Source organism: Agrobacterium deltaense RV3, assembly GCF_900013505.1.
GTDB lineage: Bacteria > Pseudomonadota > Alphaproteobacteria > Rhizobiales > Rhizobiaceae > Agrobacterium > Agrobacterium leguminum.
In genome coordinates, this window is sequence record NZ_LT009746.1 from 1267449 (window position 1) to 1323755 (window position 56307).

The 56307-nt window shown below is 60.6% G+C and carries 52 protein-coding genes (2 of these 52 running past the window's edge); 30 read left to right on the forward strand and 22 right to left on the reverse strand.

Going from position 1 to position 56307, the window contains the following annotated elements; genetic code table 11:
* A protein-coding gene (locus AGR7B_RS20205) for an ABC transporter ATP-binding protein (RefSeq protein ID WP_003522485.1) crosses the window boundary here: on the forward strand, positions 1 to 236 show its end. 604 nt of this gene lie to the left of the window's left edge; only the last 236 of its 840 coding nucleotides appear in the window; its start codon lies beyond the left edge, outside the window; it ends in the stop codon at positions 234 to 236.
* Positions 233 to 1078: an ATP-binding cassette domain-containing protein gene (locus AGR7B_RS20210; RefSeq protein ID WP_080819997.1), complete on the forward strand. Its 846-nt coding sequence runs from the start codon at positions 233 to 235 to the stop codon at positions 1076 to 1078. The genes AGR7B_RS20205 and AGR7B_RS20210 overlap by 4 nt, the downstream gene beginning before the upstream one ends.
* A 50-nt stretch (positions 1079 to 1128) precedes the next feature.
* Here the strand turns inward: AGR7B_RS20210 and AGR7B_RS20215 are convergent, their stop codons facing one another.
* Together AGR7B_RS20215 and AGR7B_RS20220 are read right to left on the reverse strand one after the other, a co-directional pair.
* Positions 1129 to 2598: a mannitol dehydrogenase family protein gene (locus AGR7B_RS20215; RefSeq protein ID WP_080857691.1), complete on the reverse strand. Its 1470-nt coding sequence runs from the start codon at positions 2596 to 2598 to the stop codon at positions 1129 to 1131.
* A gap of 109 nt (positions 2599 to 2707) precedes the next feature.
* Entirely contained in the window at positions 2708 to 3382 is a 675-nt protein-coding gene (locus AGR7B_RS20220) for a GntR family transcriptional regulator (RefSeq protein WP_059756898.1), read from the reverse strand.
* Positions 3383 to 3611: 229 nt separating this feature from the next.
* Between AGR7B_RS20220 and AGR7B_RS20225 the strand changes: the two genes are divergently transcribed.
* Positions 3612 to 4730, forward strand: a complete 1119-nt coding sequence (locus tag AGR7B_RS20225; protein ID WP_080857692.1) for a mandelate racemase/muconate lactonizing enzyme family protein — start codon at positions 3612 to 3614, stop codon at positions 4728 to 4730.
* Between the two features lie 186 nt (positions 4731 to 4916).
* Here the strand turns inward: AGR7B_RS20225 and AGR7B_RS20230 are convergent, their stop codons facing one another.
* Together AGR7B_RS20230 and AGR7B_RS20235 are read right to left on the reverse strand one after the other, a co-directional pair.
* A complete protein-coding gene (locus AGR7B_RS20230; protein ID WP_003522491.1) occupies positions 4917 to 5939 on the reverse strand; it encodes an LLM class flavin-dependent oxidoreductase in 1023 nt (340 codons plus the stop codon).
* A gap of 135 nt (positions 5940 to 6074) precedes the next feature.
* Entirely contained in the window at positions 6075 to 6992 is a 918-nt protein-coding gene (locus tag AGR7B_RS20235) for a LysR family transcriptional regulator (RefSeq protein ID WP_065657343.1), read from the reverse strand.
* A gap of 231 nt (positions 6993 to 7223) precedes the next feature.
* On the opposite strand from AGR7B_RS20235, the gene AGR7B_RS20240 reads away from it, so the two are divergent.
* The 11 genes from AGR7B_RS20240 to AGR7B_RS20290 all read left to right on the forward strand — a co-directional run bounded on the left by AGR7B_RS20240 (position 7224) and on the right by AGR7B_RS20290 (position 20074).
* Positions 7224 to 8432 (forward strand): ABC transporter substrate-binding protein, encoded by a 1209-nt coding sequence (locus AGR7B_RS20240; RefSeq protein ID WP_080857693.1) that lies wholly within the window; start codon positions 7224 to 7226, stop codon positions 8430 to 8432.
* Between the two features lie 25 nt (positions 8433 to 8457).
* Positions 8458 to 9243, forward strand: a complete 786-nt coding sequence (locus AGR7B_RS20245; protein ID WP_065657341.1) for an ABC transporter ATP-binding protein — start codon at positions 8458 to 8460, stop codon at positions 9241 to 9243.
* Between the two features lies 1 nt (position 9244).
* Positions 9245 to 9946: an ABC transporter ATP-binding protein gene (locus AGR7B_RS20250; protein ID WP_080857694.1), complete on the forward strand. Its 702-nt coding sequence runs from the start codon at positions 9245 to 9247 to the stop codon at positions 9944 to 9946.
* Between the two features lie 2 nt (positions 9947 to 9948).
* Positions 9949 to 10836 (forward strand): branched-chain amino acid ABC transporter permease, encoded by an 888-nt coding sequence (locus tag AGR7B_RS20255; protein ID WP_065657339.1) that lies wholly within the window; start codon positions 9949 to 9951, stop codon positions 10834 to 10836.
* Between the two features lies 1 nt (position 10837).
* A complete protein-coding gene (locus AGR7B_RS20260; RefSeq protein WP_080857695.1) occupies positions 10838 to 11845 on the forward strand; it encodes a branched-chain amino acid ABC transporter permease in 1008 nt (335 codons plus the stop codon).
* Between the two features lie 74 nt (positions 11846 to 11919).
* Entirely contained in the window at positions 11920 to 13515 is a 1596-nt protein-coding gene (locus tag AGR7B_RS20265; RefSeq protein ID WP_080857696.1) for a GMC family oxidoreductase, read from the forward strand.
* Between the two features lie 13 nt (positions 13516 to 13528).
* A complete protein-coding gene (gene mmsB, locus AGR7B_RS20270) occupies positions 13529 to 14413 on the forward strand; it encodes a 3-hydroxyisobutyrate dehydrogenase (RefSeq protein ID WP_065657336.1) in 885 nt (294 codons plus the stop codon).
* Complete coding sequence (locus AGR7B_RS20275) at positions 14410 to 16365, forward strand: acetoacetate--CoA ligase (protein WP_080857697.1); 1956 nt, start codon at positions 14410 to 14412, stop codon at positions 16363 to 16365. The genes mmsB and AGR7B_RS20275 overlap by 4 nt, the downstream gene beginning before the upstream one ends.
* Before the next feature lie 4 nt (positions 16366 to 16369).
* Positions 16370 to 17155 (forward strand): 3-hydroxybutyrate dehydrogenase, encoded by a 786-nt coding sequence (locus tag AGR7B_RS20280; protein WP_080857698.1) that lies wholly within the window; start codon positions 16370 to 16372, stop codon positions 17153 to 17155.
* Positions 17156 to 17292: 137 nt separating this feature from the next.
* Positions 17293 to 17634, forward strand: a complete 342-nt coding sequence (locus tag AGR7B_RS20285; protein ID WP_080857699.1) for a flagellar basal body-associated FliL family protein — start codon at positions 17293 to 17295, stop codon at positions 17632 to 17634.
* A 103-nt stretch (positions 17635 to 17737) separates the two neighbouring features.
* On the forward strand, positions 17738 to 20074 hold the full coding sequence (locus AGR7B_RS20290) for a glucose/quinate/shikimate family membrane-bound PQQ-dependent dehydrogenase (RefSeq protein WP_080857700.1): 2337 nt from the start codon (positions 17738 to 17740) through the stop codon (positions 20072 to 20074).
* 71 nt (positions 20075 to 20145) lie between these two features.
* Here AGR7B_RS20290 and AGR7B_RS20295 read toward each other — a convergent pair whose 3' ends face one another.
* Complete coding sequence (locus AGR7B_RS20295; protein ID WP_065657331.1) at positions 20146 to 20646, reverse strand: YciE/YciF ferroxidase family protein; 501 nt, start codon at positions 20644 to 20646, stop codon at positions 20146 to 20148.
* A 172-nt stretch (positions 20647 to 20818) separates the two neighbouring features.
* On the opposite strand from AGR7B_RS20295, the gene AGR7B_RS20300 reads away from it, so the two are divergent.
* Positions 20819 to 21304, forward strand: a complete 486-nt coding sequence (locus AGR7B_RS20300; protein ID WP_065657330.1) for an MgtC/SapB family protein — start codon at positions 20819 to 20821, stop codon at positions 21302 to 21304.
* Between the two features lie 6 nt (positions 21305 to 21310).
* On the opposite strand, the gene AGR7B_RS20305 is transcribed toward AGR7B_RS20300, so the two are convergent.
* The 6 genes from AGR7B_RS20305 to AGR7B_RS20330 form a co-directional block, all read right to left on the reverse strand.
* Complete coding sequence (locus AGR7B_RS20305) at positions 21311 to 22537, reverse strand: NAD(P)/FAD-dependent oxidoreductase (protein WP_080858187.1); 1227 nt, start codon at positions 22535 to 22537, stop codon at positions 21311 to 21313.
* 17 nt (positions 22538 to 22554) lie between these two features.
* The gene (locus tag AGR7B_RS20310; protein ID WP_080857701.1) at positions 22555 to 22965 is read right to left on the reverse strand and encodes a TIGR02588 family protein; all 411 of its coding nucleotides are present in this window, start codon (positions 22963 to 22965) and stop codon (positions 22555 to 22557) included.
* Positions 22966 to 22972: 7 nt separating this feature from the next.
* Positions 22973 to 23833, reverse strand: coding sequence for a TIGR02587 family membrane protein (locus tag AGR7B_RS20315; RefSeq protein ID WP_080857702.1), 861 nt, complete (start codon positions 23831 to 23833; stop codon positions 22973 to 22975).
* 53 nt (positions 23834 to 23886) lie between these two features.
* The gene (locus AGR7B_RS20320) at positions 23887 to 24327 is read right to left on the reverse strand and encodes a PPC domain-containing DNA-binding protein (RefSeq protein WP_080857703.1); all 441 of its coding nucleotides are present in this window, start codon (positions 24325 to 24327) and stop codon (positions 23887 to 23889) included.
* 62 nt (positions 24328 to 24389) lie between these two features.
* Positions 24390 to 24950 (reverse strand): type 1 glutamine amidotransferase domain-containing protein, encoded by a 561-nt coding sequence (locus AGR7B_RS20325; RefSeq protein ID WP_080857704.1) that lies wholly within the window; start codon positions 24948 to 24950, stop codon positions 24390 to 24392.
* Between the two features lie 18 nt (positions 24951 to 24968).
* Positions 24969 to 25190: a hypothetical protein gene (locus AGR7B_RS20330; protein ID WP_078052649.1), complete on the reverse strand. Its 222-nt coding sequence runs from the start codon at positions 25188 to 25190 to the stop codon at positions 24969 to 24971.
* 293 nt (positions 25191 to 25483) lie between these two features.
* Here AGR7B_RS20330 and AGR7B_RS20340 point away from each other — a divergent pair, with 293 nt between their 5' ends.
* The 3 genes from AGR7B_RS20340 to AGR7B_RS20350 are packed head-to-tail and all read left to right on the forward strand — an operon-like array spanning position 25484 to position 29245.
* Positions 25484 to 26314 carry an N-formylglutamate amidohydrolase gene (locus AGR7B_RS20340; RefSeq protein WP_080857705.1) on the forward strand — a complete coding sequence of 277 codons (831 nt, stop codon included), beginning with the start codon at positions 25484 to 25486 and terminating at the stop codon, positions 26312 to 26314.
* Positions 26311 to 28188 carry a flavohemoglobin expression-modulating QEGLA motif protein gene (locus AGR7B_RS20345; RefSeq protein ID WP_080857706.1) on the forward strand — a complete coding sequence of 626 codons (1878 nt, stop codon included), beginning with the start codon at positions 26311 to 26313 and terminating at the stop codon, positions 28186 to 28188. Before AGR7B_RS20340 ends, AGR7B_RS20345 begins: the two co-directional genes overlap by 4 nt.
* 10 nt (positions 28189 to 28198) lie before the next feature.
* Positions 28199 to 29245 carry a glutathione synthase gene (locus tag AGR7B_RS20350; RefSeq protein WP_080857707.1) on the forward strand — a complete coding sequence of 349 codons (1047 nt, stop codon included), beginning with the start codon at positions 28199 to 28201 and terminating at the stop codon, positions 29243 to 29245.
* Between the two features lie 2 nt (positions 29246 to 29247).
* On the opposite strand, the gene AGR7B_RS20355 is transcribed toward AGR7B_RS20350, so the two are convergent.
* Together AGR7B_RS20355 and AGR7B_RS20360 are read right to left on the reverse strand one after the other, a co-directional pair.
* The gene (locus AGR7B_RS20355; RefSeq protein ID WP_080857708.1) at positions 29248 to 30270 is read right to left on the reverse strand and encodes an NAD-dependent epimerase; all 1023 of its coding nucleotides are present in this window, start codon (positions 30268 to 30270) and stop codon (positions 29248 to 29250) included.
* Positions 30271 to 30356: 86 nt separating this feature from the next.
* Positions 30357 to 31688, reverse strand: a complete 1332-nt coding sequence (locus AGR7B_RS20360) for a UDP-glucose dehydrogenase family protein (RefSeq protein ID WP_078052652.1) — start codon at positions 31686 to 31688, stop codon at positions 30357 to 30359.
* Positions 31689 to 32072: 384 nt separating this feature from the next.
* Between AGR7B_RS20360 and AGR7B_RS20365 the strand changes: the two genes are divergently transcribed.
* Complete coding sequence (locus tag AGR7B_RS20365) at positions 32073 to 32960, forward strand: DMT family transporter (RefSeq protein ID WP_065657321.1); 888 nt, start codon at positions 32073 to 32075, stop codon at positions 32958 to 32960.
* A gap of 104 nt (positions 32961 to 33064) precedes the next feature.
* A complete protein-coding gene (locus AGR7B_RS20370; RefSeq protein WP_080857709.1) occupies positions 33065 to 34045 on the forward strand; it encodes a glutathione S-transferase family protein in 981 nt (326 codons plus the stop codon).
* A 12-nt stretch (positions 34046 to 34057) separates the two neighbouring features.
* On the opposite strand, the gene AGR7B_RS20375 is transcribed toward AGR7B_RS20370, so the two are convergent.
* The gene (locus AGR7B_RS20375; protein WP_080857710.1) at positions 34058 to 34960 is read right to left on the reverse strand and encodes a LysR family transcriptional regulator; all 903 of its coding nucleotides are present in this window, start codon (positions 34958 to 34960) and stop codon (positions 34058 to 34060) included.
* 202 nt (positions 34961 to 35162) lie between these two features.
* On the opposite strand from AGR7B_RS20375, the gene amaB reads away from it, so the two are divergent.
* The 4 genes from amaB (at position 35163) to AGR7B_RS20395 (ending at position 39519) form a co-directional block, all read left to right on the forward strand.
* The gene (amaB, locus tag AGR7B_RS20380) at positions 35163 to 36692 is read left to right on the forward strand and encodes an L-piperidine-6-carboxylate dehydrogenase (protein WP_080858188.1); all 1530 of its coding nucleotides are present in this window, start codon (positions 35163 to 35165) and stop codon (positions 36690 to 36692) included.
* A 242-nt stretch (positions 36693 to 36934) separates the two neighbouring features.
* Positions 36935 to 37888, forward strand: coding sequence for an aliphatic sulfonate ABC transporter substrate-binding protein (locus AGR7B_RS20385; protein WP_080857711.1), 954 nt, complete (start codon positions 36935 to 36937; stop codon positions 37886 to 37888).
* 21 nt (positions 37889 to 37909) lie between these two features.
* On the forward strand, positions 37910 to 38689 hold the full coding sequence (locus AGR7B_RS20390; RefSeq protein ID WP_080857712.1) for an ABC transporter permease subunit: 780 nt from the start codon (positions 37910 to 37912) through the stop codon (positions 38687 to 38689).
* 8 nt (positions 38690 to 38697) lie between these two features.
* A complete protein-coding gene (locus AGR7B_RS20395; protein WP_080857713.1) occupies positions 38698 to 39519 on the forward strand; it encodes an ATP-binding cassette domain-containing protein in 822 nt (273 codons plus the stop codon).
* A gap of 40 nt (positions 39520 to 39559) precedes the next feature.
* Here AGR7B_RS20395 and putA read toward each other — a convergent pair whose 3' ends face one another.
* Entirely contained in the window at positions 39560 to 43234 is a 3675-nt protein-coding gene (gene putA / locus AGR7B_RS20400) for a trifunctional transcriptional regulator/proline dehydrogenase/L-glutamate gamma-semialdehyde dehydrogenase (RefSeq protein ID WP_080857714.1), read from the reverse strand.
* 176 nt (positions 43235 to 43410) lie between these two features.
* Between putA and AGR7B_RS20405 the strand changes: the two genes are divergently transcribed.
* Entirely contained in the window at positions 43411 to 43881 is a 471-nt protein-coding gene (locus AGR7B_RS20405) for an Lrp/AsnC ligand binding domain-containing protein (protein WP_003522526.1), read from the forward strand.
* Between the two features lie 248 nt (positions 43882 to 44129).
* On the opposite strand, the gene AGR7B_RS20410 is transcribed toward AGR7B_RS20405, so the two are convergent.
* Positions 44130 to 44696: a sigma-70 family RNA polymerase sigma factor gene (locus AGR7B_RS20410; protein ID WP_065657313.1), complete on the reverse strand. Its 567-nt coding sequence runs from the start codon at positions 44694 to 44696 to the stop codon at positions 44130 to 44132.
* Positions 44696 to 44902, reverse strand: a complete 207-nt coding sequence (locus AGR7B_RS20415) for a NepR family anti-sigma factor (RefSeq protein WP_003522527.1) — start codon at positions 44900 to 44902, stop codon at positions 44696 to 44698. Before AGR7B_RS20415 ends, AGR7B_RS20410 begins: the two co-directional genes overlap by 1 nt.
* 138 nt (positions 44903 to 45040) lie before the next feature.
* On the opposite strand from AGR7B_RS20415, the gene AGR7B_RS20420 reads away from it, so the two are divergent.
* Both AGR7B_RS20420 and AGR7B_RS20425 read left to right on the forward strand, forming a co-directional pair.
* Positions 45041 to 45835, forward strand: a complete 795-nt coding sequence (locus tag AGR7B_RS20420; protein ID WP_003522529.1) for a response regulator — start codon at positions 45041 to 45043, stop codon at positions 45833 to 45835.
* A 101-nt stretch (positions 45836 to 45936) separates the two neighbouring features.
* Complete coding sequence (locus AGR7B_RS20425; protein ID WP_065657311.1) at positions 45937 to 46920, forward strand: sensor histidine kinase; 984 nt, start codon at positions 45937 to 45939, stop codon at positions 46918 to 46920.
* 292 nt (positions 46921 to 47212) lie between these two features.
* On the opposite strand, the gene AGR7B_RS20430 is transcribed toward AGR7B_RS20425, so the two are convergent.
* Positions 47213 to 48937, reverse strand: coding sequence for a sensor histidine kinase (locus AGR7B_RS20430; RefSeq protein ID WP_162934213.1), 1725 nt, complete (start codon positions 48935 to 48937; stop codon positions 47213 to 47215).
* Positions 48938 to 49173: 236 nt separating this feature from the next.
* Here AGR7B_RS20430 and AGR7B_RS20435 point away from each other — a divergent pair, with 236 nt between their 5' ends.
* Entirely contained in the window at positions 49174 to 49749 is a 576-nt protein-coding gene (locus AGR7B_RS20435) for a PRC-barrel domain-containing protein (RefSeq protein WP_080858189.1), read from the forward strand.
* Between the two features lie 105 nt (positions 49750 to 49854).
* Here AGR7B_RS20435 and galE read toward each other — a convergent pair whose 3' ends face one another.
* The 3 genes from galE to AGR7B_RS20450 form a co-directional block, all read right to left on the reverse strand.
* Positions 49855 to 50838 (reverse strand): UDP-glucose 4-epimerase GalE, encoded by a 984-nt coding sequence (gene galE, locus AGR7B_RS20440; protein WP_104679835.1) that lies wholly within the window; start codon positions 50836 to 50838, stop codon positions 49855 to 49857.
* 181 nt (positions 50839 to 51019) lie between these two features.
* Positions 51020 to 51457: a hypothetical protein gene (locus AGR7B_RS20445; protein ID WP_080857717.1), complete on the reverse strand. Its 438-nt coding sequence runs from the start codon at positions 51455 to 51457 to the stop codon at positions 51020 to 51022.
* A gap of 10 nt (positions 51458 to 51467) precedes the next feature.
* Complete coding sequence (locus tag AGR7B_RS20450; RefSeq protein WP_003522534.1) at positions 51468 to 51812, reverse strand: ElaB/YgaM/YqjD family protein; 345 nt, start codon at positions 51810 to 51812, stop codon at positions 51468 to 51470.
* 273 nt (positions 51813 to 52085) lie between these two features.
* Between AGR7B_RS20450 and nspC the strand changes: the two genes are divergently transcribed.
* Together nspC and AGR7B_RS20460 are read left to right on the forward strand one after the other, a co-directional pair.
* The gene (gene nspC / locus AGR7B_RS20455) at positions 52086 to 53183 is read left to right on the forward strand and encodes a carboxynorspermidine decarboxylase (protein ID WP_065657307.1); all 1098 of its coding nucleotides are present in this window, start codon (positions 52086 to 52088) and stop codon (positions 53181 to 53183) included.
* 60 nt (positions 53184 to 53243) lie between these two features.
* Positions 53244 to 54482, forward strand: a complete 1239-nt coding sequence (locus tag AGR7B_RS20460) for a saccharopine dehydrogenase family protein (RefSeq protein ID WP_065657306.1) — start codon at positions 53244 to 53246, stop codon at positions 54480 to 54482.
* Positions 54483 to 54780: 298 nt separating this feature from the next.
* On the opposite strand, the gene AGR7B_RS20465 is transcribed toward AGR7B_RS20460, so the two are convergent.
* Positions 54781 to 56307, reverse strand: partial view of a DEAD/DEAH box helicase gene (locus AGR7B_RS20465; protein ID WP_065657305.1) — the 3' portion only. It continues 321 nt past the right edge of the window; the window shows 1527 of its 1848 coding nt (coding positions 322-1848); the start codon falls outside the window, past its right edge; the stop codon is at positions 54781 to 54783.

Sequence of the window (56307 nt, forward strand, 5' to 3'; positions counted from 1 at the left end):
AATATGGCATGGCGCTGATCCTCATCACCCATGACATGGGTGTGGTGGCGGAAACCGCCGACCGCGTCGTCGTGCAATATAAGGGCCGCAAGATGGAAGAGGCGGATGTCTTGAGCCTGTTCGAGGCCCCGCAGCATCCCTATACCAAGGCACTGCTTTCGGCCCTGCCGGAAAATGCCACCGGCGACCGTTTGCCCACGGTTTCCGATTTCTTCGGCAAGGAGGGCGTTCAATGAGTATCGTTGTCGAAGGCAAGGGCATTACCCGCGACTATCACGTTCCCGGCGGCCTGTTCGGCGGCGCCAAGACGGTGCAGGCCCTGAAGGGCATCGACTTTGCCGTCGAGCGCGGCAAGACGCTGGCCATCGTCGGTGAGTCCGGCTCCGGTAAATCGACGCTGGCCCGCATCATCGCGCTGATCGACCCGGCATCCGGCGGCGAACTGAAGATCGAAGGCAAGCCGGTCGATATCGCCAGACGCCGTCCCGATACGGAGATGCGCTCCAAGGTGCAGATGGTGTTCCAGAACCCCTATGGCAGCCTCAATCCGCGCCAGAAGGTGGGCGACGTGCTGATGGAGCCGCTGGTCATCAACACCAAGATACCGGCTTCCGAGCGGCGCGAGCGGGCCGAAGCCATGCTGGTGAAGGTCGGTCTCGGTCCTGAGCATTTCAACCGTTATCCGCACATGTTCTCCGGCGGCCAGCGCCAGCGCATCGCCATTGCGCGCGCACTGATGCTGAACCCGGCGCTGCTGGTGCTGGACGAGCCGGTCTCCGCGCTCGATCTTTCGGTGCAGGCGCAGGTGCTGAACCTTCTCGCCGACCTTCAGGAAGAATTCGAGCTGACCTATGTTTTCGTCAGCCACGATCTTTCGGTGGTGCGTTACATCGCCGATGATGTGATGGTCATTTCGAAGGGTGTGGCGGTGGAGCAGGGCACGCGCGAGGAACTCTTCGCCGACCCGAAGCATCCCTATACCCGCCAGCTTTTCGCCGCGACACCGATCACGGATGTCGATGCCATCCGCGCCCGCGTGGAACGCCGCAAGGCGGCACGGCTGGCAGCGACAGCCTGAAGACTGACGACCGAGGTTAAAAACAGGCCGGATTTCCGGCCTGTTCTTTTTCAGGACTTCAGGAAACGCGCGATTGCCGCAAGCGCGCCGTGTTCCCGAATGTCGCGGTAGGCGGCTTTCAGGGCTGGGACGAAGGTTTCGTTCCTGGGCAGGTCGCTGCCAAATGTGCGCTCGAAAGTCAGAAAACGGTCGACGACCGCATCCGGCGCCATTGCCAGTTGATCGGGCGCATCCCACTCCTTGAAAGCGGGATCGAGAATGGTGATCGGCTGCCCCTTTTCATTCTTGTCCGCGCAGGACCTGATCCAGAGTGCGACGGCGAAAATGACCGTCCGGCTTTCAGCCTTCTCCGCAAGCAGTTCGCGCAATGGGCCAAGAATGCGTAGCGGCACTTTCTGCGACGCATCGGAGGCGATCTGCATGGTCTTGTGCTGCAATGAGGGATTGGCGAAACGCTCCCGCAGGCCGGCTGCGAATTCCGCCCCGTCAACGGCGGGATCGAGCGTCCGTTCGATCTCGCGCCAATAGGCGTCGATGAAATCGCGCACGGGCGTTTCACCCCAGGCATCCGCCACCGTCGCAAGGCCGGCAATCTGGCCGATGGCGGCGATGGCGCTGTGGGAGCCGTTCAGCATTCTGAGCTTCATATGCTCGTATGGCTCGACATTGCCGACGAATTCCACGCCCGATTTCTCGAGCGCCGGCCTTCCATGCGGAAAACGGTCCTCAATGACGAAACGGAAATAGGGCTCGGCCACCACCGGCCAGGCATCGCTGAAGCCGAGTGCGGCCGAAATCGCCTCCCGGTCCGCATCCGTGGTGGCCGGAACGATCCGGTCCACCATCGAGCAGGGGCAGGCAATATTGGTTTCGATGAAGGATGCCAGTTCCGGATCTGCCAGTTCCCCAAATTCCAGCAGAAGCTTTTGCAGCACATGGCCGTTGGCGGGCAGGTTGTCGCAGGAAAGGAGCGTCAGGGGTCGGGAACCTTCCTTGCGTCTGCGCCGTGTGGCCGCAAGGATGAAGCCGAAGATGGAGCGCGGCCGCTCCGGGTTTTCGAGATCATGGACGATATCGGGATGATCGCGCAGCAGGCTGCGGGACGCGAGATTGGTCAGGTAACCCTTCTCCGTCACGGTCAGGGTAACGATGAGGACGCGCGGATCGGCCATCCGCTCCACCAGCCGTTCAGGCTCTTCCGGGGCGACGATGGTTTCGAGAATCGAACCGATGATGCGCAGGCGCTCGCTCTCACCGTCTCGCAGGCAAAAGGTGTAGAGATTGTCCTGCGGCTCGATGGCGTCGCGCGTGTCCGGGCTGCGCAGCGATACGGCGACGATGCCCCATCGGGTTTCACCGCGATTAAGGCAATCGTCGATGAAAACCGCCTGATGCGCCCGATGAAAGGCCCCGACGCCGAGGTGGACGATGCCGGGCGTGACGCTTTGGCGGTCATAGGCCGGTGTCGTTACGGATTGCGGCAGGCGGGGCAGGGTTGCAGCGGAAAGCCGGTTTGTCATCGATGCGAAATCCCCATGCGGAACGGGACGGTTGTGGCTCGCACCGCTCTCATTGCGGCGTCCGGCTTGTGGCGCATCATGTCGGTTCCTCCCCTAATATGCGGAATGATCAGGCGCCGGCCTCTTTGAGCAGACGGACCTGGCGCAGCGTATTCTGGCGGCTGCGCTCGAGATGTCGCCACAGGGCATCGACGATCTGGGCCTTGCTGCCGGCGGCGATGGCATCGGCGATATTCTGGTGCTCCTCGACCGAGCGGGCGTAGTCGCCGAGGATCGAGACGAAAACCGTGTGGGTCTGGTCGAGAATGCGCTCGTGCGAGCCGGAAATGACCGGAATGCGTGCGGCCGACACAAGGGTCGTATGGAAGCTGCGGTCGTAAAAAAGCGCTTTCGACAATTCGTCGAGCGTCGAGCCTTTGGCGAATTCGCGATGTTTCGCCAGGCTTTCCAGCAGTTCCGCGTGCAGCGCTTCATCCAGTTGCCCGGCGTCGAAGGCCACTTCCACCGCGCCTTTTTCGAGCAGCATTCTGGCGGCGTAAAGTTCCTCCACATCCTCGACGGTGAAATCGCGCACCACCATGCCGCGCCGGGAGGAATTGACCACCAGCCCATCGGCCTCGAGTTTCAGGCAGGCTTCCTTCACCGGCGTGGGGCTGATGCCGAGATCGGCGGCAAGCTCATTGGGCAGCAGGCGTTCGCCGCCGCGCAATCTGCCGCTGACGATGCGTGCGCGCAGTTCCTGATGCGCCTGTTCGGCGAGCGTGACTTTGACCAGCGAGTTCATGGCGGCATCATTGCCCAGCTTCGAGGGACTGGCAATGGCTGAATATTAAAAATAAAAATTTTTATTTTACAAAGACCATTTTTGCTTTAGCTCTATCCGTCATCGGAAGCCGGCTGCTGGAGGAGGGCGGTCTGGCAATTTCCCGAAAGCCATCTTTGCGGCCCGTGGTCGCGGGGACGCGGCGTCTATTCCTCCCCGCAAGCAATCAGCAATCGAGGAATGACCGATCATGAAAATTACCGCCGTCGAACCTTTCATCCTGCACCTGCCGCTGACTTCGGAGTCCATTTCCGATTCCACCCACAGCATCACCCATTGGGGCGTCGTCGGTGCAAAGATCACCACCAGCGATGGCCTTGAGGGCTATGGTTTCACCGGCACCCACGCGCATCTGCCGTCGGACAGGCTGATCACATCCTGCATCAGCGATTGTTACGCGCCCTTGCTGGTGGGGGAGGATGTGTCGGACCATTCGAGGCTGTGGACGAAACTGGCCCGTTATCCGGCGCTGCAATGGGTCGGCAGGGCGGGCATCACCCATCTGTCGCTGGCCGCAGTTGACGTTGCGCTCTGGGACCTGAAGGCGAAAAAGGCGGGCGTGCCGCTCTGGCACTATCTCGGCGGCGCGCGCACGGCGGCGGTGGAAGCCTATAATACCGATATTGGCTGGCTTTCCTTCACGCTGGAAGATTTGCTGACGGGTAGCGCGAGAGCGGTGGAGGAGGATGGGTTTACCCGGCTGAAGATCAAGGTCGGGCATGACGATCCGAATATCGATATTGCCCGCCTTGCAGCCGTGCGCAAGCGTGTCGGTTCGTCCATCCGCATCGCCATCGACGGCAACGGCAAGTGGGATTTGCCCACGTGCCAGCGTTTCTGCGCGGCGGCGAAAGATCTGGACATTTACTGGTTCGAGGAGCCTCTCTGGTATGACGATGTGACGAGCCATTCGCGGCTGGCGCGCAATACGTCCATTCCGATTGCGCTCGGGGAGCAGCTTTACACGGTGGATGCGTTCCGCTCATTCATCGATGCCGGTGCGGTTACCTATGTCCAGCCTGATGTGACCCGGCTTGGCGGCATCACCGAATATATTCAGGTTGCCGATCTCGCGCTCGCCCATCGCCTGCCCGTGGTGCCGCATGCCGGCGAGATGAGCCAGGTGCATGTGCATCTGAGCTACTGGCATCCGGCTTCAACCATTCTCGAATATATTCCCTGGATCAAGGATCACTTCGAAGAGCCGATCCATGTTCGGGACGGTGTCTACAAACGTCCGGAGCGCCCTGGCGCCAGCACGACGCCGCTGGCGGAAAGCTTCGCCCGTTATGGCAAGGCGGTGAAATGAGCAGCGGTATAAAGCCCGGATTTTAAGGGAGGGAAGCCCGTCCTCCGTCATGCCGGACTAGATCCGGCATCCAGCCACGGCGCGTCTGCGCGGTGAGAAGAGTCTTTCGCGATCAAAGACTTGATCGCGCTGGACCCCGGATCTAGTCCGGGGTGACGGAGTGTGGATGATGCAATTTTTCCAAATTTAGCGCCAGCCGAGAGCCGGCGCCACCTGCTTGAGGATCGTCTCAATCACATGGGCGTTGTAATCGACGCCCAGCTGGTTCGGCACGGTCAGGAGCAGCGTATCGGCCTCGGCGATGGCCTCGTCGGCTTTCAGCTGTTCGATCAGTTTTTCCGGCTCGGCGGCATAGCTGCGCCCGAAGATCGCGCGTGTCTTGTCGTCGATATAACCGATCTTGTCGTCGCCTTCGTTGCCGTAACCGAAATAGGACCGGTCGCGGTCGTTGACGAGGGCGAAGATGCTGCGGCTGACCGACACACGCGGCTCGCGGGTGTGGCCTGCTTCCTTCCATGCTTCCCGGAAGGTGCGGATCTGCTGCGCCTGCTGGACATGGAAAGGCTCGCCCGTTTCGTCCGTTTTCAGGGTGGAGCTTTGCAGGTTCATGCCGAGCTTTGCCGCCCAGACTGCCGTTGCATTGGAACTCGAACCCCACCAGATGCGCTCGCGCAGCCCTTCGGAATGCGGCTCCAGCCGCAAAAGGCCGGGCGGGTTGGGGAACATCGGGCGCGGATTCGGTTCAGCGAAACCTTCACCTTTCAGAAGCTCGAGAAAGACTTCGGTGTGCTGACGCGCCATGTCTTCTTCGCTCTGGCCTTCGGCCGGGCGGTAACCGAAATAACGCCAGCCATCGATCACCTGTTCCGGCGAGCCGCGGCTGATGCCGAGCTGCAGGCGTCCGCCGGCGATGAGGTCGGCCGAACCGGCGTCCTCCGCCATGTAGAACGGGTTTTCATAACGCATGTCGATGACGCCGGTGCCGATCTCGATCTTTTTCGTGCGCGCGCCGACGGCAGCCAGCAGCGGAAAGGGCGAGGCAAGCTGGCGGGCGAAATGGTGCACGCGGAAATAAGCGCCGTCGGCGCCCAGCTCTTCCGCCGCGACGGCGAGGTCTATCGATTGCAGCAGTGTGTCCGCAGCCGAGCGGGTTTGCGACTGGGGCGAGGGCGTCCAGTGGCCGAAGGACAGGAATCCGATCTTTTTCATGATGACCTTCCAGATGTCGGAGGATGCCGGTCTTCACAAACCGGCTTCGTTGTTGTCAGTCATATAGGCTGGCGCGCGCATCCTCCAACCGGCCGCGCGTAGACACGGTGTCGCCGAAATGTGAACGATGGCTGTTCAGACCATCATCCGGCGGTCGAGGATGAAGAGTTTTTCATGCGCGCGCGCCGTGGTGAGAATGAAGTCCATTAGCGAGCGCACACGCGGCACATTGGCAAGGTCCTGATGGCTCGTCAGCCAGTAGCCGCGCCGCAGTTCCACTTCGCCGGCAAGCACCATCTGCAAATCCGGGAAGCGCGCGGCGATGAAATTCGGCAGGATGCACAGGCCCCGGCCGCTCAGCGTGGCAGTCAGCTGCGCGAAAATACTCGAGGACTGAAAGCCCGGACGCAGGCCGGGCAGCACGTCGCGCATATAATCAAGGCCGGGTGAGAAGATCAGGTCCTGTACGTAACCTATGAAGAAGTGATCGAGCAGGTCCTCGCGCTTGGTGATTCTCGGCCGCCCGGCGAGATAGGAACGCGAGGCATAGATATGCAGCGTGTAATCGATGATCTGTTCGTTGATATAGGGACCGGCCTTCGGCGGATCGAGCGTGACGGCTACATCCGCCTCCTTTCTGGAAAGCGCCATGATCTGCTGGATCGTCACCATTTCCACCATGATGTGGGGATGCGTGATGGCGAAGTCTTTCAGCCTTTCCACGAAGAAAAAATTGGAAAAACCTTCAGGCGCGCTAAGGCGCACCACGCCGCGCAGCAGGCTGCCGCTTTCGGAAATATCCGATTGCAGCCTTTCGGCTTCCGCCTCGATACGCTCGACCGTATCCACCAGCCGCCGCCCCACCGTCGTGAGTTCATAACCGCGCGGGTTTCGCTCGAACAGCTTGGTTTTAAGCGAGAATTCCAGCCGGTCGATATGGCGGGAGACGGTGGCGTGGCTGGTGCGCAGGCTTCGGGCCGCCGATGAGAGCTGTCCGGTGCGGGCCACGGCCAGAAAATATTGCAGGTCGTCCCAGGTGAAAGGGGTGGCCATATTTGTCTCCCATCAAGAGTTCTGTTCAAAAATGAACAGTTCCTGTTCGCAATTTGATGATGCCCCGGTCTTGTGTCAACGGCCGAATTCGAGAAGTCTAGGCTCAGGATGCATCGCTTTGAGGAGGGCGGTGTGACCATTCGGGTGCAATGGCATGCAGGTCCCCTACGCGGTTCGTTCACCGTTGCACAGACAATCTGAGGCTCGCAATCATCTCTGGGAGGAGAAGTCATGCGCAAGAGTATCGTTTTATCCACGGCCATGGCGCTGGCCGCTGGCACCGCCGCTTATGCCGCCGAGATTTCGGACGGCAAGGTCAAGATCGGCATCTTGAACGACCAGTCGGGCGTCTACGCCAATTTCGGCGGCAAATACTCTTATGAAGCCGCGAAGATGGCGGTCGAGGATTTCGGCGGCAAGGTGCTCGATGCGCCGGTGGAAGTGGTGACCGCCGACCACCAGAACAAGGCGGACGTCGCCTCCAATATCGCCCGCCAATGGTACGATACCGAACAGGTCGATTCGATCATGGAACTGACCTCGTCGTCGGTCGGCCTTGCCGTGCAGGCGCTGTCCAAGGACAAGAAGAAGATCACCATCAATACGGGTGCGGCAACCACCGAGCTGACCGGCAAGCAGTGCAGCCCCTATGGTTTCCACTGGGCCTATGACACCTATTCGCTGGCGGTCGGCACCGGCGGCGCGCTCGTCAAGCAGGGCGGCGACAGCTGGTTCTTCCTGACCGCCGACTATGCCTTCGGTTATTCGCTGGAAGAAAACACGTCGAATTTCGTCAAGTCCAATGGCGGTAAGGTTCTGGGTTCCGTGCGCCATCCGCTTGCCACGACGGACTATTCCTCCTTCCTGCTGCAGGCGCAGTCCTCGGGCGCGAAGGTCATCGGCCTTGCCAATGCCGGTCTCGATACCTCCAACGCCATCAAGCAGGCGGCCGAATTCGGCATCGTCGCCGGCGGCCAGCGGCTTGCGGCGCTTCTCTTCACGCTTGCAGAAGTCCACGGCCTCGGTCTCGAAGCGGCTCAAGGGTTGACGCTGACGGAAGGTTTTTATTGGGACCGCGACGATGAATCGCGCAAGTTCGGCGAACGCTTCAAGGAACGCACCGGCGCCATGCCGAACATGGTGCATGCCGGCACCTATTCCGCCGTGCTGCACTACCTGAAGGCCATCGAAAAGGCCGGCACAGACGATGCCGATGCCGTCGCCAAGGCCATGAAGGAAATGCCGGTCAACGACGTCTTTTCGAAGGACGGCCATGTCGCCGCCAACGGCCGCATGATCCACGACATGTATCTCATGGAAGTGAAGAAGCCGGACGAAAGCAAGCAGCCGTGGGATTATTACAAGGTACTTGCCACCATCCCCGGCAAGGAAGCCTTCATGGACCCCGCAAAGAGCGGTTGCCCGCTGGTAACGCAGTAAAGAAGAATAAAAAGGGGAAAGCTTGATGACGATCGCTCCCGCCCTTGCCGGGCAGGCCGAACCTCGCGTCGTTCTTTCGGCGCGCGGTCTCTCCAAGACCTTCGGCGCATTCGCGGCCGTGAAAAACGTCGATCTCGACGTCCACCATGCCCGCGTGCATGCGCTTATCGGTCCGAACGGTGCCGGCAAAACCACGGTCTTCAACCTGTTGACCAAGTTTCTCCAGCCGACAGGCGGGGCGATCACCTTCATGGGAACGGACATAACAAGGACGCCGCCGGACAAGGTGGCGCGTCTCGGCCTCGTCAGGTCTTTCCAGATATCGGCGGTGTTTCCGCATCTGACGGTTCTGGAAAATGTGCGGGTGGCGTTGCAGCGGCCGAACAGCCTCGCCACGCAGTTCTGGCTGCCGCTCTCCTCGCTCGACAGGCTGAACGCCCGCGCCGAGGAGCTGATCGCCATGGTCGGCCTGACCAGGGAAAAACATGCGCTTGCGGCCGATCTTTCTTACGGCCGCAAGCGGGTTCTCGAAATTGCCACCACGCTGGCGCTCGATCCGAAGGTTCTGCTGCTGGATGAACCGATGGCCGGCATGGGCGGCGAGGATGTCGCCCATGTCGCCGAACTCATCCGCGAGGTGGCAAAGACACGCGCGGTGCTGATGGTCGAACATAATCTGAAAGTCGTGGCCGATATCTGCCACCACGTCACGGTCTTGCAACGCGGTGAAATTCTGGCGGAGGGCGATTATGCCACCGTTGCCGCCGATCCGCGCGTGCGCACGGCCTATATGGGCACGGAGGAGGCTTGATATGGCGGCAATGCTCGAAGTCTCCAACCTGAAATCCTGGTATGGCGAAAGCCAGGCGCTGCACGGTGTCGATCTCACCGTCGGCGAGGGCGAAACCATAACCATTCTCGGCCGCAACGGTGTGGGCAAGACCACGACGCTGCGCACCATCATGGGCATTATCCGCAACCGCAAGGGCGTCATCAAGCTGGGCGGCAAGGATCTGATGCCGGTGCCGCTGCATCGCACGACGAAATACGGCCTTGGTTTCGTGCCGGAAGAGCGCGGCATCTTCGCGACGCTGAGCGTCGAGGAGAACCTGAAGCTGCCGCCCATCGTCGCATCCGGCGGCATGACGCTCGATGAAATATACGAGCTGTTTCCCAATCTTTACGAACGCCGCACCAGCCCCGGCACCAAGCTTTCCGGCGGCGAGCAGCAGATGCTGGCCATGGCGCGCATCCTGCGCACCGGGGTCAAGGTGCTGCTGCTTGACGAACCGACCGAAGGGCTTGCCCCGGTTATTGTGCAGCGCATCGGCGAGGTGCTGCAGAAACTGAAGAGCCGCGGCATGACCGTTGTTCTGGTCGAACAGAATTTCCGTTTTGCCAGCCGTATCGCCGACCGTTTCTACCTGATGGATCACGGTCAGATGGTCAGCAATTTTCCGGTCAGCGAGCTTTCCGGCCGCATGGGCGAGCTCAACAAGGTGCTGGGGGTTTAACGATGACGATGATCTTCGGCGTTCCAATTCAGGCACTGCTCGGGCAATTGCTGGTGGGCCTTATCAACGGGTCGTTTTATGCGCTGCTGTCGCTCGGCCTTGCCGTCATTTTCGGCCTGCTGCGCGTCATCAATTTTGCCCATGGCGCGCAATATATGCTCGGCGCTTTCGTCGCCTTCCTCGGCCTGCAATATTTCGGCATCAATTTCTGGGTGGCGCTGATCGTCACACCTTTCGTCGTGGCGCTGTTCGGTGCGATTGTCGAACGCTTCCTGCTGTCGCGGCTTTACGATCTCGATCCGCTTTACGGGCTGCTGTTCACCTTCGGTCTCGCGCTGGTGGTGGAAGGCACGTTCCGCTGGCTTTATGGCGCTGCAGGCCAGCCCTATTCGGTTCCGCCGCAGCTTGCCGGCGGCACCAATCTCGGCTTCATGTTCCTGCCGAATTACCGCGCTTTCGTCGTCGTCATTTCGCTCATCGTCTGCATCGCCACCTGGGCGTTGATCGAAAAGACGCGGCTTGGCTCCTATCTGCGCGCTGCGACGGAAAACCCGACGCTGGTGCAGGCTTTCGGCATCAATGTGCCTGTTCTCCTGACGCTGACCTACGCGCTGGGTGCCGGCCTTGCCGGTTTCACCGGGGTTCTCGCCGCGCCGATCTATCAGGTCTCGCCGCTGATGGGCACGAACCTCATCATCGTCGTCTTTGCCGTGGTCGTGGTCGGCGGCATGGGGTCGATCATGGGCGCCATCGTCACCGGTTACATGCTGGGCGTCGCAGAGGGCCTCACCAAAGTGTTCTACCCGGAAGCCTCCAACATCGTCATCTTCGTCATCATGGCCTTTGTGCTGCTCATCCGCCCCGCCGGACTTTTCGGAAAGGACGCCTGATATGTCCAAAGCCACCCATAGCCCCACCGCCGGAGCAATGCCGCAGACGGAGGTTTCGACGACTGCCGGCACCATCAAGACCGTGCTTATTCTTGCAGGGCTTGCCGTGCTCATCGCCGCGCCGATGTTCGTTTATCCGATCTTTCTGATGAAGCTCCTGTGCTTTGCGCTGTTTGCGTGTGCCTTCAACCTCCTGATCGGTTACACCGGGCTGCTCTCCTTCGGCCATGCGGCGTTTTTCGGCGGTGCAGCCTATTTCACCGCCTATTCGGTGAAGGAATGGGGCGTGACGCCGGAAATCGGCCTTGTCATCGGCATGGCGGGGGCGGCGCTGCTCGGTCTCGTCATCGGCTTCTTCGCCATTCGCCGCCAGGGCATCTATTTCGCCATGATTACGCTCGCGCTGTCGCAGATGTTTTATTTCTTCTGCCTTCAGGCACCCTTCACCCATGGTGAGGATGGCTTGCAGGGCGTGCCGCGCGGCCATCTTTTCGGCCTTCTCGACCTCAATGCGCCGCTCAACATCTATTACACGGTGCTTGTCGCCTTTGTGTTGGCGCTTCTTGTCATCTGGCGTTTCGTCAACTCGCCCTTCGGCATGATCCTGAAATCGATCCGCGAAAACGAGCAGCGCGCCATTTCGCTGGGCTATAGCGTCCAGCGCTACAAGCTCGGTGCTTTCGTGATGTCGGCGACGCTGGCCGGTCTTGCGGGTGGCCTCAAAGCGCTGGTCTTCCAGTTTGCGACGCTCACCGACGTCACCTGGCAGATGTCGGGCGAAGTGATCCTGATGACGCTGCTCGGCGGTATCGGCACCATGATTGGCCCGATCTTCGGTGCGGGTCTCGTCGTCACCCTGCAGAACTATCTCGCGACGTCCGATTTCCCGGTCACCATCATCACCGGTCTCGTGTTCATGGCCTGCGTTCTGGTGTTCCGGCGTGGTTTGATCGGCGAATTTTACGCGTCGCGGCTCGGGAGAAAACTCGGCTTTCAGCACCGCCGCTAGGCGTTTTTGAGAACACAGGAAAGGCCTCCTCCGCGTCCGGGACGACGCGGCAAGGGCGGCGCGTGGAGAAGAGCATGGGCGAATATGACTATATCGTCATCGGAGCGGGGAGTGCCGGATGCGTTCTCGCCAACCGCCTTTCGAAAGATCCGAACAACCGCGTGCTGCTGCTGGAAGCGGGCGGCAACGACAATTACCACTGGATCCATATTCCGGTCGGTTATCTCTATTGCATCAACAATCCGCGCACCGACTGGTGTTTCAAGACGGCGGAAGAGCCGGGGCTTAACGGCCGCTCGCTGATCTATCCGCGCGGCAAGGTGCTTGGCGGCTGCTCCTCCATCAACGGCATGATCTATATGCGCGGCCAGGCGCGGGACTACGACGTCTGGCGTCAACTCGGCTGCGAGGGCTGGGGGTGGAACGACATCCTGCCCTATTTCCTGAAATCGGAAGACTTTTATCGGGGAAAAAGCGATCTGCACTCCGCCGGCGGCGAGTGGCGCGTGGAAAAGGCCCGTGTGCGCTGGGATGTGCTGGATGCTTTCCAGAAGGCGGCGGGCGAAGCCGGCATTCCCGCAACCGACGATTTCAACCGGGGCGACAATGAGGGGGCCGGTTATTTCGATGTGAACCAGCGCTCCGGCTGGCGCTGGAATACGGCCAAGGCATTTCTGAAGCCGGCGCTTGGTCGCAAGAACCTCACGGTTCTGACCAAGGCCCATGTCAAGCGTCTCATCATCGAAGAAGGCCATGTTACGGGGGTGGAGTTCCGCCATGACGGCGTCCTGAAAAAGATGCGGGCGCGGCGTGAGACGGTGCTGTCCGCCGGTGCCATCGGCTCGCCGCATATTCTGGAGCTTTCCGGCGTCGGCCGTGGCGATGTGCTTCAGGCCGCGGGTATCGACACCGTGGCCGAGGTTCCGGGCGTGGGCGAGAACCTGCAGGACCATCTGCAACTGCGCATGGTCTACAAGGTCTCCGGTGTCCTGACGCTGAATGAAAGGGCCTCCACCCTGTTCGGCAAGGCGCGGATCGGTCTCGAATATGCGCTGACGCGCTCCGGGCCGATGTCCATGGCGCCGAGCCAGCTCGGTGTTTTCACTCGTTCTTCGCCGGAAAAGGAAACCGCCGATCTGGAATATCATGTCCAGCCGGTTTCACTCGACAAGTTCGGCGATCCGGTTCACACTTTTCCGGCCATTACCGCAAGTGTCTGCAATCTGCGGCCGGAAAGCCGGGGCTCAGTGCATGTGAAAGGACCGGATTTCGCCATGCAGCCGGAAATCCGCCCGAACTATCTTTCCACCGAAGGCGACCGCCAGGTGGCCATCGACGCCATGCGGCTGACGCGCCGCATCGTCGCCCAACCGGCCTTCGCGCGATTCAAGCCGCAGGAATACAAGCCGGGTCCCTCCTTCGAAAACGACAATGATCTTGCCAAGGCGGCGGGCGATATCGGCACCACCATCTTCCACCCCGTCGGCACGCTGCGCATGGGGTCGGATATGGAAAGCGTGGTCGATGCGCGTCTGAAATTCCGCAGGCTCGCCGGGCTGCGCGTCGCCGACGCATCGGTGATGCCGCGCATCACATCCGGAAATACCAATTCCCCGACGATCATGATTGCCGAAAAGGCCGCCGACATGATCCTTGCGGACAATCGCTGAAAGGAGCGCTCCGATGAAGACCGTCGCTTTTATCGGGCTGGGACATATGGGCCTGCCCATGGCCGCCAATCTCGTCAAGGCCGGATATGCCGTCAGGGGTCACGATCTTTCCGAAGCCTGCCGCGCGGCGGCGAGAGAGGCCGGTGTTCCCGTTGCTGCGGGTTCTGCCGAGGCTATCGAAGCCGCTGACGTCATCATCACCATGCTGCCGAAGGGCGAACATGTCGTTTCGGTCTATGGCGATCTGGTTCGGAAAATCCCTGCCGGAACGCTTCTCATCGACTGCTCGACGGTGGATATGGAAAGCGCGCTTAAGGCGCATGAACTGGCCGCTTCTGCCGGTTGCCCCTCGGTCGATGCGCCCGTATCGGGCGGAACGGGCGGGGCTGCCGCCGGCACCCTGACCTTCATGTGCGGCGGCGAGGCTGCGGCCTTCTCTGCGGCAAAGCCGGTGCTGGAGGCGATGGGCAAGAAGATCGTGCATTGCGGCAAGGGCGGTAACGGCCAGGCGGCCAAAATCTGCAACAACATGATCCTCGGCATTTCCATGATCGCCGTTTCGGAAGCTTTTGTTCTGGGCGAAAAACTCGGCCTCTCGCATCAGGCGCTGTTCGACGTCGCCTCCACCTCTTCCGGGCAATGCTGGTCGCTCACCACCTATTGCCCGGTGCCGGGACCGGTGCCGACATCGCCCGCCAACAAGGATTACCAGCCCGGATTTGCAGCGGCCCTGATGCTGAAGGATCTGAAGCTTTCGCAGGAGGCCGCCAATGGAGCCGGGGCTTCCACCCCGCTCGGTGCGGCGGCGGCGGCGCTTTACGAGAACTTCGTCGATGAGGGGAGCGGCGGGCGCGATTTTTCCGCCATTGTCGAAATGCTGCGCGGGAGCGAAGCATGACGGACGCCGCGCCATCCGACATCTTATGGGTGCCGCCGGAGAAGAGGCTGGAACGCTCGGCGCTTTTCGCCTTCGCGACGAAAACGGCAAAGCTGCACGGGCAGGCCGCCGATGACTATGCCGGCCTGCTGCGCTGGTCCATCAACGCGCCGGATGAATTCTACAATGAACTGTGGGACGAACTCGGCATTATCGGCACGCGCGGCGATACGGCATTCAAGCCCGGCAAGACCATACGGGAGGCCGAGTTCTATCCGGGTGCAAGGCTCAATTACGCCGAAAACCTGCTGCGCGATGCCGACGCGCGGCTGGCCATCATCGCCCATCGCGACGATGGCACACGGCGTGAAATTAGCCGCAGAGAGCTTTACGACGAGGTGTCCCGCATGGTGCAGGCGCTTGCTGATGCGGGTGTGAGCGAAGGCGACCGCGTCGGGGCCATCGTCACCCATGATATTGAGGCGATCGTGAGTTATCTGGCCGCGAGCGCCATCGGCGCGATCTGGTCTTCCTGCTCGCCGGATTTCGGGCCGGCGGGCGCCTCCGACCGCCTGTCGCAGATCGGTCCGAAAATCCTCATCGCCGTGCCGGAATATGGTTATGCCGGCAAGCGCATCGATGTCGGCCCGACCATCCGCGCCGTCGCGGAAAGTGCGACGCCTGAGAAGATCGTGCTGATCGGCGACGCCGTGCCCGAAAGCCTTGCCGATCTCGGCTGCGTGACGCTTACGGATTTCGTCGCGCCTTATGCGGCGGGCGAGATTGCCTTCAACCGTCTGCCCGTCAAGGCGCCGCTGGCGATCCTTTATTCGTCCGGCACCACCGGCAAGCCGAAATGCATCACCCATTCCGGCGGCGGTTTGCTTCTTCAGCACATGAAGGAGCTGAAGCTGCAATGCGATATTCAGGAAGGGGAGCGCTTCTTCTATTTCACCACCTGCGGCTGGATGATGTGGAACTGGCAGGTCTCCGGTCTGGCGCTCGGCGCTACGCTCGTCACCTATGACGGCAATCCCGGTTATCCCAACCCTGCGCGGCTAATCGACCTCATCGACGCCGAACGGATCGCCACTTTCGGCACGTCGGCGAAGTTTATCGACGCCTGCCTGAAGGCCGGGCTGAAGCCGCGCGAAAGCCACGATCTTTCATCGCTGCGGACAATTCTTTCCACCGGCTCGCCGCTCATCCCGCAATCCTTCGATTATATCTATCGCGACTGGAAGGCTGAGGTGCACCTCGCCTCGATCTCCGGCGGCACGGATATCTGCGCCTGTTTCCTTGGCGGCAACCCTTTGCAGCCGGTGCATCGCGGTGAATTGCAGGGTGCGATGCTGGGCATGGATATCGACACGCTGGACGATGAGGGCCGTTCCGTTCGCGGCGTCGCCGGCGAACTCGTCTGCCGCAATGCGCATCTGTCCATGCCGGTGAAGTTCTGGGGCGATGAGGACGGTTCGCGCTATCAGGCCGCCTATTTCGACCGGTTCCCCGGGATCTGGGCGCATGGCGATTTCGCCGAAATGCGCCCCTCCGGCGGCTATGTCATCCATGGGCGTTCGGATACGACGCTCAATCCCGGCGGGGTGCGCATCGGGACTGCGGAAATCTACCGCCAGGTGGAAACCGTGCCCGAAGTCGAAGAGGCCATTGCCGTCGGGCAGGATATCGACGGCGACCAGCGGGTCATCCTCTTCCTGCGCATGAAGGGCGGCGCAGCGCTGACGGAAGAGCTGGAAAAGACCATCCGCAGCCGCATCCGTTCAGGCGCCACGCCGCGGCATGTGCCGGCAAGGATCATTGCCGTCAGCGCCATTCCCCGCACCCGTTCCGGCAAGATTTCCGAAATCGCGGTGCGCGACACCATTCATGGCCGGCCGGTGAAGAATGCCGATGCGCTCGCCAATCCCGAAGCGCTTGAACTTTTCCGCAACCTGCCGCAGCTGAAGGACTAGGCCGATGGAGGATCAACCGAAAACCGTGCTTGTCACGGGTTCCACCAGCGGCATCGGGCTTGCCATCGCCAAGCGTTTCGCCGAGGCGGGGTATCTGGTCGGGGTGCATGGCATAGAGACGGCGGAGGAGGCGACGCAGGCGCTGGAGGCGGTCGCGAAGGTGGCGCGGCACAGGCCGGTCTATTTTGCCGCCAACCTCGCCAATTATGATGAAAGCGCGCATCTCCCGGAGACCGTCATCGCCGAATTCGGTCATATCGACGTCCTCGTCAACAATGCCGGCATTCAGAAGGTCGCGCCGATAGATGCGTTCGATTTCGCCGATTTCTCCCGCATCGTCGCCATCTCGCTCGACAGCGCGTTTCACACCATCCATGCGGCCTTGCCGCGTATGAAGGAAAGGGGCTGGGGCCGCATCGTCAACATCGCTTCCGCGCATGGCCTGCGCGCCTCGCCCTTCAAGGGGCCTTATGTCGCGACCAAACATGCGGTGGTGGGGCTGACGAAAAGCGTGGCGCTGGAAGTGGCCGAACTTGGCATCACCTGCAACGCCATCTGCCCCGGTTATGTCTGGACGCCGCTCGTCGCCGCCCAGGTCGCCGATCAGGCGCGCGTGCATGGCATGAGCGAGGAGGATGTGGTGAAGAAGGTGATGCTTGCGCCGCAGCCGACCAGACGGTTCGTACAACCGGAAGAAGTGGCGGAAATGGCGCTTTATCTCGCGGGGGACATGGCCCGCTCCATCACCGGCACCACCATCTCGATCGATGGCGGCTGGACCGCGAAATAATCTTCGCATATCCGACGCTGCGCTGGCGCTTCGATACGCAGGCCGCTGGAATGGGCTTGAACCTAATCCTTTTCCGCGTCTGGAACAAAACCCGGACCCCAATGATTAGATCAACAGGGTTACAGGGAGTGAAAGACATGGCCAGAGAAAATACCAGCTATCTCCACGGTCGGGACGCGCCGAAAAGCGAAACGGCAACGCGCGCGCGGCAGGGATCGCGCGGACGTCCCGTCCTTGTCATTCTGATCGTCAGCGTCCTTCTTGCATTGGTGGTTTGGGCCGTTGTCGAATATTCGGTTTTCGAACCCGACGAGAACCTGCCGCAGAACCCGCAGACCGAGACTGCGCCCGTGCCGCAGCAGCCGTCGGGATCCGGAAGCTTCGACAACAATCCGGCGAATGGCCGACCCCAGCCGCCGTCATCGACAGAGACAAATCCCGCGCCGCAGGATTCGACCGGCGCGCCGCAGAACCCGTGACCACCATGGCGTGAAGTTTTTTCGCGCCGATGATGATTTTCATGGAACCAGATCGCGCCCGATTTCATTTCACGCAAAGTGACAGGAATCGGGGGTTTCATTCATGGCAGTCACCGTCACTGCAGTTGTTCTCACGCTGATCGGTCTTGCGCTGTTCGGTTTCGGCTCTCAGCTCGTCATGCTGGGCGGGAGCTTCTATTACGTACTTTCCGGACTGGCCTTTCTGCTGACGGCCGTTCTGCTGTTCAAGCGCAATCGCGCAGCCCTTCACGTCTATGCCGTCTTCATTGTCGCGACGCTCGCCTGGGCCATATGGGAAGTCGGCTTCGACTGGTGGCAGCTTGGTCCGCGCGGCGGTGTAATCATTCTCATAGGCCTCTGGCTTCTGGTTCCCTGGGTAAGAAAGCCGCTCGGTTTTTCGAGCCCGACCGGGCTTAGCTACGGGCCGAATGCCTGGCCGCTCGCGCTGTCCGTCCTCGCCTCCATCGTCGTGGCCGGATATTCCATGGCGCAGGATCCGCATGATACGGCAGGTTCCCTGCCTCAGGAAACGGCCTCTGCCACGCCCGCCTATGGCGGCAATGTACCTGACGGTGACTGGCATCAATATGGCCGCACGCCCTATGGCCAGCGTTATTCGCCGCTCACCCAGGTCAATGTCGACAATGTCTCGCAGCTCAAGGAAGCCTGGCGTTACCAGACGGGCGATGTGAAGCTGCCCGATGATGTGGGGGAAACCACCTATCAGGTGACGCCACTGAAGATCGGGAACACGCTTTATATCTGCACGCCGCATAATTGGGCGATTGCCATCGATGCCGCCACCGGCAAGGAAAAATGGAAATACGACCCTAATGTCGGTCTCAATCCGGATCGCCAGCATCAGACATGCCGCGGCGTTTCCTATTATGCCGAGCCGAATGCCGCTCAAGGCACGGCCTGCGCCGAGCGCGTCTACCTGCCGACCTCGGATGCGCGGCTGATCGCGCTTGACGCCGCCACCGGTCAGGTCTGCACGTCCTTTGCCGATCAGGGTGTGCTGCATCTCGAGCAGGGCATGAAATACAATCCCGCCGGTTATTATTATTCGACCTCGCCGCCCGTCATCGTGGCGGGCAAGATCATCATCGGCGGCGCGGTGAACGACAACTATTCCACGCAGGAACAGTCCGGCGTCATCCGCGCTTTCGATGTGAACAGCGGCGCGCTCGTCTGGAACTGGGATTCCGGCAACCCGGCGAAAACCGAACCGATTGCGGCGGGTGAAACCTACACCACCAATTCGCCCAACAGCTGGTCGGTCTTCAGTTACGATGAAGGCCTCGGCCTCGTTTATATCCCGCTCGGCAATCAGGTGCCGGACCAGCTCGGCATGGGCCGCAGCGAGAATGTGGAGAAATATTCCTCCTCCATCGTTGCGCTGGATATAAACACCGGCAAGGACCGCTGGGTGCGCCAGACGGTTCATCACGATCTCTGGGACATGGACGTGCCGGCCCAGCCGGTGCTGCTCGACATCACCAAGGACGGCCAGACCGTGCCGGCTCTTGTCGGCCCCACCAAGCAGGGCGATATCTACGTTCTCGACCGGCGCACTGGCGAGCCGCTTTTGCCGATCACCGAAGAACCCGCGCCGGGCGGCGCCATCCCGGAGGATTTCACCTCTCCGACGCAGCCGACGACGGCCCTGTCCTTCAAGCCGGCGCCCTTGCAGGAAAAGGACATGTGGGGCGTCTCCATGTTCGACCAGCTCGCCTGCCGCATCCGCTTCCATCAGCTGAACTACAAGGGCCGCTACACGCCGCCCTCGCTGACCGGCTCGATCATTTATCCCGGCAATTTCGGCACCTTCAACTGGGGCAGCGTGGCGGTCGATCCCGAGCGTCAGGTCATGTTCGGCATGCCGACCTATCTCGCCTTCACCTCGCAGCTCGTACCGCGCGCCGACATTCCGCCGAAGGGTCAGGACGAAAAGGGTAGCGAACAGGGCCTCAACCGCAATGACGGCGCACCCTATGGCGTGTTCATGGGTCCGTTCCTCGGTCCGTTGCAGATTCCCTGCCAGGCACCGCCATGGGGTTATGTCGCGGGTGCTGATCTGCGCACCGGCGATATCGCTTACAAGCACAAGAACGGCACGGTCCATGACATGACGCCGCTGCCGCTGCCCTTCAAGGTGGGTGTGCCGGGCATTGGCGGGCCGATGATCACCAAGGGCGGCGTCGCCTTCCTCGGTGCTGCCGTTGACAACTATCTTCGCGCCTATGATCTGACCACCGGCAGGCAGCTTTGGGAAGCGCGCCTGCCGGCCGGCGGTCAGGCCACGCCGATGACCTATGCGCTGGATGGCGGCAAGCAATATGTGGTGATGGTTGCGGGTGGCCACGGCTCCGTCGGAACCAAACCGGGCGACTATGTGATCGCCTATACCCTGCCGTAATCTCTGCAGGTTTCAAGATACAAAAAAACCGGAATGGGCGACCATTCCGGTTTTTGTTGCCAAGGAGGATATCAAGCCGCTTTTTTCTCGGCGGCGGCGTTGACCGAAGTTTTGGCGAGCGCGGTCAGCGCATCATCGGTTTTCGCTTCTTCCTTGAGCGTGGCATCCAGCAACGAAACTGCTTTCGTGTGTCCCAGCTTTTCCGCCCATGCCTTCAGCGTGCCGTAACGGGCGATCTCATAGTGCTCGACCGCCTGCGCCGAGGAAACCAGGCCGGCGTCGAGGGCGGGCGTGCCCTTGAAGTCCTCCATGATTTCCTCGCCCTCGGCGATGATGCCCTGAATGGCTTCGCAGGTCTTGCCCTGCGCCCGCTTACCGATGATCTCGAACACCTCCTGCAGGCGCTCGACGTGCCCCTGGGTTTCTTCCTTATGTTTTTCAAAAGCCTGTTTCAGCTTCGGATCGGTCGCCGCCCGCGCCATTTTCGGCAGGGCTTTCAGGATCTGCCTTTCGGCGTAGTAGATATCCTTCAGCGTATCGTAAAACAGGTCGTCGAGTTTCTTCTCGGCCATTGTTCCTTCTCCCATGTGTGAAAATGCATGCCGTGCGCCCATGCGCACGGGAGACAAACCCTTTGCGGCGCCCATGGTTCCGGTTCGGTTGCGCGCAACGTTTATATTGCCGCGAGGAACCAACACGCCTTTGCGAACTTAGTGTGAAGAAATTTCGGGAGGAGACGCGACAGTGCCCCAGAGCCTTGCAGAAGAATTTTCCATGAATATTTCCATCCCCTTCGAGGTGCTGCTGGTGCGTGTGTTCGGCGCAGTCATCCTGTGCGGCCTGATCGGTCTGGAACGTGAGTTTCACAAGAACACCGCCGGCCTGCGCACCAACATGCTGATCGGCCTTGCCGCCGTCACCTTCTGCGTTATCACCATTCACATGATGGAGACGATGGCGGAAGGCCATGAGGCCGCGCGGCTCGATCCTATCCGGCTGGTGGAGGCCGTAACGGCGGGCATCGCCTTTCTCGCCGCGGGTGTGGTCGTTTATACGAGAGGCGATGTCAAAGGCCTGACGACTGGCGCCAGCATGTGGCTTTCGGCGGCAATCGGCCTCTCGGCCGGCCTTGGCATGTGGCCGCTTGCACTTCTCGCTTCGGGAATGGGCATTGTCGTCCTGTGGACGCTGCGCCGCTTACAGGTGGCGGCGGGCATCAAGGAGGAATGAACGACATCAGCCGAAGCGGAAAAGATCGGCGTCGGGGTCCTTGCCGCCATTGATGGCTGCGGCCACGATTTCAGCGGCGGTCTGGCTGAAGGTGATGCCGTTGCCGCCGAAACCCATCACGGCATAGACGTTGTTCATTCCGGGCACCGCGCCAATCAGGGGCAGGCCGGTGGTGGTCGTGCCGAAGGCCGCCGCCCAGCGATATTCCGGCTTTCCCATGTCGATGCCGAGAAGCTTTTCGATCTTGCGGCGGATCGTCTCCGCCTTGGCGGCGAGCTTGCGCTCCGACTGGTATGCGGTGGGGTTTTCCTCGTCCTCGCCTCCGGCGATCATCCGCCCCTCCCGGTCGGTGCGTAGGTAGAGATAGGGATCGGAGGCCTCCCAGACGATATGGTTCTCCAGCCAGTCGGGTAGGTCGAGCCCCTTTCGGCTCGCCAGCGCCCAGGTGGAAATGATCTGGTGTTTCGGGCTCTCCAGCACTTTCAGGAATTCATAGCCGGTGCAGAAAACGACATTGCGCGCTGAAAGGATTTTGCCGTCGGCGGTGGCAAGGACAACCTCGTCGCCGAGGTTCCTGAGATCGGTGATCTCAAGCTGGGAGACGATTTCGGCGCCGGCGCCCGCCGTGTGGCGCAGAAGGCCGGCCGTCAGCTGTGCGGGATTGGCGGAGGCCGAAATATCGCTGAGGATGGCCCCGGTTCGGTGCAAGCCGTATTGCTCTCTCAGTTCCGCGGCGGTGAGGAGGCGGGCCTCGATGCCCGCTTCTTTGCGGGCTTCTGCTTCGGCCTTCAATGCGCGCGATCCCATTTCGTCTCCAGCCAGATAAAGGGCCTGTTTGCGCCTCATGCTGCAGGAGATGCCGAGCGAAGAAACGATTTCCTCCAGCCGCAGGACGGCGCGGGCGGAACGCTGCCATGCCCTGTCAGCCGCGTGCCTGCCGATCATCTTTCGAAGCTGTGTCAGCGGCGTGTCGATTTCGTGCTGGATCATCGCGGTGCTGGCGACGCTGCTGCCCATGACCGGTTCGCGCCGGTCGACAATCAGCAGGGATTGACCTGTCCGTTGCAGGGCGTGGGACACCAGCGCGCCACTGATACCGGCGCCGACGACGATCGTGTCGTAATGGTCGGCCTCCGGCGTGTGCCTGCTGCGGACGCCAATGCGCGGTGTATCCGCCCACACGGGCTTTGAATCCCTGAGGTCGCGTTCTTTCGTCAGTTCCGATGTCGGCATGAAATCATCCTGAAAGGTCACGGCTCGGTATAGCCGGCGACATTGATGGTGAGCGTTGCGCTGCGGGGATCGTTGCGGAAGAAGAGCGTGCCGGTGTCGCGAGACTCCGAGGCGACGTAATCGAATGTCACATCGGCGCTCTCCAGCGTTGCGCCGTTTTGCTGCAGGTCGCCGCGCACCTGCACCTGCGCCGCCGTCGTCATGGACAGGTTGCGGATATCGAACCGCACCCGGTATTGCCCGGCCTGCGCCGCCACGCCGGTAACGACGATTTCGAAGCGGGCATCCTCCGGCCTGTAGCGATAGATGTCATAACCGATCCAGCCCAGCATGGCGGCGACAAGGAGCGTGCAGATGGCGCCCGTCAGCCATTCCACCCAATGGGGCTCGAGGCTTTCCGTGTGTTTGCGGCCCTTGGATATCGTCATCTTGTCCTCACAGGATCAGTCGGGCAGAGGCCGCGCCGATCGAGGCGGGAACGCCGAGAATGACGGCGGCATTCATGATCTGCGACAGCGATGTGTGGTCGAGGCGCTCGAAGGTCCAGAGCGTATAGACGCTGATGGCGATGGCGATCACGTAGCCGGGCAGGGTGAAGCGGATGAAGGATTGCCACCACTTCTGCCCTTCGTGCAGCTGGTGCGAGCCCTTGAAGTGAAGCGCGTAGACAAAGCCATGCATGATGGCGACCGACAGCAGGCAGAGCGCCAGAATGTGATAGGGCGTCACCTTATAGGCGATCAGGATCATTTCTTCCGTCGGCGCAACATTGAGGCTGAGGAAAAGCGCGCCGACCACCATCATGAACAGTTCGTGCAGATAACCCGTCTCGCCGGAATATTCGCCCTCCTCTTCATCCTCCGCGTCGGAATGCTGACCGAGCTGGCTGCGCCCAAGCAGTGCGCCGATGCTGGCTGGAACGGATTGCAGCGCAATCTTGGCGACGATGTTGGAGGCGGTGATCTGGTCGTTCAGAATGCCGAACAGCAGCAGCACGGCGGCGCTGACAGCAATGCCCAGCCCATAGGCCGTTATCGCATCGCGCAGCGCCTGGCTCCAGGAGTGAATATTCTCGAAACCGATGCGGCGGGCGAGAAGAAGCAGCAGCGGCAGGTTGAGGATGCAGAGCAGGAGAAGCCGCCAGGAATTGACGTAAAGGCCGAGAAACCACATTTCCATGGTCATCAGCATGGGCAGGGCAAACAGCAATGCACCCGCCGTGCCGCGCGCGAGGCCGATCAGAAATTGCCCGACCTCGTCATCGTCCGCATCTCTTCGATTGATCGCCGTCACCATGCCGCCCCCTGTCCACAGCGATAACGCAATGGCGTTTTTCCGGTTCCGTGGGTTTATTTCGCGGGATCGATGAGAGCGATGCCGAATTCCGGGCGATAGCTGCGCCGCAATTCCGCCGGTGTTTCGCGAATGACGACTTCCAGCGTCGGCCGCACCACCCCTTTTAGAAAATGGCCGCCCCTGGTGGAGCCATCGGCAAAGCCCAGAACCACATGCAGGTGCGGATTGGGCGTATCGTTCTCGTCAAGGGTGATATCGCCAAGCAGGCTTAGGACCTCGCTCTGATCGGTGACCGGTATTTCCTTATAGTCCTGTGTCGGAAGATCGAAAAAGGCGAGTGTTGCCGTGGCGAAGGCGCCGATCGCGGTAACCGAGGCGGCGTTGATATTCTCGGCCCTGGCAAAGCGCCTGATGGCCTCGAAGGCTTCTTCCTCGGGATCGATGACGAGGATGAAGGTACGCTCCGCGCCGCTTGCCAGCAATCTGCTTTTCATGTCTTCCTCCCAAATAGAAGTGCCACCGGAAAACCGGCGGCACGGGAATAGGGGTGTGTGTCTTAAGCGGCGCGGCGTTCGTGGCGGCCTTCCTCGACCTCTTCCACGATCTTGGCGACGAAGGCGTCAAGATCGTCAGGGCTGCGGGAGGTAATGATTCCCTTGTCGGTCACCACCTTTTCATCCTTCCAGTTCGCGCCGGCGTTCTTGAGGTCGGTCTTGATCGACCAATAGGAGGTGGCGTCGCGGCTACGCAGGGCGTCGGCTTCTACAAGCAGCCAGGGTGCGTGGCAGATGGCGGCCACCACCTTGCCGGATTTGATGAAATCACGCACCACCCGCATCGCATCCTCGTCATGGCGCAGAACGTCCGGATTGATCTGGCCGCCGGGTAGAACCAGCGCGTCAAAATCTTCGGTTTTTACGGCCTTGGCGGATAGATCGACGGCGATGCTGTCACCCCAGTCTTTCTTGTCCCAGCTCTTGATCTCGCCCTCCTTGATTGAGGCGACCTTTACGTCTGCACCTTTGGCCTTCAGCTGGTCATAGGGCACGCGCAATTCGGAACGCTCATAGCCGTCCGTTGCGAGAATGAGGATTTTTGCAGCGTTGATGGCAGTCATGTCTGTCTCCTTTCGGGTTCAGTCTTCCTTGTCGGAATTGATGGAGGGCAGGAAAAATTCCACGTCCTTGAGCCGCTCCGCGTCGAGATTTTCGATATGCGTTTGCCAGAACCGTTCGGCTTCCGCCGGTTCGTGCTGCCATTGGCGCACGAAGGTCTTGTTGTCGTCGATCATCACCTGACGCGTGCCGCCGAGACGCAAATATTCTTCCGCAAGTTTGCGTGTTTCGGTCTTTTCCATGTCGCGGCTCCTTGTGCGTGGAAAGCGGGAACGGAGGGGTGCCGGATGGGTAAGAAGCTCGGCTGCCATTTCGTTGGTCACCGGGAGAAAACGGAAAAATCCCGATGTTCTTCAGCGCCATCGCGTCCGTTTGACACGGCGGCCCCTCCTGCTGGAACAACGTGAGCTTTCCCGTATGGTTCCGCAGTTTTTTCCAGCGGCGTCGTTGCCGAAGCCGAATATATCGCGCGCAATTTTTTACCGGAACAAACGGGGATGTCCCGCTGTTTTATCCCCGATGCAGGGGAGGCAGCATGGCAGCCAGACAGAGCGACGGCGAACACCACGGTGACAACGACAACAAGGGTTTCTGGTCGATCGATTTCGGCAACTCACCGGTTATAGGCACGGCCATTCACGACGGTCATCGCATTAGACCGGACGTATCCGGGCTCATCGCCCTTTCCCCGGAACAGCGGCTGCGGGAGGAAGACCCTTTCACCGGTGAGATGATCGCGGGACTGACGAACCGTCTCGTCGTTCACCATTCGCGTTTCGAAATCGATCTCAACCGTGCGGCCGATCAGGCGATCTATCTGAAGCCGGAACAATCCTGGGGGCTCGAGGTTTGGAAAGAGGAGCCGACGCAGGAGGCTATCCGGCAATCGCTCGATTTTCATTCCGACTATTATGCGATGCTGGAGACAGTGCTCTCCGCAATCGAAAGGCGGCACGGCGCCTTCGTCGTGCTGGATGTACACAGCTATAACCATCGTCGGCAGGGCGCCGTTGCGCCGCCGACGGCGCAGGCGGAGGCGCCCGATATCAATATCGGCACCTTTTCCATGGATCGCAGCCGCTGGGGCGATATCGTGAGCGCGGTCGGGCACCATTTCGCGTCAGCGACCATCGGCGGACGCCGCCTCGATGTTCGCGAGAACGTTGCGTTCCAGGGCAAGGGGGAGCAGACCCGTTTCATCCACGAAAGGTTCGCCGAAAATGGCTGCGCCATCGCAATCGAGTTCAAGAAATTCTTCATGGACGAGTGGACGGGAAAGCCGGATGCGCGTGTGGTGGCGGATATTCGCCAAGCGATAACAGCACTCCAGCCGGTGCTCGAAGAGTGCCTGAGGTCGCGGCGATGAACCTCTCTCCCGTCCGCAGCGCACCGTCTCCCATCGCCGATCTGGTCGATGATGTCGTGTCCTGCCTCGAGGCCGGCAAGGCCATCCGCCGCGATGTCGGCAAAGACGGTCGTCTGCATATCGACCGGCCGCTGCCGTTCCTCTGTCTGCATCTGACGGGCGGCACGAAAAATCTCGCCGCCCGCGATATCGCCGCCGCCCACGCCTCCTATCTGATCGCGTCGACCATTCAGGAGGCAGCGCCGCTGATCGAGGCCGTTGGCACGGTCATGCGGCAGCGCTTCGGCGCATTCATGGTCCTTGATATCGGTGAGCTGGAGCATGACATCCTGCTGGCCGACGATTCGCCTTTCCTGCCGCATTATGAGGTTTCCGTCTCGGCGACGGCTGAACCCGAAACGCAGAATGCCCGCCGGGTCTTCATCAAGGCGGTTTGCGATGCCGAAGTGCGCTTTCGCACGCCGCGCATCACCCGGCCGGAGCCGGATGCCGATCCCGTTCTGCGCTTCAAGAAAGCCGGCCTCGATTTTCCCTGTATCGGCGTGCGATTTGCGCCGATCTACCGCCAGCCGGAATCTGGTGCGGATTATCCGGGCCTGCGGGTGACGATGATCGCCGATCTTTTCGATGCCGGCCTGCAGGCTTTTTCATCCTTCGCTTCGGGCAAGGACGCGCTTAAGGTTACCAGCCATCGGGCGCTGGGGCGCAAGGCTTTCGTCGATGCCGTCAGGCGCGCCGACCGGTCCGTCGACGATATTGTTTCATCCTTCGATTTTCTGCTTTCCGTCACGCCCATCAATGCCCGCCGGGCCTTCGAGGAGTTTCGCGATGGCGGCTTTCAGTTCGCGCCGCGCCTGCTCTACCGGCCGCTCGGCGTCGATGTCGAGGAGCAGAAACGCAAGCTTTATTCCGTCGTGTTCGATCATCTGGAAGACCCGGTGCTTTATAATCTCTATCGGGAGAAACAGCAGGAGATCGATCTGCAGCTGACGATGCTCGCCAATCTGCACCATCCCACCTTCACCGATTTTTCGCGCGCCCTTTATGGCGCTGTCGAACCGGCCCTTCTTCAGCTGGCGCTGCGGGTGCTTGCGGATTGTCCGCGCAGGGATGAGAGCGGCGAAATCGCCATGGTCGATTGTTATGCGGTCGCCAAGAAGTCGCGGGAGATGGTCGAGACCTATCTTGCGGAAGCCCCGGAATTCAAGGCGCGCGTTGAAATCCGCGACGACCTGCCGCCGGGCCTGATGGTGACGGGCGAGAAGCTTTTGATTTCCCGCCACACTGTCATGGAACAGCGCCGTGTCGAGGCACTGCTGTCGCATGAGATCGGCGTGCATCTTCTGACCTATTTCAACGGCTCGTTTCAGGGGCTGCGTCTCTTCCGCACCGGCCTTTCCGGTTATGAGGGCGTGCAGGAAGGGCTGGCGGTGCTGGCGGAACATCTGGCCGGCGGCATGACGCGTGAGCGCCTGCGGCTGATCGCCGGCCGCGTTATCGGCTGCGCCGCCATGCTGGATGGGGCGAGCTTCGTGGAGACCTTCCGCACCATGACCCGCGATCACGGTTTCGATGAGGCCGGGGCCTTCAACATGGTGCTGCGCATCTATCGCGGCGGCGGTCTTTCCAAGGATGCGATCTATCTGCGCGGGCTGGCGGAGGTGCTGGACCATCTGCGCAGGGGCGGAGCGCTCGATCCGTTCTGGATGGGCAAGATCGCTGCCGCCCATTTTCCGGTGATGCAGGAGCTTGCCCTGCGCGGCCTGTTGCGGCCGCCGGGCGTCAGGCCCGCATTTCTGCTGCCCGCCAAGGCCAATGAACGGCTGGAAAAAATACGGGCGGGATTATCCATTGCCGAACTGGCGACATTATAGGAGGGGCTTCATGCGTATCGCATTTTTCGTCAATTCCATCGAAACAGAGGGACCGAACTACGCGACCGGGCTGCTTGCCATGGCGGCGCTCAATCGCGGCCACGAGGTGGTCTATCTGACGCCCGGCGATTTCACATTACGCTCGGACGACAGCCTGACCATTCACGCCACCGTGCTGCCGAAGGGCAAAATCAAGAAAGGCGAGACGTTCCATTCCACGCTTCAGGACAAGGCGCTGGAGCGGCGAACCATGGATGTGGAGGAAATCGATGCGCTGATGCTGCGCAACGATCCCTCGCTCGACCAGACGACGCGGCCATGGGCGGTGCATGCCGGTATCCTGTTCGGGCGGCTTGCCGAACAGCGGGGCGTCGTCGTGCTGAACGATCCCGAAGGTCTGGCGCTCGCGCAGAACAAGCTCTATTTCCAGAGTTTTCCCGAAATCGTCCGCCCGACCACGATCATTTCGCGCAATGTCGAGGAAATTCGCGCCTTTGCCGACGCGCACCCCAAGGGCGTCATCGTCAAGCCGCTGCAGGGCTCCGGCGGCAAGAACGTCTTCAAGATCGGCTCCAGCAAAGAGACCAATCTCAACCAGATTTTCGAGGCGGTGAGCCTTGAGGGATATCTGATCGCGCAGGCCTATCTGCCGGCCGCCAAGGATGGCGACATCCGCTTCTTCATGATGAATGGCCGTCCGCTGATGCGGGACGGTAAATATGCCGCCCTTCGCCGCGTGCCCGCCAAGGGCGACCTGCGCTCCAATATCCATGCCCATGGCACGGCGGAAGCCGTGAAGGTGACGGATGAGATCGTGGCGCTTGCCGAAATGGTGCGGCCGAAGCTGGTGGAGGACGGCATGTTCCTCGTCGGGCTGGATATCGTTGGCGACAAGATACTGGAAGTGAACGTGTTTTCGCCGGGTGGCCTTTCCAATATCCGCGATCTCACGGAGATGGATTTCAGCGACACGATCATCGAGGCCGTGGAAACCAAGATCACCATGCAGAGCGCTTCCGGCGGCACCATCTCCAATCGCCTGCTGGCGACGCTGTGAGGTTATTCCCGTAATTCGGCCGGGTGCATCTCGCGATACCAGGCGACGAGGGCCTTGATGCCCTCTTCGACCTGGGTTTGCGGCACGTAACCGGTCAATGCCCTCAGAAGATCGGGAGAGGCGAAGGTGCGGGGAACATCGCCCTGCTGCATCGGCAGCATATTGCGGATCGCGGGTTTCCCGACCGCCTTTTCGACCGTTTCGACGAAATGCATCAGCTCCACCGGCTGGCCGCCGCCGATATTGACCACGCGGAAGGGTGCGTGGTGCGACAGCGTGTCGGTGACGCCTTCCTGCGTAACACGGTTTTCCTCGGACGGGATGACCGCGCTCAACCGGACGATGCCCTCCACCAGATCGTCGATATAGGTGAAATCGCGGCTCATATTGCCTTGCCCGTAAATATTGATCGGCCGGCCGTTGGAAACGGCGTCGACGAATTTGATCGGCGCCATGTCCGGCCGCCCCCACGGGCCGTAGACCGTGAAGAAACGGAAGGCGGTGGTGGGCAGCTTGTGCAGATGGGCATAGCTGTGCGCCATCAACTCCATCGATTTTTTGGTGGCGGCGTAAAGCGTCATAGGCTCGTCGGCCTTGTCGCTCTCAGCGAAGGGGATTTTTTCGTTGGCGCCGTAGATTGAGGAGGTCGATGCCAGCATCAGGTGCTTGACCTGCAAGCTTCTCGCGAGCTCCAGCATGTTGAACGAGCCGATGAGGTTGGAATCGATATAGGCGCGCGGATTTTCAAGGCTGTAACGAACGCCTGCCTGTGCTGCGAGGTGGATGATGATCTCAGGCTCGGCGGCCTCTGCCGCGCGCTTTAGCGCATCCGTATCTTCCAGCATGCCGATTTCGGCACGGAAGCCGTTGGAGCGGGAAAGAATGGCGTGGCGTTTTTCCTTGAGGCTGACATCGTAATATTTCGTCATGCCGTCGAAACCGGTCACGAAGTGGCCGGCGTCCAACAGCCGCTTGGCAACATAAAAGCCGATGAAGCCAGCCGTGCCGGTAACCAGATAACGCATGATGATTATATCCCGAATTCGTTGGTGCGTTTGCGGTCTGACCGAAGCGCAGAAAACCTTTTAATGAAATGGCGAAAACGAAACCTCTATGCGCCCTTGTCGGAACCGCCTTCATGCGGACGGCCGACGGCGGCATAGATGAAACCATGCGCGGCGACCTCATCCGTGCGGTAGATATTGCGCAGATCCACCAGCACCGGATGTTTCATGATCGCCTTCAGGCGCGGAAGGTCGAGCGCGCGGAACTGGTTCCATTCCGTCACGATCACCACGGCGTCGGCATCTTCCGCCGCCTCGTAGGGGCCGGCCGCGTATTCGATGTCTTCCATCAGATGGCGGGCATTCGCCATGCCTTCCGGATCGTAACCGACCACTTTCGCACCGCCATCCTGCAGGGTCTGGATGATGGCGATTGCCGGGCTGTCGCGCATGTCGTCGGTATTCGGCTTGAAGGTAAGGCCAAGCACGGCGATCTTCTTGCCGCGCACATCGCCGCCCACCGCATTGATGACCTTGCGGCCCATGGCGCGTTTGCGGTTGTCGTTGATGGCGATGGTGGTCTCGATCAACCGCACCGGCGCATCATAATCCTGCGCGGTCTTGGCAAGCGCCAGCGTGTCCTTCGGGAAACAGGAACCGCCATAACCGGGGCCGGCATGCAGGAATTTCGGGCCGATGCGGCCATCGAGACCGATGCCGCGCGAGACATCCTGCACATTGGCGCCGACCTTTTCGCAGAGATCAGCCATCTCGTTGATGAAGGTGATCTTCATCGCCAGAAAGGCGTTGGCGGCATATTTAATCAGTTCGGAAGCGCGCCTTGTGGTGAAGAGCAGCGGCGACTGATTGAGGTAGAGCGGGCGATAAACCTCGGTCATGACGGGGCGGGCGCGCTCATCCGAAAGGCCGACGACGATGCGGTCCGGCCGCTTGAAATCTTCGATGGCCGCACCTTCGCGCAGGAATTCCGGGTTGGAGACCACGGCGAAATCGGCCGAGGGGTTTTCTTCGTGGATGATACGCTCCACCTCGTCGCCGGTGCCGACTGGAACGGTGGACTTGGTGACGATGACCGTGAAACCGTCCAGCGCATGGGCGATCTCTTTCGCCGCCGCATAGACATAACCGAGATCGGCATGGCCATCGCCGCGCCGCGAGGGCGTGCCGACCGCAATGAAGACGACATCGGCATTGGCGACGGCTGCGGAAAGATCGGTCGTGAAGCTCAACCGCCCGGCCTTTGCATTGTTGGCGACAATGGTCTCCAGACCCGGTTCGAAGATCGGAATATGGCCGTTTTTCAGGGCCTCGATCTTCTCCGGCATCTTGTCGACGCAGACCACGTCATGGCCGAAATCTGCAAAACACGCGCCGGACACGAGGCCGACATAACCCGAACCGATCATCACAATCCGCATTCTTTTTCCTTTCGGTTAGCGAGGCCATGGTAACGCAGCAATATCAGCCGGGGAAATCGGCGGATGAAAATCGCATGATAATATTTAGCCGCCTTCATGCCCGTCGCCAAGCGCCACGATGAACACCGGCTAACCTCTTTCCATGACGGGGATGTGATGGCCATGGCGGGACAAATTTGCCGCACCTTGCAGCCATTTGCACCGGTCGTGTTCAATCGGGTCATTTTGCGGTTTTTCCGGCTTGCACTCATAGGTAGCCGGGTCTAGCCATAGGGCTGAGGATCAAATCTGCCAGACTGTCTGTCCCTTGAAAGGGGCGTCCGGGTCGCGTTCCACGCGGCCGGGGGATGCTTTGCATTGCGGTCGGTGTTTGGGGACGTTCAAATGCAAAAGGGTTTTCTGCTCGGTCTGTTCGCTTATGCGACCTTTTCCATGGGCGATGCCACCATCAAGTCGCTTGGATCGCAGATCAGCGTTTTCGAAATCGGCTTCTTCAGCATTCTGTTTTCCGGCATCTTCATTTTCTTCAGCAAGCCGCGCGAGGAAAGGTGGCGTGAATTCTGGCGTATGGGCCGGCCCTTCGCGGTGCACGGGCGCGCGATCTCCGGCCTTTTCGCGGGTATTTTCGGCATCTATGCCTTCACCACCGTTCCGCTGGCGGAAGCCTATGCGCTGATCTTCCTGTCGCCGCTCTTCGTCACCGTGCTTTCCGCCGTCGTGCTGAAGGAGAGTATCGGCCCATGGCGCTGGGCGGCGGTTCTGGCCGGCATCGTCGGTGTCATCCTCGTCGTGCGGCCGGGCTTCAAGACGCTGGAACTCGGGCATTTTGCCGCCATCGGCGTTGCGTTCCTCGCGGCGATGACCATCGTTTTGCTGCGCTCGCTTGCGGGCAAGGAAAAGCGCACTTCGATCATGGGCGTGCTGCTGATTTACGGCCTCACCTTCAACGGCATTGCCTCCATCCCCGAATTCGTCATGCCCAACCTGCACCAGCTATTGGCCTTCGCCTTCATCGGCCTTTGCACAGCGACGGGGCAGATCACCCTTCTGGTTGCAACCCGCATCGCGCCGGCAAGCCAGATCGCGCCATCGCATTATTCGCAAATCCTCTGGGCGGTGGCGATCGGCATGGCCTTCTTCCACGAATATCCGGATGCGGTCGCCGTGCTGGGTCTGGCCGTCATCGCCGCATCGGGACTGCTGACGATGATCCGCGAAAAGGTGAGGCTTGGCACCGTGCGCTGGAACCCGTTTTTCCGCAATCGGCTTTGAACTCACCCTTGATCGGAAACAGTGCGTCAACCGAAGCGCGGCTTGTGAAGCGGCGGCAACCCGGCCCATAAGGCTTTCATCTTTAGATGAACGGAGAGCCGCAAATGCTCGTGGATGGAAAATGGACCGCCGAATGGCATCCGGTGCAGGCAACCGACAAGAAGGGCGGCTTCGTTCGCCAGACTTCCGGTTTCCGCAACTGGGTAACGCCTGACGGTTCGGCGGGGCCGACGGGCGAGGGCGGTTTTGCGGCCGAAAGCGGCCGTTATCATCTTTACGTCGCGCTGATCTGCCCATGGGCATCGCGCACGCTGATCGGCCGAAAGCTCAAGAAGCTGGAGGAGGTGATTTCCGTTTCCGTGGTTGAGCCCGCCCTTTCCGACGAGGGCTGGAAATTCGGCGACTATCCGGGTTCGGACCGCGACACGCTCAACGGCTTCACTTATATGCACGAGGTCTATACCAGCGCGGATCCGCATTATACCGGCCGGGCCACCGTGCCCGTGCTTTGGGACAAAAAGACGAAAACCATCGTCAACAATGAATCCGCCGATATTCTGCGCATGCTGAATTCCGGTTTCGGCGATCTGGCCGATAATAGCGTGGACCTCTATCCGGAAGCGCTGCGCGATGAGATCGATGCTCTCAATGACCACATCTATCCGCGCCTCAACAACGGCGTTTACAGAACCGGTTTCGCCACCACGCAGGTCGCCTATGAAGAGGCGTTTGCCGATGTGTTCGCGACGCTTCAGGAGCTCGAAAACCGCCTCATATCAGGCGGACCTTTCCTGTTCGGCGATCTGCTGACCGAAACGGATGTCCGGCTTTTCGTGACGCTTGTGCGTTTTGATGCCGCCTATTATGGCCTGTTCAAATGCAATCTTCGCCGCATCGCCGATTATCCCGCGCTGCAGGCCTATATGATGCGGGTGCTGACCATTCCGGGCGTGCGCGACACGGTCAATATCGACCATATCAAGCGCGGTTATTATTCCATCAAGGCGCTCAACCCGACCCGAATCGTGCCCGTCGGCCCCGATCTTCCGGGGCTTGATGATGTTTCCCTCCGCCCTTCGAACTGAGCGGATGATGGATTACACCGGCTTGCCGACCTGATCGAGCAGCCAGGCCTGAAAGGCGCGGGCCAGCGCATTGTCCTGCCGCCCTTCCGGAAGGGCGACGTAATAGCTCTTGTCGGTCTGCAAGGGGATGTCGAAGACGATTTCGAGGCGGCCGGAGGCAAGTTCCGCCTCGATGAGATATTTTGGCAGAAGGGCAAAACCGATGCCGCTTGCGGCGGCCTCAATGATCATCGAGAACTGGTCGAAACGGCTTCCCTGATAAGCATTCTCGGCTGTCACCCCGTTCATCTCCAGCCACTCCGTCCACAGTTTCGGCCGCGTCGTCACATGCAGCAGCGGCTGCCCGGTCAGATCCTGCGGTTGGCTCACGCCGGCGCGGCGTAGCAGGGCGGGGCTTGCGACCGGCACGATCACCTCGTTGCACAAAAATGTGCAGGTGCCATGCGCCCAGACCGGTTGGCCGTAGTGAATGGCGAGATCGAACCCTTCCTCATCGAAATCGAAGGGATGCGAGCGCGAGCCGATGGTGATCGTTATTTCCGGATTGTCGTCGATGAAGCGGTGGAGGCGCGGCATCAGCCAGCGGCTGCCGAATGTCGGCAGCGTCGCGACGGAAAGCGATGCGTGTGAAGTTCCGGCCGAGACCGCGCGCACCATCAGCTGTTCGGATTGCTGCAACAGGCGGCGCACATCGGGCAGGAATTTACGCCCCGCCTCCGAAAGCACCACCCGCCTGCGGATGCGCTCGAAAAGCTGCATTCCCGTCTGCGCTTCCAGTTCGCCGATCTGCCGGCTCACCGCGCTCTGCGTGAGGTTGAGTTCTTCCGCCGCACGCGTAAAATTGCCATGCCGTGCCGCGCATTCGAACGCCTGCAGGGTAACGATGTCAGGGACCAGTCTTCTGCGCGGATCCATTCCATTCTCGCATCAACTTACCCGCTTTCCTCATTGGAAAAGGGCCATTATGCCCATATATGATTACGGGAAAGAATGGAACGGTGTAAAACGCCAGTTTCACAGAACGAATGGCAAATTCGGGGAAAGAAGAGTGACGGGAGTTGAAAGCGCCGTATCGAAACGGCCTTTCCTCCCCTTTTAAGCCAAAAGGACGATGGACATGGATGCGACCACGAAGCTCGACGTGAAACAGGAAGCCGCGGCCCTGCTCGACAGGATGGGCGTTGCCCGCGATCTTTATACCGGCGGCGATATGGCCTCCTTCAGCCCGGTGACGGGTGAACAGGTCGCAAGCCTCAAGACCGTTTCGGTCGAGGGTGTAGCAGCCGTGATCGACCGGGCCGATGCCGCCTTCAAGGCATGGCGCAATGTGCCGGCGCCCCGTCGCGGTGAGCTGATCCGGCTGCTCGGCGAAGAGCTGCGCGCCTTCAAGGCCGATCTCGGCCGTCTCGTGTCGCTCGAAGCCGGCAAGGTTCCCTCCGAGGGCCTCGGCGAAGTGCAGGAAATGATCGATATCTGCGATTTCGCGGTCGGCCTTTCCCGCCAGCTTTATGGTCTCACCATCGCCACCGAACGCCCCGGCCATCGCATGATGGAAACCTGGCATCCGCTCGGCGTCGTCGGCGTCATCTCCGCCTTCAACTTCCCGGTCGCCGTCTGGTCGTGGAATGCGGCGCTTGCCATTGTCTGCGGCAATTCGGTGGTCTGGAAGCCTTCGGAAAAGACCCCGCTCACGGCGCTTGCCGTTCAGGGCATCTTCGAGCGCGCGGCCGCCCGTTTCGGCGATGCGCCGGAAGGTCTTTCGCAGCTTCTGATCGGCGACCGCGCGGTGGGTGAAGCTCTGGTGGACAATCCCAAGGTGCCGCTCGTCTCCGCCACTGGCTCCACCCGCATGGGCCGCGATGTCGGCCCGCGTCTGGCGAAACGCTTTGCCCGCGCCATTCTGGAACTCGGCGGCAACAATGCCGGCATCGTCTGCCCTTCCGCCGATCTCGACATGGCGCTGCGCGCCATCGCCTTCGGCGCCATGGGCACGGCCGGCCAGCGCTGCACCACGCTTCGCCGTCTCTTCGTGCATGACAGCGTCTATGACCAGCTCGTGCCGCGTCTGAAAAAGGCCTATGCCTCCGTTTCCGTCGGCAACCCGCTGGAAACCTCCGCACTCGTCGGCCCGCTGGTCGACAAGGCGGCTTTCGACGGCATGCAGAAGGCCCTCGAAGCGGCGAAAGCCCATGATGGCGTAGTGAATGGCGGCGGGCGTGTGGATACGGGTGCGCCGGATGCCTATTACGTCAAGCCGGCGCTTGTCGAAATGCCGAAGCAGGCGGGACCGGTGCTGGAAGAAACCTTCGCGCCGATCCTCTATGTCATGAAATATAGCGATCTCGATCAGGCGATAGAAGACCATAACGCTGTCGCTGCTGGTCTTTCCTCATCGATCTTTACCCGCGACATGCAGGAATCGGAGCGGTTCCTGTCGTCGGAAGGCTCCGACTGCGGTATCGCCAACGTCAATATCGGCACCTCGGGTGCGGAAATCGGTGGCGCCTTCGGCGGTGAGAAGGAAACCGGCGGCGGCCGTGAATCCGGTTCGGATGCGTGGAAGGCCTATATGCGCCGCGCCACCAACACCATCAACTACTCCAAGGCGCTGCCGTTGGCGCAGGGCGTTTCCTTCGATATCGAATAATCGCGTCCTCCATAGAGAAATTGATCCATCATGCCGGCGCGGCTCCATCCGCGCCGGCATTTCTATTCGATGGCTCAGACGGGAAGGTTCGCGACGATTTGCGGAAAAGAGGCATTTGCGCGGAATTTTATTCCCGCAATATTGCTCATATTGAATTATCGTCTCTCTATCGTTTTAATAGAAAACCCTAGCATTGCTCCATATCGTGAACCGGCCAGAGGGGCTGGTGACAAGGAGATGAAATGCCAGCCATCACCCGCCGCGCGCTTTCCGCCAGCCTTTTTGTTGCCGCCGCATTCTCCGTTCTGCCGCCGCAGACGCAGGCGGCGGAAGAGCTGAAGATCGGTTATCAGAAAACCGGCCTGCCGGTGATCGCCCGCCAGCAGGGTGTCATCGAAAAGGCGCTTGAGGCCAAGGGCGTGAAGGTTTCCTGGGTTGAGTTCACCGCCGGTCCGCCGCTTGTTGAAGCCCTGAATGTCGGCTCCATCAATGTCGGCTGGACGGGGGATGCGCCGCCGATCTTCGGTCAGGCGGCGGGTTCCGCCATCGTTTATGTCGCGGCCCTTCCTTCGAACGGCAAGGGTGAAGCGATCTTCACCAAGCCCGAAAGCGGCATCAAATCGGTTGCCGATCTCAAGGGCAAGAAGGTCGGTGTTGGCAAGGGCACCAGCGCGCACAATCTGCTGGTGGCGGCGCTGGAGAAGAACGGCCTGAAATTCAGCGACATCGAGGTGGTGTATCTCAGCCCCGCCGATGCTTCCGCCGCCTTCGCCAGCGACAAGATCGACGCCTGGGCCGTCTGGGATCCGTTCTATGCGATTGCCGAAACCCGCTACAAGCCGGTCACTCTGGCCCGCACCAGCGATGTGCTTGCTGTCAGCACTTATTTCCTCGCCAATCGCGATTACGCCAAATCCAATGCGGATACGATCAACATCACCATCGGTGCTCTGGGCGAGGCGGCGAAATGGTCCGCCGCCAACCGCGACAAGGTCGCCGCAGCTTTGCATGAAGTGACGGGCGTGCCGCTGGAGGCGCAGACGCTTGCCGCGAACCGCTCAGAATTCGGCATTACCAGGATCGACGACAAGATCGTCGCCAGCCAGCAGGAAACCGCCGACCGCTTTTATCGTCTCGGCCTCATCCCGAAACAGATCAGCATCAAGGATGCCGTCTGGTCTGGCGCGACGAACTGAGCAAGAGCCGGAGGGTATGCCATGAGCACCGGAAAGCGTATCGAGATTGGCGGCATCACAGGCTGGCTGCTCCCCGCCCTCATTCTTGCGGGCTGGGAGGCGGCGGCGCGTGCCGGTCTGATTTCCGCCAATGTGTTGCCGGCCCCTTCGGCTGTCGCGGAAGCCTTCTGGCGGTTGCTGCTCTCGGGTGAGCTTATTGCCAATATCGGCGTCAGTTCCGCCCGCGCACTCGCCGGTTTCGCCATTGGCGGCTCCATCGGTTTCATCTTTGGGCTGGCCAATGGCCTCTCCAAATTTTCCCGCAGCTTCACCGATACGACGCTGCAGATGATCCGCAACATTCCGCATCTGGCGCTCATTCCTCTCGTCATCCTGTGGTTCGGCATCGATGAGGAGGCGAAGCTGTTCCTCGTCGCGCTCGGTGTGTTTTTCCCGATCTACATCAACACGCTGCTCGGCATTCAGGGTGTCGATCCGCAACTGGTGGAAATGGGCCGTACCTACGGCATGTCGCCCTTTACGCTGTTCCGGCGGGTCATTTTGCCCGGCGCGCTGCCCGCCATTTTCACCGGCTTGCGTTATGCGCTCGGGATCATGTGGCTGACGCTCATCGTCGCCGAAACCATCTCTTCCTCGTCCGGCCTCGGCTATATGGCCATGCAGGCGCGCGAGTTCCTGCTGATCGACGTCGTGGTTCTGTCGATCCTCATCTATGCGCTTCTCGGCAAGCTGGCCGACAGTTTCGCCCGCTTCCTCGAAAGCGTCTTCCTGCAATGGCATCCAGCCTTCAAGAAAGTCTGAGGTAACCCATGTCGACCGGCAATGTGACGACGCTGAGACGCCCGGATGCCCCGCCATCCCTCCCGTCGCAGGCGAAAATCGAACAACGCGAGAAGACGAGCGACGGCAAGGTCGCCTTCAGCTTCCGCAATGTGGCGAAGAGTTTTGGCGACAAGCCGGTTCTGCGCGGCATCGATCTCGATGTGCGGGAAGGCGAGTTTCTGGCCATCATCGGCAAGAGCGGCTGCGGCAAGAGCACGCTCCTGCGCATTCTGGCCGGCCTCGACACGCCGACCACCGGAACCGTGTCGAAGGACGCTTCGAGCCGCACCCGCATGATGTTTCAGGAGCCGCGTCTTCTGCCGTGGGAACGTATCGCGAGCAACGTATCCGTGGGGCTGACCGGCATCGCCAAGGGCGAGGCGGCGCAGGAACAGGCGCTTACAATTCTCGAAGAGGTCGGTCTGAAAGACCGGGCTGGCGAATGGCCGTATGTGCTTTCCGGCGGCCAGAAGCAGCGCGTGGCGCTGGCGCGTGCGCTGGTGGCCCATCCGCAAATCCTGGCGCTGGATGAACCGCTCGGCGCGCTCGATGCGCTCACCCGCATTGAAATGCAGCTTCTGCTGGAGCGCATCTGGCGCAAGCAGAAATTCACCGCCGTACTCGTCACGCACGATGTTTCCGAGGCCGTGGCGCTTGCGGATCGCATCGTCGTCATCGATGAAGGGCGCATCGCGCTCGATCTCGATGTGAAACTGCCCCGCCCGCGCCGTCATGGCACGGCGGAATTAGCAAGGCTGGAAGAGCAGGTTCTGAACCAGCTCTTCGGCCGCGGCGAGACCAACGGATAAGGCATGAACCGGCAGGGCAGAGACCCCGCCGGAACCTGTTTTAACCAATGCTCATCAGGCTGGCATTGCCGCCGGCGGCCGTGGTGTTGACGCTGACGGAAACCTCTTCGACCAGCCAGTCGAGATTATAAGGCTGGCTTTCCCCGGAAAGCGCTTCCGTTGACGCTGCCTGAACGAGAACCAGCGGGCCGGGCAGGGCGGCGATCTTTTTATTGACCGCCACGATACGCTCCGCATCGCCCTCGACCAGCGCGCCGGCGAAGGGGCCGGACTTTGCCCAGTCATCGGCCCAGACGATGCGCGAGGTCACGGTTGCCGGCAGTCCGTAAATGGATTTCTCCAGTCCCGAAGCGTTGTCGATGACAACCGCGTTTCCGGTCGCGAGCGCTGCCGCAAGCTGGCGGTAAAGCCCCTGTTCGGTTGCCGGAACCAGCAGAACCTTTCCACGCGGATGCAGCGCATAGACATTGCGCTCGCCGACAGGACCCGCCAGCTCGGTTTCGAAGCCGAGGCCGGAAAGAACTGCCGTCTGTCGTGCGGCTTCGGCCGCAACGGTTTCGCCGTTTTCATCCAGCCAGCGGGCAAGATCGACTGCGGCCTGATCCTGCTGGCTGGCGATGCGGTCGATCTTCGGTGCGGTTTGGGTCATACGGCCGAGATAGAGCGGCCCGCCCGCCTTGGGACCGGTGCCGGAAAGGCCGCGCCCGCCAAACGGCTGCACGCCGACCACCGCGCCGATAATGTTGCGGTTCACATAAAGATTGCCGGCCGCGACGCGCGACAGCACATGCTGGATCGTATCGTCGAGACGGGTATGCAGGCCGAAGGTCAGGCCGTAACCGGTGGCGTTGATCTCGTCGATCAGCCGGTCGAGATTGTCGCGCTTGAAGCGGATGACGTGCAGCACTGGACCGAAGACTTCGCGCTTCAGATCGGCGAGCGATTTCATCTCGATGATCGTCGGCGGCACGAAGGTGCCCTTGCCGGTTTCGCCGGCAAGCGTGATCTGCTCGATGCGATGGCCGAGCCCGCGCATTCCCTCGATATGCTTTTCGATGATGCCCTTCGCCTCGGCGGTAATGACGGGACCGACATCGACGGAAAGCTTGTCGGTGCGGCCGATCCGCAATTCGTGCAGCGCGCCCTTCAGCATGGTCAGCGTGCGATCCGCCACATCTTCCTGCAGGCAGAGGATGCGCAGCGCCGAGCAGCGCTGGCCGGCGCTGTCGAAAGCGGATGCGATGACATCGGCGACCACCTGCTCGGCAAGCGCGGAGGAGTCCACGATCATGGCGTTCTGACCGCCGGTTTCGGCAATCAGCGGAACCGGCTGGCCATTGGCCAGAACCCGGCCGGCAAGCTGACCCTGAATGAGCCGCGCCACTTCCGTCGAGCCTGTGAACATTACACCGGCTGTAAGGGGTGAACCAACAAGTGCGGCACCCGTCTTGCCGTCGCCCGGCAGAAGCTGCACGGCATCCTGCGGAACGCCGGCCTCATGCAGCAGGCGCACGCCCTGGGCCGCAATCAACGGCGTTTCTTCGGCGGGCTTTGCCAGAACCGGATTGCCGGCAACCAGCGCCGCCGTGACCTGACCGATGAAGATGGCGAGCGGGAAGTTCCATGGGCTGATGCAGACGACCGGGCCGAGCGGCGTCTCGCCGGTCTTGAAGTTCCTGCGGGCTTCCGCTGCGTAATAACGCAGGAAGTCGATCGCCTCGCGCACCTCGGCAATCGCGTTGGGCATGGATTTTCCCGCTTCGCGCATGATGAGGCCGAGAAGGGCAGGCATTTCAGCCTGCATGGCATCGGCGGCGCGCTCCAGGTAGGCGGCGCGTTCGTCCACCGGGGTGGAGGGCCAGCTTGAGGCCGCCGCCCGCTGCATGGCGGCTTCGACATCGGATTCGGTGGGCTCCGTCACATGGCCGACGATATCATTATGGTCGCCGGGATTGAGAACCGGGCGCGTGTTTCCGCCCGCCTGCGGTGCCGACGCTTTCCATTCGGTCGTAGCACCCGCCTTCAGGGTTTTGTCCAGCGCGGCGAGCGTCGTTTCACTGGAAAGATCGAGGCCGGCGGAATTTTTGCGTTCTGGGCCGAACAGGCCTTCGGGGGCGGCGATGCGGTCGTGACGCGCGCCGGGAACGGGATAGGCCTTGACCACCGCGACCGGGTCTTCCAGCAGGGAATCCACCGGCACGGCGGGGTCGGCAATGCGGTTGACGAAGGAAGAGTTCGCACCGTTTTCCAAAAGGCGGCGGACGAGATAGGCGAGCAGCGTCTCATGGGTGCCGACGGGGGCATAGAAACGGCAGGGCCGGTCGAGTTTCTTCTTGCCGACGACTTCGCTGTAAAGCGGTTCGCCCATGCCATGCAGGCACTGGAACTCATAGTCGCCGAGTTTGAAGCCGGGGCCGGCGAGATGGTAGATCGTCGCCATGGACTGCGCATTGTGGGTCGCAAACTGCGGAAAGACCAGATCGCGCGCGGCGAGCAGCTTGCGGGCGCAGGCAATGTAGGAGACATCCGTGTGGACCTTGCGGGTGAAGACCGGGAAGTCCTCCAGCCCCTCCACCTGCGCGCGCTTGATTTCCGCATCCCAATAGGCGCCCTTGACGAGGCGCACCATGATACGCCGGCCCGAGCGGCGGGCGAGATCGATGGTGTAGTCGAGAACGAAAGGGCAGCGGCGACCATAGGCCTGCACGACGAAACCGAGGCCATTCCAGCCGGCGAGGTCCCTGTCGAGCGCCAGTTCCTCCAGAAGGTCAAGCGACAGTTCCAGACGGTCGGCTTCCTCCGCATCGATGTTGAGGCCGATATCGTATTTCTTGCTGAGCAGCATCAGCGATTTGACGCGCGGAAGAAGCTCCGCCATCACCCGCTCTGCCTGCGCGCGGGCGTAACGCGGATGCAGCGCCGAAAGCTTGATGGAAATGCCCGGACCGCCATAGATGCCGCGCCCGGCCGATGCCTTGCCGATGGCGTGGATGGCGTTTTCGTAGTCCTTGTAATAACGCTCCGCATCCTTGGCGGTGGTCGCGGCTTCGCCCAGCATGTCGTAGGAATATTGGAAGCCCTGTTCTTCCAGCGGCTTCGAACGCTTGATCGCTTCGCCGATCGTTTCGCCGGTCACAAACTGTTCGCCCATCATGCGCATGGCCATATCGACGCCACGGCGGATGACGGGTTCGCCAGCGCGGGCGATCAGCTTGGTCAGCGCCGCCGAAAGGCCGCTGTCGTTTACCGTCGAGGTCAGCTTGCCGGTGATGACGAGGCCCCAGGTGGCGGCATTGACGAAGAGCGAGCGCCCGCCGCCAATATGGGACTTCCAGTCGCCGCGCGCGATCTTGTCGCGGATCAGCGCGTCGCGGGTGGCTGTGTCGGGAATGCGCAGCAGCGCTTCGGCAAGGCACATCAGCGCCACGCCCTCGTGGCTGGAGAGCGAATATTCCTGCACCAGACCTTCGACGCCGGTGCCCCTGGTCTTGGCGCGCAATGCCTCGATCAGTTTGCGGGCCGTGTCGCGAATGGCTTTCGTTTCTTCCGCCGTCACCGTTGCCGCCTCGATCAGCGGCGCCAGGCATTCTTCCTCCGGGCGACGATAGGCGGCGGTGATCGCCTTGCGCAGCAGGCTTTGCTCGCGCACCGGCGGCGCAAAATTCTGGAAGATACCGTTCGCCACTACACCGGCGTTGCTTGCACCATCGGCCATTCTGAAAAATCCTGAAAACGCTGTTGAAGACAGACCTTCGGCGGCAGCGTGTCCTCCGCCCGCCGCTTGTCGTCCTGTGGCAGACAATATCATCACCGCAGAAATTGCTATGGCCCTATTTTCAGGTTAAAACAGGCAATATGAACTTTTATTTTTGAGATTTGGCGTAAAATAACATGGCTAATAGTCAAAAAACAGACGATCTGGATCACTTCGATCTCAAGATCCTCGAGGCGCTGAGCGAAGACGGGCGCATGTCCGTGCTGCAGCTCTCGAAAAGGGTTGGTCTTTCAAAGACGCCCTGCCAGACGCGGCTGAAACGGCTGGTGGATGAGGGCTATATTCTTGGCTTCCGCGCCATGCTCAATCCGCAGAAGCTCGGTGTCGATCACATCGCTTTCGCCGAGGTAAAGCTCTCCGATACGCGCGAAAAGGCGCTGGAGGAATTCAACGCGGCGGTGCGCAAGATCAAGGAAGTGGAGGAGTGCCACATGATCGCCGGCGCCTTCGATTATCTTCTGAAGGTGCGCACCAGCGATATCCGCAAGTATCGAAGGGTACTCGGCGAGAAAATCTCAAGCCTGCCATCCGTCGCCAACACCTCGACCTTCGTGGTTATGCAATCGGTCAAGGAAACCGGCATCTGAAGGGGTGACACGAAGACAGTGGCAGGCGCGCGCTCGCCGTATCATCCGCACACCGTCACCCCGGACTAGATCCGGGGTCCAGTGCGATCAAGTCATTGATCGCGAGAGAGTCCTTTCACGGCGCAGACGCGCCGTGGCTGGATGCCGGATCTAGTCCGGCATGACGGAGGAGAGGTTTGCGGCGTTTGTCATCGTCTTAACGGGCAGACGTAGGCCTGCCCGTTCACCGCTGTTCGAATTCAGCGCTCTCAGCGCGCCGTGGCAGCGGCGGTCACCGCGGTCATCTGCGCGTCCGGGCCGAACTCGTTTTCGTTTTCGATGCCGAGCAGCTCCTGCAGCCGCAGCCTTGCGCGGCTGACACGGCTTTTGATGGTGCCGACGGGGCAACCGCAGATTTCGGCGGCTTCCTCGTAGGCAAAGCCCGAAGCCCCGATCAGCAGGATCGCTTCACGCTGGTCGTCCGGCAGCTTTGCGAGTGCTGCGCGGAAGTCCTGAAGGTCGACTGAACCATGCTGTTCGGGCGGTACCGACAGGCGCGAGGTATAGACCCCGTCCGTATCCTGCACCTCACGGCCGGATTTGCGGATCTGGCTGTAGAACTCGTTGCGCAGGATCGTTACCAGCCATGCCCGCATATTGGTGCCCGGCTGGTAGCTGTCCTGTTTCGCCCATGCCTTCATGATCGTGTCCTGCACGAGGTCGTCGGCACGGTCCCGCGAGCGGATGAGCGAAATCGCGAAGGCGCGCAGGTTCGGCAGCGCCGCCAGCATTTCCCGTTTGAAGTTGTATTCTGTCAGCTCCGGCTCTTTCGCCATCATTCCTCCGAAGCCTTCATTTTGGCTCTGCTTTCGGCTTCATCGAGTTTTTCGAGAAGGTCGAGGAATTTGTCAGGGATGCCTTCATCCTGAACGGCATCATAAAGCTCCCTGAGCTTACGGGAAATCACCGCCCGCCCGGAGTGTGGAACCTGGGGGGCGGCCGAATTGTCCGGCTGATCTTGGTCCGATTGAAATATGCTCATAACGTCCGGTATTCCTTTTGCGTCGTGGCAAAGAATGCGCCGTGAAAAAAATAGTTCCGGCGGAACGGAACTTTTTTTGCAACGCGCACGTTGCTATCGTGGGTTTGCGTTGCAGACCGCATGAAAGGGGAGAATTCCATGTCAGTTTCTACACGCATCGCACCGCACCTGCCATATCTGCGCAGGTTCGCGCGTGCCGTTTGCGGCTCACAATCGACGGGCGATGCCTATGTTGCGGCAACACTCGAAGCTCTGATCGCCGATATCAGCATTTTTCCGCAGACAAGCAGCGATCGCGTTTCGCTCTATCAATTGTTCGTATCGATCTTTAGTTCCGTCACGATCAATATTAAGACCGACGAAAACCTGTCGGGATGGGAAAAACGCGCCTCGGCCAACCTCTCCGCCGTGCCGGCGCTTGCCCGCCAGGCGTTCCTTTTGACGACGGTCGAAGAATTCACACCTTCGGAAACCGCAGAGGTTCTGAAAGTCTCGGAGGATCAGGTCGGCAAGCTGATCGATGAGGCAGCCTCTGAAATCGCCCGCCAGGTGGCAACCGATATCATGATCATCGAGGACGAACCTCTGATCGCCATGGATATCGAGCAGATGGTCACCGATCTCGGCCACCGCGTCACGGGCATCGCCCGCACCCACACGGAAGCGCTCGATCTCTTCCATCGCACCCAGCCGAAGATGATCCTTGCCGATATTCAGCTCGCCGATGGCAGTTCCGGTCTCGATGCAATGAAGGACATCCTGCAGATGACCACGCTGCCGGTCATCTTCATCACCGCCTTCCCCGAGCGTCTTCTGACGGGCGAGCGGCCGGAGCCGACCTTCCTTGTGACGAAGCCGTTTAATCCGGACATGGTGAAAGCGCTTATCAGCCAGGCCCTGTTTTTCAACGAAAGCTCACGCGTCGCGGCGTGAATTTTGCCGAAACCGCAGACTGACCGGGAACCACTCTGGTGCCCGGGCGTTGGCGGTTACGGTCGTGGGGCTGCCCCGCGGCTTTCTGCAAGGAGACGAATTTGCATCGGCTGGCATGGCATAACGCGGAGAGGGACGAAAGCGAACTTCACGATTCGCTCGTCCTCGCCTTGCTCGATTCGGGTGAGACAGTCATGCTGCAGGACTGGAACCGCGACTATATATTCGTGGCCAATCTGCCGGATGTCTGGAAAATTCCGGCAGAATCCCGTCCCACAGATGAAAATCTGTTCGGTAACGATCTCTCCGCCCGACTGGCCGATCTCAAGAAGGACATGAACACGGCGGGCAGCCGCGGCATGCTGGAAGTCAATGCCGGCAATGATCGCGTCTTCCAGTTTCAGGTTCATTCTACTCTTAACCAGACGAACCAGGTGGTGATGAAAACCACCATTCGTGAGGTGACGGCGGAAAGGCGGCGCGAGCAGCTTCTGCGCTCGCTGCTGCGCGAGGTCAGCCACCGTTCCAAGAACCTCCTGGCGATCATCCAGAGCCTTGCCGGCCAGACGGCCCGGTTCAGCCTGACCAAGGATGATTTTCTGCGCAAGTTCCGCGGCAGACTACACGCTCTCGCCCAGAGTCAGGATCTCATTACGGATTCGGACTGGCGGGGTGCGCGCATATTCGAGTTGTTGCGCCAGCAATTCGATCTTTATGTGCCGGAATATCCGAACCTCATCCGTATGGAAGGCGAAAACCTGCTGCTCAATCCGAATGGCGCGCTCTATATCGGGCTCGCCTTCCACGAGCTGGTCGTCAACACCGTCAGCCATAGCGGCAATCTCGCCTATCACCCGCCCATATCCCTGCAATGCCGTCAGGAGGGTGATTTTTATATCGTTGAATGGAATGAGCCGATGATGCCGTCGAAAGAGCCGGCGGAGACCCGGCGCGGCAGCTTCGGCAGCGTGGTGCTGGAAAAGGTGGTTCCCTCTGCGTTGGGGGGAAGCGCCGAATACGAGTTGACGCCGGAACGGATCGTCTACCGGCTGAAATTTCCTTCCGGCGACGGCGCGGATGCCTGAAATCGCGATATCGCGCGCAGCGCCGGTTCATCTTTGATTTCATAAAAACCAAAACAAATAGCACGGCTCATGAAAGAGCCGTGCTATTTTTATGACAGGTTTTCAGGGGCGAAACCTGTTTATTTTCAGCCAAGCTTCAGGCGGGGACGGGGGAATTGCTTGGCCTGCAGTAAAAACACGCATGACCGGATTCGGTTCCCAAAAAATGCGTTTTTTTAACATTGCGCAAAATACCGGCCATTTTGCCGGTTTTTTGCCGTCTGCACCGCGGATAGGTCCGCAAGTCTCGGCTTCAATGCGTGCCTGTCTGTTCCGACCGTTTGGGCGTGAAATAACGCATCGGCGCTTCCAGCGACCACTCGAAGCCGGATTCACGATATTCCGTCAGCACCTGCCCGCCGAAGGCGCCTTCCGCATGTCTTTTGATGACCGTGGTGCCGAAGCCTTTGCGGCTCGGCTCTCTGGCCGGCGGTCCGCCCGTTTCGGTCCAGACGAGATGGATCATCTGCCGCCCGTCTTTTTCACGCGACTGCCAGCGCAGGGTAATTTTTCCCGCTGGAGCCGACAATGAGCCGTATTTGATGGAATTCGTCGTCAGCTCATGGACCACCAGACCGAAATTCTGTGCCGCTTCCGGGGAAAGCATGAAATCCTCTCCCACCAGCACGATGCGCTGCGCCACGGTTCCGAAAACATCGAGGTGGGTTTCAATCAGCTTGCGGATCGGCAGACCCTGCCATTGAACCTCCGCCAGGGCCCGGATCGACATTCCAAGGCCGCGCAGGCGGTGATCGACCTCCTTCTGGAATTCCGGAATGCTTTTATTTTCGCGTCCCAATTGCCGTATCATCGCCTGAACCAGCGTCAGAATGTTCTTGGAACGGTGAACCAACTCGTGCAGCAGCAATTGCAGCCGCTCTTCCGACTGGCTTCTGTCGAAGGATGCGTTGGAGAGAGCGATGGCGACCTGGTTGGCCTCCTTTATCTTGGTATCGACGGGTGCGACGATCTCGCCCTCGCCGATGCGCTCGGCCATCAGGGTCAGGTCACGGATGGAGCTGCGCAATTGCCGGCCGACCAGATAGGCGCCGCCAATGGCAATCAGCACCAGCATCAGGCTGCCGATCATCATCTGCCGCCAGGTGTCTATCAGCGCCGCCTGGCTTGCGGCGAGCGGACCCCACATCACCGTCTTCCATTGCCAGCCCGGCAATTGAGCATAGGCGTAGAGATTACCCTTGCCGTCGAAAAAATTGCCGCTGAAGGCCTGCATTTCCGAAAGGACATCGGGGGTGACAAACGGCTTGCCCACTTCCGCCTCTTCGGGCGCGCTTGAGACGACAACGCGGTTATTGCCGTCAATGATGGCGACCGCCCAGTGGCGCGGCAGGTTTTCCGTGGGGATGAGCCTGCTCAGGTCACTGGTGTTCTGCGTCAGGATCAGGGCGTCTCCGGCGGGGTCCAGGTCCGGGCCGAGCGGCATGGTGACGTTGAACACCCATTCCTTGCTGGTCGAGCCGAAAAACATGTCCGAGACGGTGATGCGGCGGGAGTCGATCGCTTTGGCCAGATTGGCTTCCGCCGACACCTTGCCGAGCGGCTGGCCATAGGGCACGCGCGTATTGAGACGCTGCTGACCATCTTTGGTGGCGAGAATGGCGTAAAGGCCCTCCCGCTTCAGACTGTCGGCGACGCGCCCCTGAAACGCGGCGAGGTTGCCGCTCTCAAGTTCCGGGAATTGCGACAGGAGATTGAGCGAGGTGGCGATTTCCTGCAGGCGGCGGTCGATGTTGCGGGAGACCACCCGTACATCCTCGATGGTTTCCCGTTGCAGGTCGTCGCGTTTTTCCGCCTCGAGGCGCAGCATCAGATAGCCGCCGAAAAGAATGAGCGGCAGAGTAATGACGGTAGCCATCACCACCAGATAGGTGCCGATGGAGGCGGTCGGGAAAAAATTCGCACTGCGCCGACGCAAAGCCGAGATCATGTCTTTCAGTCTGTCGCCGGGTCGAGGCATACAAAAAACTCCGGCAGTTATGGCATTGTTACGACACGGATAATACCGTGCCGTCCCCCTTTAGCAATGCCTGATTTTTACCTTCGGTTGTTGCGGCCGGTCACAATCGCACAGACTCGGTTGAAAAAATCGGAACTATTTCAACGACCAACCCGTTTGCCAGACGAACCGGCCGAGGAGCGGACATGAAATTCATCACCGCCGGCCAGTTGAGAACGATGAAAGGAAGGTACGAAATGGCAAAGAAACTTACAATCCTCGTCACTGCCGCTCTGATGGGCACGACGGCTTTCGCGCCGCTGGCCATCGCTCAGGGCACGACCCAGCCTGCGCCGGCAAATCCGAGTGCGCAGACGGAGCCGGCAACCCCGCCTGCCACACCGATGGCGCCTGCTGCTCCTTCGACCAATGACAGCGCGGCTACAACGACAGGCGGCGCTTATCTCACCGAACAGGGCGAAACGCAGGTCAGCGCCAATGATTATATCGGCAAGGCGGTCTATACCGCTGCCGATGAAAGCATCGGTAACGTCACCAACCTGATCATGGAAGAAGACGGTGGTCTGGTTGCGGCCGTGATCGGCGTAGGCGGCTTCCTCGGTATCGGCGCAAAGGATGTTGCCGTTCCGATGGACAAGGTAACGATGACGCGCAACGCGCAGGACGGCACCATCCGCCTCACCACGACCGAAACGGCGGAAACGCTGAAGGCGGCTCCCGAATTCAAGACGCTGGAACAGAAGGCCAGCGAAAAGAATGCGGCAACGCCGGCGGCTCCCGACAGCACGACGACATCCGCCACCAAGCCCTAATTCCCGTTCCTGGGAGGCAGGAGCGGGACTGGCTTCAATCAGCTGTCCCGCAGGAGGCACCGGCCAACAGGCCGGTGTCTTTTTTTATGTTTGTTCGCCGGCTGTTCAATCCCCGGCATTGCGGGAGGAATGCCATGCCCAGGCGGATTTTATGATGTCCGACAGGGAATAACGCGGCTCCCAGCCGAGAACCTCCTTCGCCTTGTCGTTATTGGCGACCAGCGTCGTGGAATCGCCATCGCGCCGCCCGGTATATTCGACGGGGAAGGGGCGGCCGGAAACCTCCGAAATCGCCGCCAGCAATTCTTTCACCGTGGTGCCGGTGCCGGTGCCGAGGTTGAGTTCGACGGTCTCCCCGCCGGCAAGCAGATAATCCACGGCCCGCACATGCGCATCGGCGAGATCGAGAATGTGGATATAGTCGCGCACGCAGGTGCCGTCGCGCGTGTCGTAATCCGTGCCGAACACCTTGAAGCCCTGACGCCGGCCGAGTGCGGCCTCGATGGCCAGCGGGATCGCGTGGGTTTCCGGCTTGTGCCATTCGCCGATGCGGCCTTCGAAATCCGCGCCGGCGGCATTGAAGTAGCGCAGCATCACGGAGCGCAGCCCCTTATAGGTGCTGTAGTCCTTCAGCGCCTGCTCCACCACCCATTTGGTGCGGCCATAGGGGTTGATCGGCGCCTGCCGGTGCGTCTCGTCGATCGGCACCTGTTCCGGCAACCCGTAAGTTGCGCAGGTGGACGAAAAAACGAATGCCGTGACGCCGGCATCGATGGCGGCGGAGAGCAGGTTGAGCGAGCCGATGACATTGTTGTCGTAGAAAGCCACGGGCTGCTTGACCGATTCACCGACTTCGATCAGCGCTGCGAAATGCAGAACGGCTTCCGGCCGGTGTTTGGCGAAGACCTCATCCAGCCGCGCCCGGTCGCGAATATCGCCCTGTTCGAATGGTCCCCAGCGGACGAATTCCTCATGCCCGTTGGACAGATTGTCGAAAACGACCGGTTCATATCCTCGCTCAGACAGGAGAAGGCAGGTGTGCGAACCGATATAGCCGGCACCGCCGACGACAAGGACTTTCTTCTTCATCAATTGCCTTTCAGAAAATTACGGACGCGTCGAGACTGCCCGAGACTGTATGTCACTTTGTTCAAATAAGGGCGGCGTGGCGGTTAACGCCATCAACCAGTCTATCCTTCGCGGGTAACATAAAAAAAACCGCGCATCCATCGTCTGGACGCGCGGTTTGCCTTGTCGTGTCGCCAAGAAATTACTTGGACTTTTTCGTATTGACCCTTGTGGCCAGGAAACCGGCCGCGACAGCCACGGCGAGCGTCGCATAGGGACGTGCCTGGATCGCCAGCGTCAGCAGCGATTGCAGGGCAATCGGGGCTGCGGCAAGCGGCGCCGCCGTCAAAGGAGTGACAGCGGGACGTGCGGCATAGACCCTCGGACGTTTGATGATCGCCAGCGCCACCAGCATGATGACGCCGAGCAGGAACGCGGTCCCGGCGACGACGAGCGCCGCGGGGCCTGCGCCCACATGCCGGGCAAGATAGATAGAGCCCGCCACCACGGCGGCGATGAAGGCGATCAGGAAGAATATCCCGGTCAGAACCGACAGGATTATGGTCGCGCGCAATCGCCGTGTAACGACGCGCCCTTCGCGCTGGGTCTCCCCCAGATAGACCAGCAATGCCTCAAGCATGAGCGCGGCCTTATCGACGCGTCAGGAGGGCGAGCACAAAACCGACGCCGACGGCGATGCCGAGGGACTGGAGCGGGTTCTTCTGGACGTGGTCGGTGAGGTTGTCGTTGAGCGTGGATATTTCATTGCGAACGCTGTCGGCCATTTCTCCGGATGCGGTGAGGGCGTCATCGGCCACGCGGGCGGCCTGCGCCTTCAGCTCATGCGAAGCGCCGACGCCGAGCGCCTTCACGCTTTTGGCAAGACTAGCCAGATCTTCGCGAAGCTGGGCGAGCTGCGCTGCCACATCGGCCGCATCGCCGTTTTCGAGGGATTGCTGGATCTTGTCGCTGACGCTGCTACGCACGCTTGCCATAGGTGAGGTCCTTCCTGAACATCATTGATGGGACGACGACACGTCACCGTCGTCCGTGAAGCTTCGTTTCGGCGGCCGAAACACCCGCCTGTCCGTCAGTCAAACGCGCCGATGCCGGCTTGGTTCCGCAACGGGACGGGTTTTCTTGATGGCACTTCGGCTCGGGGGCGATTTTCGAGGAATTCGGTGCCCGACATTTGTTTTCCTGTCACAAGCATCCTATAAGGCCCATCATCGAGACGTACCTTGACTTCAATCAATATGTGAAACGACATGCTCCAGACGCCCTATTACCTGATCGACAAGACAAAACTTCTTCGCAACATGGAGAAGATTGCCTATGTGCGGGAAAAATCCGGCGCCAAGGCGCTCTTGGCGCTGAAGTGCTTCGCCACATGGTCGGTGTTCGATTTCATGTCGCAATATATGGACGGCACCACCTCGTCCTCGCTTTATGAAGTGCGCCTCGGCCGCGAGAAATTCGGCGGCGAGACCCATGCCTATTCCGTCGCCTATGCCGATTATGAAATCGACGAGGTGATTGCGAATGCGGACAAGATCATCTTCAATTCCATCGGTCAGCTCGAGCGTTTCGCCGACAAGGCTGCCGGCATCACACGCGGTCTGCGCCTCAACCCGCAGGTCAGCTCCTCGAGCTTCGATCTTGCCGATCCTGCGCGCCCCTTCAGCCGGCTGGGCGAATGGGATGTCGCCAAGGTCGACAAGGTCATGGACCGTATCTCCGGCTTCATGATCCATAATAATTGCGAAAACAGCGATTTTTCCCTGTTCGACCGCATGTTGACGCAGATCGAGGAGAAATTCGGATCGCTGCTGTCGCGTGCGGAGTGGGTCAGCCTCGGCGGCGGCATCCACTTTACCGGCGACAATTATCCGCTCGACCAGTTCTGCGACCGTCTGCGCGCCTTCTCGGAAAAATACGGCGTGCAGGTCTATCTGGAACCGGGCGAAGCCTCGATCACCAAAAGCACGACCCTGGAAGTGACGGTTCTCGACACGCTGTTCAACGGCAAGAACCTCGCCATCGTCGACAGCTCCATCGAAGCGCATATGCTCGATCTGCTGATCTATCGTGAGAGTGCCAAGGTTTCACCGAACGAGGGTGAACATCCCTACATGGTCTGCGGCAAATCCTGCCTTGCGGGCGATATCTTCGGCGATTTCCGCTTCGACAGGGAATTGAAGGTCGGCGACCGTATCTCCTTCCAGGACGCGGCCGGCTACACCATGGTCAAGAAGAACTGGTTCAACGGCGTCAAGATGCCGACCATCGCCATCAAGGAACTGGACGGCACCGTGCGCGCCGTTCGTGAATTCGACTTTGCCGATTTCGAGCAAAGCCTGTCTTAAACCCTGTTTTTAACATGAAACGAAGCTCATCCCTGCGGGGAAAAGGAGGCATCACCTGAAATGAAGAAGAACGTTCTGATCATCGGCGCCGGTGGCGTAGCACAGGTCGTGGCGCATAAATGCGCCCAGAACAGCGATGTATTGGGAGACATTCATATTGCGTCACGGACTTTGGGAAAGTGCCGCAAGATTGTCGAGTCCGTACGCGAAAAGAAGAGCCTCAAGACAGATGTGAAACTTGAGGCCCATGCGCTTGACGCGATGGATATCGAGGCGACGAAAGCCTTGATTAAACAGACCGGTGTTGAAATCGTTATCAACGTCGGTTCGGCTTTCGTCAACATGTCCGTTCTTCGTGCCTGCATGGACACGGGTGTTGCCTATATGGATACGGCGATCCACGAGGATCCGACCAAGATTTGCGAGACGCCGCCGTGGTACGGAAACTACGAGTGGAAGCGCGCTGAAGAGTGCAAGGAAAAGGGCATTACCGCCATTCTCGGCGTCGGCTTCGATCCGGGCGTGGTGAACGCCTATGCGCGTCTCGCCAAGGATGACTATTTCGACAAGGTCACCTCGGTCGATATCGTCGATATCAATGCCGGCAGCCACGGTCGCTGGTTCTCCACCAACTTCGACCCGGAGATCAACTTCCGCGAATTCACTGGTGTTGTTTACTCCTGGCAGAATGGCCAGTGGCAGACGAACCAGATGTTCGAAGTCGGCCAGGAATTTGACCTGCCGGTCGTCGGCAAGCAGAAGGCCTATATGACCGGCCATGACGAAGTGCATTCGCTGTCCAAGAACATGGACGGTGCCGATGTGCGCTTCTGGATGGGCTTTGGCGATCACTATATCAACGTCTTCACGGTGCTGAAGAACCTCGGCCTCCTGTCCGAAAAGCCGGTCAAGACCGCCGAAGGCCTGGAAGTCGTGCCGCTCAAGGTGGTCAAGGCCGTGCTGCCCGATCCGTCTTCGCTGGCGCCCGACTACGTCGGCAAGACCTGCATCGGCGATATCGTCAAGGGCATCAAGGACGGCAAGGAGCGCGAAGTCTTCATCTACAACGTGGCCGACCACAAGGAAGCCTATGAAGAAGTCGGCTCGCAGGGCATTTCCTACACCGCCGGCGTTCCGCCGGTCGCCGCCGCCATGCTCATCGCCACCGGCGAATGGGACGTGAAGCAGATGGCCAATGTGGAAGAACTGCCGCCGAAGCCGTTCCTGAACCTTCTCAACAAGATCGGCCTTCCGAACCGCATCAAGGACGAAAACGGCGACCGCGCGCTGGAGTTCTGAGTGATGGTGTTGTGATTGCGTTAAATAGAAAGCCCCGCGAAAGCGGGGCTTTTTTGTTGGTGGCGACGTCTGCCGACCAGAATAGTTTGGCGAATTCGTAGCATCCTTACCGTCACCCCGGATTTAGTCCGGGGTCCAGCGCGATCAAGTCCTTGATCGCGGGAGAGTCTTCTCACGGCGCAGACGCGCCGTGGCTGGATGCCGGCTCAAGGCCGGCATGACGGCCGAAACCTTGCTGCCGGTCTCAAGTCCCAGATGAACGTGAGCCGAGATTGCGGAGGCTTGTGACGAGTGGCCCTCAGCCCTTCGTCGGCTTCGGCCCACGCTTTTCGAAGGGCTTGTCCTTCTTGCCCTCGTATTTCGGCTTGTCGCCGAAGGGCTTTTTCTTTTTCCAGGGCTTGTCGTCGCCCTTGCGGTCATCGCGGGGGCCGCTTGCGTTGTCCGATTTGCTGAATTTCCGCTGCGCCTTGGCCGGGCGTGTGTCTTCGCGGAAACCGCCGGTCATTTCCGGCTTGCCTTCCAGCGCCTTCAGACGGATGCCCTTTTCGAGCGTCATGTCCTTGCCGATGGCAGAGGTGAAACGGTCGACGGCGTCGGCCGCCAGTTCCACGAAGGTCTCCGTCTGCTGCATGCGGATCGCGCCGATATCCTGGCGGGTGATCTTGCCGAAACGGCAGAGCATGGGGATCAGCCAGCGCGGTTCGGCGCTCTGCTTGCGGCCGACGGACAGCGAAAACCAGGCGCTGTCGGCGAAATCGGAGCGTTCGCGGCGCGGCGCATTGTTTTCGACCGTTTCGAAACTGTCGCGGCGCGGCTTGCGGTTGTTGTCCAGCGAGACTTCGGCGATGTCTTCGGGCGCGGAACGTCCGGCGTGGTAAAGGCGCACGAAAGCGGCGGCGACCTTTTCAGCGCCGTGCTGTTCGAGCAGCCTGGTGACGAAATCGCGCTCGTCCTCGGCCACGGCCTCGGTCAGCGACGGGTCGGCCAGAAGCCGGGCGCCATCGCGCTCGACGATCTCTTCGGCGGAAGGCGGACGAACCCATGCCGGGCTGACCTTGGCGCCTTCCAGCAGGCGTTCCGCCTTGCGGCGCTGGTTGATCGGCACCACGATGGCGCTGACGCCCTTCTGACCGGCGCGGCCGGTGCGGCCGGAGCGATGCAGAAGCGTTTCGGAATTGGTCGGCAGGTCGGCGTGGATGACGAGTTCGAGACCCGGCAAGTCGATACCGCGGGCGGCAACGTCGGTTGCCACACAGACGCGGGCGCGGCCGTCGCGCATGGCCTGCAGCGCATGGGTGCGTTCGTTCTGGGTCAGTTCGCCGGAAAGGGCCACGACGGCAAAGCCGCGATTGTTGAGCCGCGCCGTCAGATGGTTCACCGCCGCACGGGTGGAGCAGAAGACGATGGCGTTGCGGGCTTCATAAAAGCGCAGCGCATTGATGATGGCGTTCTCGCGGTCGGCCGGCGTCACCAGCATGGCGCGGTATTCGATATCCACATGCTGCTTCTGTTCGGAAGCGGTGGCGATGCGCACGGCGTTCTTCTGGTAGCTTTCCGCAAGCTTGGCGATGCTGCGCGGAACGGTGGCCGAGAACATCAGCGTGCGGCGGGTTTCCGGCGATTCTTCCAGAATGAATTCCAGATCTTCACGGAAACCGAGATCGAGCATCTCGTCGGCTTCATCCAGCACCACGGCGCGGATGGACGACAGATCGAGCGCGCCGCGCTTGATGTGGTCGCAAAGACGCCCGGGCGTGCCGACGACGATGTGAGCGCCGCGCTCCAGCGCCCGGCGCTCGTTGCGCACATCCATGCCACCGACGCA

What these genes read in the sequence shown, in the direction of transcription:
- AGR7B_RS20240 (WP_080857693.1), top strand. Translation starts at nt 7,224, where the DNA reads ATGCGCAAGAGTATCGTTTTATCCACGGCCATGGCGCTGGCCGCTGGC.
- AGR7B_RS20445 (WP_080857717.1), bottom strand. Translation starts at nt 51,457, where the DNA reads ATGCTTGAGGCATTGCTGGTCTATCTGGGGGAGACCCAGCGCGAAGGG.
- AGR7B_RS20330 (WP_078052649.1), bottom strand. Translation starts at nt 25,190, where the DNA reads ATGGAAAAGACCGAAACACGCAAACTTGCGGAAGAATATTTGCGTCTC.
- AGR7B_RS20265 (WP_080857696.1), top strand. Translation starts at nt 11,920, where the DNA reads ATGGGCGAATATGACTATATCGTCATCGGAGCGGGGAGTGCCGGATGC.
- AGR7B_RS20360 (WP_078052652.1), bottom strand. Translation starts at nt 31,688, where the DNA reads ATGCGGATTGTGATGATCGGTTCGGGTTATGTCGGCCTCGTGTCCGGC.
- amaB (WP_080858188.1), top strand. Translation starts at nt 35,163, where the DNA reads ATGGATGCGACCACGAAGCTCGACGTGAAACAGGAAGCCGCGGCCCTG.
- AGR7B_RS20230 (WP_003522491.1), bottom strand. Translation starts at nt 5,939, where the DNA reads ATGAAAAAGATCGGATTCCTGTCCTTCGGCCACTGGACGCCCTCGCCC.
- AGR7B_RS20215 (WP_080857691.1), bottom strand. Translation starts at nt 2,598, where the DNA reads ATGACAAACCGGCTTTCCGCTGCAACCCTGCCCCGCCTGCCGCAATCC.
- AGR7B_RS20305 (WP_080858187.1), bottom strand. Translation starts at nt 22,537, where the DNA reads ATGCCGACATCGGAACTGACGAAAGAACGCGACCTCAGGGATTCAAAG.
- AGR7B_RS20370 (WP_080857709.1), top strand. Translation starts at nt 33,065, where the DNA reads ATGCTCGTGGATGGAAAATGGACCGCCGAATGGCATCCGGTGCAGGCA.
- AGR7B_RS20275 (WP_080857697.1), top strand. Translation starts at nt 14,410, where the DNA reads ATGACGGACGCCGCGCCATCCGACATCTTATGGGTGCCGCCGGAGAAG.
- AGR7B_RS20410 (WP_065657313.1), bottom strand. Translation starts at nt 44,696, where the DNA reads ATGGCGAAAGAGCCGGAGCTGACAGAATACAACTTCAAACGGGAAATG.
- AGR7B_RS20430 (WP_162934213.1), bottom strand. Translation starts at nt 48,937, where the DNA reads ATGCCTCGACCCGGCGACAGACTGAAAGACATGATCTCGGCTTTGCGT.
- AGR7B_RS20290 (WP_080857700.1), top strand. Translation starts at nt 17,738, where the DNA reads ATGGCAGTCACCGTCACTGCAGTTGTTCTCACGCTGATCGGTCTTGCG.
- AGR7B_RS20420 (WP_003522529.1), top strand. Translation starts at nt 45,041, where the DNA reads ATGTCAGTTTCTACACGCATCGCACCGCACCTGCCATATCTGCGCAGG.
- AGR7B_RS20235 (WP_065657343.1), bottom strand. Translation starts at nt 6,992, where the DNA reads ATGGCCACCCCTTTCACCTGGGACGACCTGCAATATTTTCTGGCCGTG.
- AGR7B_RS20405 (WP_003522526.1), top strand. Translation starts at nt 43,411, where the DNA reads ATGGCTAATAGTCAAAAAACAGACGATCTGGATCACTTCGATCTCAAG.
- AGR7B_RS20325 (WP_080857704.1), bottom strand. Translation starts at nt 24,950, where the DNA reads ATGACTGCCATCAACGCTGCAAAAATCCTCATTCTCGCAACGGACGGC.
- AGR7B_RS20395 (WP_080857713.1), top strand. Translation starts at nt 38,698, where the DNA reads ATGTCGACCGGCAATGTGACGACGCTGAGACGCCCGGATGCCCCGCCA.
- AGR7B_RS20345 (WP_080857706.1), top strand. Translation starts at nt 26,311, where the DNA reads ATGAACCTCTCTCCCGTCCGCAGCGCACCGTCTCCCATCGCCGATCTG.
- AGR7B_RS20245 (WP_065657341.1), top strand. Translation starts at nt 8,458, where the DNA reads ATGACGATCGCTCCCGCCCTTGCCGGGCAGGCCGAACCTCGCGTCGTT.
- mmsB (WP_065657336.1), top strand. Translation starts at nt 13,529, where the DNA reads ATGAAGACCGTCGCTTTTATCGGGCTGGGACATATGGGCCTGCCCATG.
- AGR7B_RS20365 (WP_065657321.1), top strand. Translation starts at nt 32,073, where the DNA reads ATGCAAAAGGGTTTTCTGCTCGGTCTGTTCGCTTATGCGACCTTTTCC.
- putA (WP_080857714.1), bottom strand. Translation starts at nt 43,234, where the DNA reads ATGGCCGATGGTGCAAGCAACGCCGGTGTAGTGGCGAACGGTATCTTC.
- AGR7B_RS20340 (WP_080857705.1), top strand. Translation starts at nt 25,484, where the DNA reads ATGGCAGCCAGACAGAGCGACGGCGAACACCACGGTGACAACGACAAC.
- AGR7B_RS20460 (WP_065657306.1), top strand. Translation starts at nt 53,244, where the DNA reads ATGAAGAAGAACGTTCTGATCATCGGCGCCGGTGGCGTAGCACAGGTC.
- AGR7B_RS20315 (WP_080857702.1), bottom strand. Translation starts at nt 23,833, where the DNA reads ATGGTGACGGCGATCAATCGAAGAGATGCGGACGATGACGAGGTCGGG.
- AGR7B_RS20390 (WP_080857712.1), top strand. Translation starts at nt 37,910, where the DNA reads ATGAGCACCGGAAAGCGTATCGAGATTGGCGGCATCACAGGCTGGCTG.
- AGR7B_RS20350 (WP_080857707.1), top strand. Translation starts at nt 28,199, where the DNA reads ATGCGTATCGCATTTTTCGTCAATTCCATCGAAACAGAGGGACCGAAC.
- AGR7B_RS20415 (WP_003522527.1), bottom strand. Translation starts at nt 44,902, where the DNA reads ATGAGCATATTTCAATCGGACCAAGATCAGCCGGACAATTCGGCCGCC.
- AGR7B_RS20225 (WP_080857692.1), top strand. Translation starts at nt 3,612, where the DNA reads ATGAAAATTACCGCCGTCGAACCTTTCATCCTGCACCTGCCGCTGACT.
- AGR7B_RS20355 (WP_080857708.1), bottom strand. Translation starts at nt 30,270, where the DNA reads ATGCGTTATCTGGTTACCGGCACGGCTGGCTTCATCGGCTTTTATGTT.
- AGR7B_RS20280 (WP_080857698.1), top strand. Translation starts at nt 16,370, where the DNA reads ATGGAGGATCAACCGAAAACCGTGCTTGTCACGGGTTCCACCAGCGGC.
- AGR7B_RS20250 (WP_080857694.1), top strand. Translation starts at nt 9,245, where the DNA reads ATGGCGGCAATGCTCGAAGTCTCCAACCTGAAATCCTGGTATGGCGAA.
- AGR7B_RS20260 (WP_080857695.1), top strand. Translation starts at nt 10,838, where the DNA reads ATGTCCAAAGCCACCCATAGCCCCACCGCCGGAGCAATGCCGCAGACG.
- AGR7B_RS20435 (WP_080858189.1), top strand. Translation starts at nt 49,174, where the DNA reads ATGGCAAAGAAACTTACAATCCTCGTCACTGCCGCTCTGATGGGCACG.
- AGR7B_RS20220 (WP_059756898.1), bottom strand. Translation starts at nt 3,382, where the DNA reads ATGAACTCGCTGGTCAAAGTCACGCTCGCCGAACAGGCGCATCAGGAA.
- AGR7B_RS20310 (WP_080857701.1), bottom strand. Translation starts at nt 22,965, where the DNA reads ATGACGATATCCAAGGGCCGCAAACACACGGAAAGCCTCGAGCCCCAT.
- galE (WP_104679835.1), bottom strand. Translation starts at nt 50,838, where the DNA reads ATGAAGAAGAAAGTCCTTGTCGTCGGCGGTGCCGGCTATATCGGTTCG.
- AGR7B_RS20320 (WP_080857703.1), bottom strand. Translation starts at nt 24,327, where the DNA reads ATGAAAAGCAGATTGCTGGCAAGCGGCGCGGAGCGTACCTTCATCCTC.
- AGR7B_RS20375 (WP_080857710.1), bottom strand. Translation starts at nt 34,960, where the DNA reads ATGGATCCGCGCAGAAGACTGGTCCCTGACATCGTTACCCTGCAGGCG.
- AGR7B_RS20385 (WP_080857711.1), top strand. Translation starts at nt 36,935, where the DNA reads ATGCCAGCCATCACCCGCCGCGCGCTTTCCGCCAGCCTTTTTGTTGCC.
- AGR7B_RS20450 (WP_003522534.1), bottom strand. Translation starts at nt 51,812, where the DNA reads ATGGCAAGCGTGCGTAGCAGCGTCAGCGACAAGATCCAGCAATCCCTC.
- AGR7B_RS20285 (WP_080857699.1), top strand. Translation starts at nt 17,293, where the DNA reads ATGGCCAGAGAAAATACCAGCTATCTCCACGGTCGGGACGCGCCGAAA.
- AGR7B_RS20255 (WP_065657339.1), top strand. Translation starts at nt 9,949, where the DNA reads ATGACGATGATCTTCGGCGTTCCAATTCAGGCACTGCTCGGGCAATTG.
- nspC (WP_065657307.1), top strand. Translation starts at nt 52,086, where the DNA reads ATGCTCCAGACGCCCTATTACCTGATCGACAAGACAAAACTTCTTCGC.
- AGR7B_RS20210 (WP_080819997.1), top strand. Translation starts at nt 233, where the DNA reads ATGAGTATCGTTGTCGAAGGCAAGGGCATTACCCGCGACTATCACGTT.
- AGR7B_RS20295 (WP_065657331.1), bottom strand. Translation starts at nt 20,646, where the DNA reads ATGGCCGAGAAGAAACTCGACGACCTGTTTTACGATACGCTGAAGGAT.